This window comes from Paraburkholderia sp., assembly GCF_050742655.1.
Classification (GTDB): domain Bacteria; phylum Pseudomonadota; class Gammaproteobacteria; order Burkholderiales; family Burkholderiaceae; genus Paraburkholderia.
The window spans coordinates 114,975-172,645 of record NZ_JBOIGG010000009.1; the positions used below are offsets into that span (position 1 = coordinate 114,975).

Here is a 57,671-nt window from a genome sequence, read left to right on the forward strand (position 1 = left end):
TGCTGTTCAAGATCTCGTTTCCCGCCGAGTTCCATTCGCAGACCGCAGTCGAAGCGGCGATGACGCTGCACGGCCAGCTGAAGGCGAAGGGGAAAACGGTCGAGGACATCGCGAAGATCACGATCCGCACGCACGAGGCGGCGATCCGCATCATCGACAAGCAGGGTCCGCTCGCCAATCCGGCTGACCGCGACCACTGCATCCAGTACATGATCGCGGTGCCGCTGATCTATGGCCGGCTCACGGCAGCCGACTATGAAGACTCCATCGCGCAGGACGCACGCATCGATACGCTGCGCGCAAAGATGACCTGCGTCGAAGACCCGCAGTACACGAAGGACTACCACGACCCGGAAAAGCGTTCGATCGCCAACGCGCTCACCGTCGAGTTCAACGACGGCACGACGCTCGGCGAGGTCGCGGTCGAATACCCGATCGGCCACCGGCGCCGGCGCGCCGACGGCATCCCGCTGCTGGTGGAGAAATTCCGCACCAACCTCGCGCGACGCTTTCCGGCGAAACAGCAGCACGCCATTCTCGACGTCTCGCTCGATCAGGCTCGGCTCGAAGCCATGCCTGTTCACGAATATGTCGATCTGTATGTGATCTGAAGCGCTGTGCGCGTCTAACCGCGCCGCGGCAGGTACGGCATCGGATCAACGGGCTTGCCGTCGCGGCGCACTTCGAACAGCACCGCGACACGCGAGTTGTTCTCGTCGCCCATTTCAGCGATCTGCTGACCCTGCCGCACGATATCGCCGGTCTTCACCAGCAGCTTGCGGTTGTGCGCATAGGTCGTCAGGAAGTCCTTGTTGTGCTGGACGATGATGAGGCTGCCGTATTCGTTGAGACCGGTGCCCGCATACATGACCTTGCCATCGGCCGCGGCGCGTATCGGGTCGCCGGACTTGCCGCTGATCTCGATGCCGCGCGTCTCACCCGGCTGGAACGATTCGACCACCTTGCCTTGCGCCGGCCACGTCAACGCGACGCTCTTCGCATGGCGAGCCGCCTGCGCTGCGACCTGCCGCGCGAGTGCCGGGTCGGTTGCGTCGGATTGATCGGTGGATGCGTTGTCCGTCGAAGGCGCCGCCGTTGCAGTTGCCCCTGCCGCACTGTTGCTGTTCGTGCCGCCAGCAGTCGCAGTCGCGTCCGGCGACGACACCTGCAGCGTTTGTCCCGCCTTCAGCCGCGCCGAACGCTTCAACCCGTTCCATGCCTGCAGGTCCGCGACGCTGCAACCGTGGTTCTGCGCGATGCGGCTCAACGTGTCGCCGCGTCGCACCTTATAGATTTGCGGCGCGGCAGGTGCCGCGGCCGGACTCGCGGCAGCGGCCGTCATCGCGCTCGTCGCGTTGTTGCCCACGCTCGCCGATGCCACCGCGGACGATCCCACCGATACGCCTGATGCGGGTTGCGCCGCACCGTTCTGCGCAGTCTGCTGCCCGACGTTCGCACAACCGCTCAACACGGTCGCAACGACTGCGACACCTGCACCTGCAACCCGCCACTTCGTGATGTCGAAACGACTTCTCACCATGTTCGACTCCTGCTCGATTCATCGACCGACCGAAATCCGGCTGCGCAGAGGCGCGGCCGCGGTCAGTCGTCGTCATGCATCCAGCCCGCTTCTTCGAACAAAACGACGCTAACTCCAACGTTCCTCGTTTAAAGGGCCGGACTGGTATGCCATGTTCCGGCGACATTGTAAAATGCGTTTCACAAAAGTCTGGGTCAGAAAAACACTCTGATACAAATTGCTTAGGCTTGGCCGTCGCGACGGAGCCGCATTGGCGGATGTCGCGGACGTGACTTGTCACGGGTTTGCCTCGGGTTTGCCTTCTTATCGGCAAACCCGCAGTGCAACTTGAAAAGGCGGGGAAATCAGCTGTAGTACTGGCCGTGGTACAGCACGTAGCCGACCGGATGATGCGTGAAGTGGAGCACGGGCAAGACAGGATTGCTGTTGTCCTCGGTCGGATAGGCGTTGGCGTCGGAGATGTATTCGCCCTGCGCCTCGATCGGCTGGCCGGCCTGCAAACCGGGGATTTCCTGCGCGAGTCCTTCGTTGTCGCCGAAGCGCACCGCGACGAACACCTCGGTGCCGACGAGATTCCCGGTGCCGCCTTCGAACTTCACGACCTTGTCGATTTTCACGACGAAATGCTGATGGTTCGCGCCGTGGTGATTGCCGGGGCTCGCGAACACGCGGCTGATGGTGCCTTGCACACACGCGAGCGGCGCACCGATCGACTGGGCATAACGGTGGTGCGGAAGAATCTGGTCTGCGCGATTGCTCATGAAGGTGGTTCTCCGAGGGAAAGAAAAGTCATACGTGTGCGTCCGGTACTACGACCGCTCAGTTGCCAGATCGATCCCGATGATTCCATCGCGATGCGACATGCCCATACACACACCACCCACCGTAACCGCTCGAAATATTCCATCCAGCCACACTCCGCATCGCGGCGGAACTCGCGAACCGGCCACGGGTCACTTCTGACAGCCCGGCGAACGACGACGCCCATGTGTCGTCGTTTGCACCCGGCAGTGCTCGCTCCTCGATGTCCCCACGACATCCCCGCCATGCACTGCCTGCTTGCCACGCCGCTTACTTCATCAACCGGTTCGCCCCGGTGTGCCGCGCGTTTTCGCGCGCCGCCGCAGCGAACCGTTTTGCCCGCATCAGCCATCACGCATGAAAACTTCGTCGTCACGCCTCGTCGAGCTGGATTTCTTTCGCGGACTCGTGCTGCTCGTCATCGTGGTCGACCACATCGGCGGCAGCATCCTGTCGCGCTTCACGCTGCATGCGTATGCGCTGTGCGATGCGGCTGAAGTGTTCGTATTTCTCGGTGGCTTCGCGACCGCGACCGCGTATCTGGCGCTCGCCGAGCGGCGCACCGAAGCCGTCGCACGACAGCGCTTCTTCGTGCGCGCACTCGAGATCTATCGCGCGTTCCTGATCACGGCCGGTTTGATGCTGCTCGTCAGCGCGATCCTCGTCGCGCTCAGCATCGACGCGCCGAACATGACCACCGACGACCTCGATGACTTCATCGCCGCGCCGCTCGCCGGCCTGCGCGACATCCTGCTGTTCCGTCGTCAGCCGTACCTCGCATCGGTGCTGCCGATGTACACGTTCTTCGCGTTGACCGCGCCGGCCGTGCTGCCGCTCGCGCGTCGCAAGCCCTGGCTGTTGCTGGCGGGCAGCGTTGCGCTGTGGGCCGTCGCGAAGCCGTTGCAGGGTTATCTCCCCGCGGTCGAGGATGCGCACTGGGACTTCAATCCGCTCGCGTGGCAATTGCTGTTCGTGCTTGGCGTGCTGGCGCGTTGCCAGCCGGTGTATCAGCGCGTGAGCGCGCACCGCTTCGGCTGGCTCGTCAGCGTTGCGGCACTCGGCCTCGTCGCGGCGGCGGCGTGGTACAAGCTGTTCATCGAGACCACCCCGCTCGACGGCGAGTACAAGCAGAACCTCGCGTGGTTCCGCGCGCTGAATTTTGTCGCGATCGGGTGGCTGGTCGCGAACCTGATCCGCATCGGCCTCGCGAAGAAGCTCGCGCTGCGTCTGCCGTGGATCGGCCTCGTCGGGCGCAAGGGGTTGCTGTGTTTTGTCGCGGGCGCGGTGATCTCGCTCGTCGTCGATTCGCTGCTGTATACCGCGACGGACGGCTACCTGAACATACCGCTCGGCCTGCTCGCGGACGGCGTCGCGATCGGTGCGTTGTTGCTGGTCGCGCGGGCATCGGAACCGCTGTCACGCATGCTATCGCCGCGGTTGCGGATGTCCGCGTAGCGAGTATCACCGCAATCAGCGCACCCAGTCATTCCACAGCACGACCAGCACCGTCATCAGCGCGGGACCGATGAACAGCCCGAGCAGGCCGAACGTCTCTGCGCCGCCGAGGATGCCGAACAGCACGAGCAGGAACGGCAGCCGCGTCGAGCTACCGATCAGCACCGGCCGCACGAAATGCTCGGCGACGAACACCACGACGAAGCCGAACACCGCGACGCCGATCGCGCCCGCGACCGTCCCTTGCACCATGAACAGCCACAGCGCCGCGCCGCAGAACACGACCGGCGCGCAAAACGGCAGCATCGCAGCGACCGCCGTCACGAGCGCGAGCAGCGTCACGTGCGGCACCCCGGTGACCGCGTACGCGATGCCGAGCAGCGCACCCTCGCCGAGTCCGACCACCACCAGCCCGGTCACGGTGCCGCGCACCGCGCCGGCCATCCGCTGAATCAACTGTTCGCCGTCGGCGCCGAACGCACGCCCGGCACCTTTGAGCAACGCGCCCGACAGGCGCGGCCCCGCCTGAAAAATCACGAACAGCGTGACCAGCATGAAGCCGAACAGCACGAGCCCGTGCGCAGCACGTGCCCCGAAGCGCCGGCCGAACGTGACGATGGCCTGGCTGTGCAGGCCCTTCATCGCCGCCGAATCGGCCAGCGGCTGCGCGAGATTGGCCTGCCACCACGCGCTGATCTGATGCGAAGCGAACGGCAGATGCTCGACGAAAGTGGGCAACGGCACGCCGTTCTCCTGGATCGTCCGGACCCAGACGCGTAGATCGTGCGCCTCGCGCGCTGCCTGCGCGATGCCCAGACCGACCGGCAGCACGACCAGCAGCGCGACGGCCAGGGTCAGCAGCAGCGAGACCAACGTCGTGCGTCCCTTGAACAGGCGATGCCCTTCGATCGCGCGCATCGCCGGCCACAGCGCGATCGCGATCACGCACGCCCAGGCCACGGCCGGAATGAAGTCGTGCACGATCCACAGCGCGAGCACGACCAGCACGCCGTACAGTGCGGCCGATGCAATCTGCTGCATCCTGAGGCGGTCGGGGGGCGTGGAATCGTGCGACGAAGGGCGCTGGATCATGGAACCTCGGGCGATGTGGGTGGCGATGTGCGTAACTGGCGGCACCGGTTTGCGAAGGCGCGATACACTCCGCTTCGCCTGACGCATACCGGCAGATCACCCATCTTAATGGAAGCGCCAACCCCGGCCCAACGGCAGTGCTCAACCGGCTGTGATCCTGCCGTGAGTTGTCGCTACCCATAGAACACTGTGTTGCGGAAACACGATCTAATGCAACTAATGTTCCCGCAGACCCGCATTCCCTCGTAGCCGCCCGCTCGTTCTATCGCATTATTGCTATTTAGGGAACGGTGTTTCAACTGGCGCGCAATGGCTCTCCGCCCCCGGCAGGACTACATTCGGCACACCACACATCCCCCCGGAGCCGATAATGAAGACCAGAGAGTCCATCCCCTTAACCGGCGCCAATGGCGTACGGATCGAGATTCTCGAACGCTCCGACACGACGCTCGTGATCCGCTGGGTCGAACCCGGCCGCTGTCATTACGGGGAGCAACGCTGGCGGCGCCGGTCGGCGCATACGTCCGGCACCTGCGCGGTATCGCGTCGCAAGATCCGTCGCGGCGACGCAGTATTCCGCCCGGCTGAACGGCCAGCACCGTCGAACGCCTCCGCGATGATCTCCGCCGAAATCCTCTGCGCGCTGACCGCGGAAACCTGATTCTTCCTTTCTTTTTTGCGGTGTCCGGTGTGCGTGATCGCCGGTTGCGATCGCGACAAGATGCCGGATAGCGACGGCCCTCGAGTGACCGTTCGCGGCGTCAATATGCAGAACATCGATTCGACGGGCCGCATCGCGCGTCGTTTTTGCGCGGACGCGCGAGAGCGTTCGTGTCAGGAAAGACGCGCCCTGTCGAGCAGGAAGCGACAGACCTCTTCGTGCATGCGTTGCACGCCGGGACTTGTATCGAGCGCGCGCCAGCATCCGTGCACGAGGCCCTGACCAATCCAGCTTTGCGCGCGACCGCCCACCGCAAGAATGCGCTCGACGAACACACTCGCATCGTCGCGCAACGGATCGTGCTCGACGCCAATCGACAGCACCGGCGGCAGACCATCGAAGCGATCCGCATCGATCGGCACCATCCATGCCGGCGGCCGCTGGTCATCGCGCAGGTCATGCCAGTAGTGACGGCGAAACGCATGAACGTCGGCGAGCGTGAGCATCGGCGCATGCGCTTCGGTGTCGCGCGCGGGCCGCTGCGGCTCGTACCCGAGCATCGGATACACGAGCGCAACTCCGGCCACGCGTGTCGTTGTGGTTTCGTCGAGATCGCGCAGCCGCATCGCGACACTTGCCGCGAGGTTGCCGCCCGCGCTGTCGCCGGCGAGCAGCAGCGGCGTATCGGCGGCAAGCGACGCAAACGGCAGCCGTCCCTCGAGCGCCGCGCGCGTGATCTCGATGCAGTCGTCGTGCGCGGCAGGCGACGGATGCTCTGGCGCAAGCCGGTAGTCGACCGCGACCACAGCGAGCCCGGTGTCCGCAGCGATGCGCGCAGTCACAACCTGATGACTGTCGAGCGAACCGAGCACGAAACCGCCGCCGTGAAAATACAGCACGGTGCCGCGCACCTGGGCCTCGGCCGCTTTCGATGATCGATACAGTCGCAACGCAATCCGATGTCCGGCCGCCGAGTCGAACGTACGGTCCTCGACGTGCAAACCCTCGGGCAACGGTGGCGTGAACGCAGCCGCATAGCGGTCGTAGATCGCGCGCTGTTCGGCCGGTGAAAGTGTCGCTGCATGCGCGGGATAGATCCCGGCGGTGCGCGCGACAAAAGCGGCGATCCCGGCTTCGAGCATGGCGTCGAAGAGAAGCGTTGCGCGACGTTAAACAGACCGCGCAACGGGCAGTGCAATTGTGCGACCCGCGTACTGCGCAGGCGGCAACGCGGCCCCCGCGTCCACGAGCGCCCGCACATGCTCGGCGACGTCCGCATCGAACGCGACCGAGCGCGGGCCGTTCGTGTCGACGTGCAGCAGCATCTGCTCGCTCGCCGCGACCGGCTCCGCGCGTTCGTCGGCGAACATCTCGAGGTACAGATGCAGCCGCTTCGCATCATGCCCGAGCAGGCGCGCGGCGATGCGCACCTGCGCACCGAGCTTGATCTCCTGCAGGTAGTTGATGTGCGCTTCGAGCGTATAGATCGAGCGCTTGCGCGCGGTGCGGGTCGCATCGTCGAGACCGATGCGGTCGATCAGCGCATCGGTCGCGAAGCTGAAGATCAGCAGGTAGAACGCATCGCGCAGATGGCCGTTGTAGTCGACCCACTCCGGCCGCACGATGTCGCGATAGATCTCCAGTCCAGGCATCGGCTGCATGCTCCTATAGCGTGATCAGAAAAGCCACGCCGTCACTCGTCGACAGCGAGACCATGACGCGCCTTCGCATCGCGGATCGCGGCGAGCACGCTCGTGATGCAGTCGTCGCGATAGCGTTCGAGCTGCTTGATCGAGCGCGGCCCGACCTGCTCCGCAGTACCGTCGACCACGCGTTCGATCAGTTCGTCGGTGAGCTGCGGCGCAACCAGCTTCGTCCACGGCAGTTCGAGCGCGGGGCCGAACTGCTGCATGAAGTGTCGCATACCCGCATCGCCGCCGGCCAGCGTGTACGTGAGAAACGTGCCCATGAACGACCAGCGGATACCCGCGCCGAAGCGGATCGCATCGTCGATTTCGCCGGTCGTCGCGACGCCGTCGTTCACCAGATGCAGCGCCTCGCGCCACAGTGCCTCGAGCAGCCGGTCCGCGACGAACCCTGGCACTTCCTTGCGCACGTGCAGCGGCCGCATGCCGAGCGAGCGATAAATCTGCTGCGCGGCCTCGATCGTCGCGGGCGCGGTGCGCTCGCCACCGACCACCTCGACGAGCGGCAGCAGGTACACGGGATTGAACGGATGCCCGACGACGCAGCGCTCCGGATGCGCGGTGCGTGCGTAGAAGTCGGTCGGCAGCAGGCCCGACGTCGACGAGCCGATGATCGCGTCGGGCTTCGCCGCGAGTCCGATCTGCTCGTGCAGCGCAAGCTTCAGCCCTTCGCGTTCGGGCGCGCTCTCCTGGATGAAGTCGGCGTCGGCGACGCACGCTTCGATCGTGTCGACGAAGCGCAACCGCGCCTGCGACGCCCCCGCCGTCAACCCGATGCGTTCAAGCGCGGGCCACGCGTTCGCGACGTTGTCGCGCAACTGCTGCTCGGCGCCCGGCGCCGGGTCCCACGCGACGACGTCGAGCCCGTGTGCAAGCGCGCGCGCCACCCAACCGCTGCCGATCACGCCGGCCCCGATTGCCGCAAATGTCTTGATATCGACGATCACTGCCATGACTTTCCCGATCCTGTTCGAAAAATGTTTTGACGCAGCCTGCTCATGCACACCTGCTCATGCGAACTGCTCGACTGGCCGGCGTTCCAGCTGGCGTTCGCCGCGCGCCGGCAGCCCGAGCTTGCGACGCCCCTCGGCCGGCGTCAGCACGCGCCCGCCAAGCCGCTCGACGATCTCGGATGCGCGCTGTACCAGCGTGCCGTTGGTCGCATGCACGCCCCGGTCGAGCCAGATGTTGTCTTCGAGGCCGACGCGCACGTGGCCACCGAGCAGCATCGCCTGCGCGACCATCGGCATCTGCATCCGGCCGATGCCGAAACCGGCCCAGTGCGCGCCCGGCGGCAGGTTGTCGGCCATCGCTTTCATCGTCGTCGTGTCGGCGGGGGCGCCCCATGGAATGCCGAGGCAGATCTGGAACAGCGGCGGCGCGTCGAGCAGCCCTTCTTTCAGCAACTGCTTCGCGAACCACAGATGCCCGGTATCGAAAATCTCCAGCTCCGGCTTCACGCCGAGTTCCTGGATGCGCTTCGCGCCGGCGCGCAATTGCGCGGGCGTCGACACGTAGATGTAGTCGCCGTCGCCGAAGTTGAGCGTGCCGCAGTCGAGCGTGCAGATTTCGGGCAGCAGTTCCTCGACGTGCGCGAGCCGCGTCAGCCCGCCGACCAGATCCGTGTTCGCGCCGAAACGCATCGGGTCTTCGCCAGGACCGATCTCGAGGTCGCCGCCCATGCCCGCGGTCAGATTGATGATCACGTCGGTGTCCGCCGAACGGATGCGGTCCACGACCTCCCGATACAGGTTCGGGTCGCGGCTGCCGCGGCCGGTCAGCGGATCGCGCACGTGGCAGTGCGCGACGGTCGCGCCCGCCTTCGCCGCTTCGACCGCCGCATCGGCGATCTGCTTCGGCGTGACCGGAATGGCCGGGTGCTTGCCGACTGTATCGCCCGCGCCGGTCACGGCGCAGGTCACGATGACTTCGTGGTTCATGCGAGATTCCTGTGTGTGTCATATGAGCGCGTCATATGAGCGCGTCGAATTTAAAGGCCCAGATAAGCCTTCACCGCCGGCAGCCCGTCCTTGCCGTCGTACGTCTTCACGCCGGCCAGCCAGCTGTCGAGCACCTGCGGGTTTTTCTTCAGATACGCCTTCGCGGCATCGGTGGGCTTTTCCTTGTTCATCACCGACTGCATCACCACGTTCTCCAACTGAGTCGTAAAGTGCAGGTTGCTGACGAGCTTGCCGGCGTTCGGGCAGCGCGACAGGAAGTCCGGCGCGGTCAGCGTATAGACGCGCGCTTCGCCGTCGTTCGGACCGAACACGCCGTCGCTGCCGGTCAGGTACTTCATGTCGACCTGAATGTTCATCGGGTGCGGTTCCCAGCCCAGGAACACCACCCACTTCTTTTCGCGAACCGCGCGGTCCACCGTAACGAGCATGCCCGCCTCGCTCGACTCGATCAGCTTGAAGCCGCCGAGCCCGAACTGGTTCGTGTCGATCATCTTCTTGATCGCGGCGTTCGCGCTGCTGCCCGGTTCGATGCCGTAGATCTTGCCGTCCAGTTCAGTGCGATGCTTCGCGATGTCGGCGAAGGTCTTCAGTCCCGCGTCGTATTCATAGGTCGGCACCGCGAACGTCGCTTTCGCGCCGGTCAGGTTCGCCGGCTGCAGCACGTTGATCGTCTTCGCGTCGATGAACGGCGTGATCGCCTTTTCCTGCACCGGCCACCAGTAGCCGAGCGACACGTCGAGCTGTTTGCTCTTCAGTCCCGCGAACGAGATCGGTACCGAAGCGACCGTCGTCACCGGCTGGTAGCCGAGCCCTTCGAATACCGTGGACGCAAGCGCGGTCGTCGACGTGATGTCGGTCCAGCCGATGTCCGCAAAGCGCACATTGCGGCAGCTGGCCGGGTCTTGCGCCAGGGCGAGAGCCGGCTGTAGCAGCGCGGCCGCGCACAGCAGGTCGGCGGACAAGACTTTGACGCGTAGTTTCATGACGTTTCCCCTCTGACACGTTTCGAGCGTGTTTCGAATCCGTCTACCGGACGGCAGACCGATCGGACATTGGTGATTGCGTGGTGTGCAGCAAAGGTACAAGGGCATATTGCCGCCAAAGCGACCGTCAGCGACCCGTTCTTGCTCGCCTGCGACCATGAGGGAAAACCAGCATGCCGCATGCGAACCACCTTCACGGAGGTCCAGCGCCAATATTGACGGCCCTTGCGGCCACGCGCGCCGCTTGCTACGCTCGCCCCACTCCCCGCCAGGCCACCGTCGACCGCACCCGCCGCACGATGCCCGAAGACATCTCATTCCTGCTGCTGCCGGGCTTCTCGGCGATCGGTTTCATGTCCGCCGTCGAGCCGCTGCGCGTCGCGAACCGCTTTCGCGACAACCTGTACCGCTGGCACATCCTCAGTATCGACGGCGCGCCGGTCGCCGCGAGCAACGGCATCTCGCTGAACGCCGAAGCCGCGTTCGACGCCGCCGATCCGCGCACCGTATTCGTCGTCGCGGGCTTCGATCCGCTCGCCTGCTACAGCCGCGCGCTCGCCGCCTGGCTGCGCCGGCTCGCACGCGCGGGCGCAACGCTCGGCGGTATCGATACAGGCAGTTTCGTGCTCGCGGAGGCGGGGCTGTTCGGTGAGGCCGATCGGCTGACGCTGCACTGGGAGGCGCTGTCCGCCTTTCACGAGCGCTATCCGTCGCTGCATGCGAGCCAGGAGCTGTTCGAGATCGGCGAGAAGCGCATCACGTGCGCAGGCGGTACCGCGTCGATCGACATGATGCTCGACCTGATCGGCCGCAGTCACGGGGCGACGCTCGCGTCGGCAGTATCGGAGCAGTTCGTCGTGAGCCGCATCCGGCAGCGCTCGGACCATCAGCGGATGGAGATCGCGGCGCGCTACGGCGTGCACAACCGCAAGCTGATCCAGGTGATCGGCGCGATGGAACAGCACATGGAGGAACCGCTCGCGCCCGATGCGCTCGCGCAGGAGATCGGCGTCACGCGCCGGCAGCTGGAGCGGTTGTTCTGCTCGGCGCTGAAGGACACGCCGACGCATTTCTATCTGCAGCTACGCCTGAACCGCGCGCGCGAACTGCTGCAGCAGACCGACATGACGATCACGTCGATCTGCGTCGCGTGCGGCTTCGAATCGCCGTCGCATTTCTCGCGCACGTACCGCGCGAAATTCGGGATGAGTCCGCGACGGGACAGGAGCCCTGTGCGGGTTGTGGCGCAATAAAGCGCGCGATGAAGCGATGAACGAAACAAGGCACCCGCGCTGAAAACGCGCGGGCGCCCTGGACCTGCAACTTCAGTAAGCAGACGGACGCCCATCGCGCCCGCCCACCGCATCAGAACGAATGCCGCATCCCGACCCGCACGTCGGCCTGGGTGCTCGTCGTCGACGGCGTGAAGCTGTAGCCGATCACCGCGTCCACGCCCTGCGACGCCTTCAGGTAGTCGCCGGAGATATACACGTCGGTGCGCTTCGACAGCAGATAGTGCAGCCCCGCCGACACCTGGTTCCAGTGATGCCCTTCGAAGTTGGTGTACTGATAGCCGCCGATCGCGCTGAACGCCGGGGTGACCTGCCAGTCCGCGCCGCCTTCGAGCACCTTCATGTGCGACGACTGACCGAACGCCTTGATCGTCGTGTACGTGAAATTGCCGTTCAGCGTGACGTTGCCGATCGCATAGCTCGAACCGACGCCGAACGTGCCCTGCTTGTCGACCTGGAACGACGAACTCGAATACAGGTCGGTGATCGCGCCGGTCGTCGCGTTGACGCTGATCGTCGGGCGGCCGAGGAACGTGCTCGTGCCGATCATCGCGTACGGGTCGAACGCGTAGATGCCGCTCGGATTGTTCAGTTGCGTGTAGGCGGCGCCGATCGTGAACGAGCCGTTCGCGTAGTGCGCGCCGAGGCTGTATGCGCTGTTCTGGTGGAAGTTGCCCGCCACGTTGCCGAACGAATACATGCCGCCGAACATGAAGCCCCCAAATTCATTCGACAGGAACTTCACCGAGTTCGGCAGGCGGTCGCCGTTGAAGCGGTCGAAGTCGCCCTGGTGGATCGCGTAGCCGCTCCCCCAGGCCGAGATGTTGTACAGATAGACCATCTCTTCGGTCATGTCGAGCTGGTTACCCAGCGACAGCGTGCCCCACGAATTCTTCAGGCCGACATACGCCTGACGCCCGAACTCCGAACCGCCGAAGCCGAGCTGGCCATTGCCGAGGTGAAAGCCGCTTTCGAGCACGAACACGGCGGACAGGCCACCACCGAGGTCTTCATTGCCTTTCAGGCCCCAGCGGTTGCCGTACGACACACCATCGTCGAACTTCACCACGTGCGCGCCGCCGGTGTTGTTCACATAGGTGATACCGGCGTCCAGAATGCCGTACAGCGTCACGCTGCTTTGCGCGTGGCTGACGGCTGGGACGGTGGCGAGCACAAGGGCAGCGCCCGTGAGTGCTGCGGCATTCAGTCTTTTCATTGTGTGGTTCTCTCTTGCCTGCTGGATGGAAAGAGGATTCCGCCTCCAAACCTGCGGAACCGCCTGTCTTGCTGGAATGACGCGCTATCGGTGAAGCGCTCGCCACGGGAAGCCACCACGCATAACCCACGGGCGATGTCGCACAGTACAAATTCAAATTCACTGCAATGCGACCGTAAGCGACGCCGATTGGTCTGATTGCGACAAGCGTTATGAAAATGGCCACGGACAGCGGACGCGGACAGGCGTCGGCCATTCGATGAAGCCATTGGAAGAAGCTGCGCCGCGGGGCAATGCATGCCCGCGGCACAGTATGAGGATCAGCGCAAGATGAGTGTGGGGTTAGCGCGCGGGTTTAACGTATCCCGAGCTGCGTCTGCACTGCCTGCAGACCATCCGCGCCGGACGCGGTCGTCACGCCCTTCAGCCACGACGACACGAGCGCCGGGTTGCCCTTTAGCGCCTGCAGCGCAGCAGCATTCAGATCGACCTTGTTTTGCAGCACGTTCGTGATGATCTGGTTTTCGATGTCGACGCTGAAGGTCATCTGCTGGAACAGACGCGCGACGTTCGTGCACTGGCCCGCGAAGCCCGCGCGCGTCACGGTGTTGACGGTCGCGCCGCCGTAGTTCGGCCCGAAGTACGCATCGCCGCCGGACAGATAGGTCAGGTGAAATTTCGTGTTCATCAGATGCGGCTCCCACGCGAGGAACACGATCCATTTCTTGTCGCGCACCGAGCGCTCGACCTGCGTGAGCATCCCTGTCTCGCTCGATTCGACGATCGACCAGTTGCCGAGTCCGAACGCCTTGTCCGCGATCATCTTCTTGATGTTCTGGTTCGCGGGCGCGCCGGGCTCGATCCCGTAGACCTTGTCCTGGAACTGGTCCGCATGCTTTGCGAGATCGGCGAACGAATGGACGCCCGCGGCGGCTACGTAGTCGGGCACCGCGAGCGTGAACTTCGCGTCGGTGAGGTTCGCGTGCAGCACGTCGATCGCGTGTCCATCGACGAATGGTTTCACGAGCGGGCCCTGAGCCGGCATCCAGTTGCCGAGGAACACGTCGATCTGCCCGGTCTTCAACCCCTGATACGTGATCGGCACCGACAGGTTCGACACGCTCTGTTTGTAGCCGAGCGCCTTCAGCAGCACGCCGGCCATCGCGTTGGTCGCGTCGATGTCGGTCCAGCCGGGGTCGGCCATCCGCACGTCGGTGCAGCTCGGTGGCTCGGCTGCGGTCGCCGCGGGCACGAGGCCCGGTAGCAGGCATAGCGACAGCAGCGCAGTCCAGCCTTTTATCGCCCAGCTTTTATTATTCATCATGGCTCCGGTTCGTAGCGTTGAGGTATTGCGGGATTGTGGGATGGGTCATGCGCGAGCGCACCAACGCTCTAACGCGCGACGCGCGGAAACCGTGCCATCGCTTCGAGCGTATCGAGTTCGATGTGATTGCGCATGTAGCGCTGGCTCGCATCGGTGAACGGCTGCCAGTCCCACGACTGGATGCGTCCCTGGGTGGTTGCCTCGAAGTGGAAACGGCGCCGCCGCTGACTCGCGAGTACCGCGTCGTGCAGCGCGGGCAGGTTCCAGCGGCGCGCCGCTTCTGCGCGAAACGCGTCGAGTACCGCAGCCGCGTGCGGCTGTATCGTGAGATTGTCGAGTTCGAGCGGATCGGCCGCCAGATCGTAGAGCTGGTCAGGGTCGCTCGGCGTGTGGATGAACTTGTAGTGGCCGCGGCGGATCATCACGATCGGTGCGATCGCGCCTTCCGCGAGGTATTCGCCGATCGCTTCATCATGGCCGTTATCGCCGGCCAGATGTGGCACGAGGCTGCGACCATCGACCGGGTCCGGCCATTCGCTGCGGCGCGTACCCGTTGCAAGCTCGACGAGCGTCGGCAGCAGATCGAGATGCGACACCGACGCCGCCACGCGATGCGCCGTAAAACGCTGCGGCGCATGGACGATCAGCGGCACACGCACGCCGCCTTCGAAACAGGTCATCTTGTACCAGAGCCCGCGCTCGCCGAGCATCTCGCCGTGATCCGACGTGACGATCACGATGGTGTCGTCGGCAAGACCCGTCGCGGCGAGCGCGTCGAGAATCTGGCCGAACTGCGCATCGACGTACGACAGCGCGCCGTAGTACGCATGCCGCGCATCGCGCACCTGCTGGGCGGTCGGCGGCGTGACGTCGGCTTCGTAGACGTCGCGCAGCCGGCGCGAGTGCGGGTCGCTCGCGTCGCGCGACAATTCGACGCGCGGCATGTCGATCTCGTCGTCGCGATACAGGTCCCAGTATTCGCGCGGAATTGCGTACGGATCGTGCGGATGGGTCAGCGACGCGACGAGGCAGAACGGCCGGTCGTCGCCGCCTGCCGCGCGTTCGCGCGCGATGTCGTAGAGCTTCTGACGCGCGGTGAACGTGACCTCGTCGTCGAAATCGAGCTGGTTCGTCCGGACGCACGGACCCGCGTCGAGCACCGAGCTCATGTTGTGATACCAGCTCGGCCGCACGTCGGGCTGCGACCAGTCAGGCACCCAGCCGAAGTCGGCCGGATAGATGTCGGTGGTAAGGCGCTCCTCGAAGCCATGCAACTGGTCGGGACCGCAGAAGTGCATCTTGCCGGACAGCATCGTGCGGTAGCCGGCCGCGCGCAGATAGTGTGCGAACGTTAGCGTTTGCGCGGGAAATTCGGCGGCGTTATCGTATGCGGAGATCGCCGACGGCAACTTGCCCGCCATCATCGAGAAGCGCGAGGGCGCGCACAGCGGGCTTGCGCAATACGCCGAATCGAACACGACGCCTTCGCGGGCGAGCGCGTCAATGCGCGGCGTGCGCGACACGCGATGGCCATATGCGCGTAACGTGAACGGCGTCATCTGATCGGCCATCAGGATAAGGATATTCTGCTTTGTGTTAAGGCTCATGAGCGGGGTCGATTAGAATCGGAAGATCGTTTGCTGCATGTGCGTTTGCGGCATGCTCGCCGTCAGATGCGCAGTGCGAAAGCGTCCCCACTATTGCCGCTTAATAAAGCGCTGGGAAGGCGTCGAACGCTTATGGATCCATAAGGGAGGGTTATGCCGAGACAGGATCGACTGCCGTCGATGCAGACGCTGTCGGCGTTCGAATCCGCCGCGCGGCTCGCGAGCTTCACCGCCGCCGCGCGCGAACTCGGTTCGACGCAGCCGGCGGTCAGCCAGCGCGTCGTGCAGCTGGAGACCGACCTCGGCGCACCGCTGTTCGAGCGCGGCCATCGCGGCGTGACCTTGACGGCGGAGGGCCAGCGGCTCTTCGAAGCCGTACGCCAGAGCCTCGACGCGATCCGCGTCGCCACCGCGGACATCCGCACGCGCAGCGCGTCAGGCGCGCTCACGCTGCTCACCGATTTCGGTTTCGCTACTTACTGGCTGATGCCGCGGTTGTCTAGACTCAAGCACTCGATGCCGGACGTCAACGTGAAAATCGTCACGTCGCAGGAAGGCTTCGACCCGCAGCGCGATCATGCGGACATCGCGATCGCGTTCGGCAGCGGCGACTGGTCGCCATGCACGTCGACGCGCCTGTTTCCCGAGGAAGTCACGCCGGTCTGCTCGCCGGCGTTCGCGGCCGCGCATCCGGACATCGCGCATGCGACCGATCTTGCGTCGCTGCCATTGCTGCATGTGCAGCCGACCGAACCCGAGCGCTGGCTCGCTTGGGACAGCTGGTTCGCCGCGCAAGGCGTCGAGCACACGCCGGCCGGTAGCGGCATGACCTTTAACAGCTACGCGCTTGTGATTCACGCGGCGTTGATGAATGAAGGGGTTGCACTCGGCTGGACGCCGCTCGTCGACGAGCTGGTAGGGAGCGGTCAGTTGGTGCGACTGCTCGACACGCCGGTCGTCACGTCGCGCGGTTATTTTCTCGTGTGTCCGCCTGCGCGGCCCGAGGCCGCTGCGGTGCCGGTGTTTCGTCGATGGTTGTTTGATGAGTGTCGGGCTTGATTCAACAGACAGTCGCGTGAACGGTCCCATCAGCTATCGCGCGGTCGCCGTTCAGTATCAGATATCGTTTTGTCGTGTACCTGCCTGTGTGTATTCACCCATCATCGATCGCGGAACGTTGCCCGCTCCTACCGGAGGGCGGCTTCGAGATGTGACAGCAACTCTTGAGCTTGTTGTCGCGTCTGTGCCGATAAGTCTTGTCTAGCCAGGGCTTTGGTCACGGCAGCACGAAGCATCATGAATATCTCGGTGCCCGTCGCGCCATATTCCATGGCGTCGAGCACCTCCCGCGCAACTTCCCTCGCCCCGTCAACCGTCAACAACTGGCTAAGGTTCTTCGCCTGGGAGTAGTGGTCATATTGAGTCATACGGATTTAGATGGATGCTACACAGACTCTTTCATTTTTCGCGCTGATCTCCCGAGTTTTTCCAGTCGCGACCACCAGTCCTTTTGGGAATGATGCGACTGGCGGCTGTCCTCAATATGCGTCAGTTGCCCCGCCGCGTCATAGCTGTAGCGGCGAGCCGCCAGCGGAGCGGGAGCATCTTCACGTTATACGGTCTAACACTGTAGCGTGACAAGCACAGCGTGCCGGTTATCGTGACCCGTCGCTGAGAACTACTTTCTTTGGCTAAAAAATGTGCGCAATTTCTGTTCGATACTGATTGCGTGTTCGCCAGCGAGTAAATTCGTCGGCCAGTACTCGACTACAATCCGTGCGACTCGATTGAAGTCAGTGGCACGTGGCGGGTCGCCTGTGAAACAGGCAGCGTATTCACCAAGCACTGCGAGCACGTTTTTACGTTGCTCAGTGCCCACCCCATCCCGGTCAGAAAGGTGCGAAACCTCGGCAATGATCGTACCTAGCTCCGCCAAGAGGGTTTCTTTTTTGCTGATCATGGTTTCCTGAGTGCATCCAAATTGAGAACAAATTTTTGCACTTGACCGCCGGATGAGTAGCCCCCTGTCGCACGCCCTACCCTCTATCAAAGTTCACTCTCCCGAACAGCCGACGTATCGCTGCGCGCTAGCACGATCAAGGCGGCATAGCCCGACACAGGTCGTACAACTCGGCCCTCAGAGCGTCTAGCTCGTTGTTCTCTTTGATCAGTGGTTGCCCGTTCCGGTACAGCACCAGATCATTGAGAGACCCCATACCGCCATACATCGAGACAACTCGCGCGCAAGTCGCGGATGGATCAACGACAAAGTCATGCGAGCAACGTTCGAGCGCATGCGCCCAATCGTCCAGTCTCCCAAGCCGCAGGAGGTTGGTCATGCTTGCAAGTATTGTTTCTATGCGCCGAATATCTATCATTTACGATGGGTAAATTTGCGCGCGGGTGACCGGGACACCACGACTCAAGCAATGCCTATCATGGAATGCTGGCCGAGCAAGCTGTGGCATCGCTTACGACATTTTCCAGCAATGCCTCTTCCGCGACTGAAAAATCTGCGTGCTGCGCCATGGCGCGACAAGTTGTCAGCTCTTTAATTGCAGCCTTTCGTTTGTCGATCTCTCCTCCTCGATCGGCGACAATACCGCGCCGGATCGCAAAGAAATTCTCTGACTCAACTTTTCCTGTTTTTCTAAGTTCTGGGGAAAGCAAGTCCAAGGAGTTCAGCAAGGTAGCTAGTTCATTCACCACGGTACCTTCGTAGTTTTCGTTACCCAGTTGTTGTTAGATTTGTTATAACCGGCTCATAGTACCGATGTCGGTTATAGCGCAGCCCCGTTTCCTCGTCATGATACTGCCCGGGAACCGGATCGGGTTCGCGGGCTCGATACAGTCGGGCTTCTCCTGCCGGACCTTCTTCGCTCCGCCCTGCGCTTTATACCGCCCGATCCACACCACCTTGCTCCGGATTTGATAGATTTTGTCAATTCAGAGCTTTGTCCATATCACCTCGCCACCAGCCCCGGATAACTCAAACATGAAGTAATTAACCGCATTGAAGTGGTTCGTAAATATACAAGGATTAAAAGACTCTCCACGCTCATCGACACAGACCACCCAATACCCGTCTTCCACCGATAGTCGTAGTTCCCCCAAACCCAGATGTGGATCACTAGCCAAACGATAGGAGTCTCTGCTCACTCCACGAGCATTTAACTCCGATTCGATGATGCTGAACAATTTTCGTTGATCAACGTTGCCGTCCGCTCGTATATCGAATTGTTTCGCGAGATGAATATCCATTGACGTCACTTCCTTAAGAGACAACCAGTGGCAACGAGTTCACCGACCGGTTTCGCAGCTTCAAATTGAGTCCCCAAACCCCGTTCGCCAAACCAAGGTTGCGGGTCCCGCTTTCACGGTGATAGCCTTCGCAACCTCGTAATTATTTAGCGGAGCTAGCGTGTCGGTTCCAGGGACGAGTGCTCTACTGGTGTATGGTGTTCCAGCAGGTGCCAAGAACGTACCACGCTCCGAGGCATATCGGTCAAGTTGTTGACCGGGTTGCAGTTCGGTTACCACCGGGTCGCCTTGAAAGCCTCGATTTGGCGGCCACCAGACTGAACCATCTGGTTTCTTCCAGCCTGCTGCTTCAGCTAGTCTTAAATGAAGGGCTGCACAAGCGGCCCTTCATTGTTCAGGCGGCGGGACTAGCACTCATTAGAAAGGAGTCAAGCTTGGTAATTTCCGAATCCGCTTTGATGACTCGCGGCTGAGGATTGGCATTCTTGACGAAGCTAATCCTGCACCAAGGCTTTTCGTTTTTCCGGCCCAGTTCGAAGGTCAGTTGATACGTGCCGGGATCAATTTTAATCTCGCGCTCATCCCCAATGCTTCCAACTATCACCCCTTGATGCTCCGGCACGGTGAAGGGAACTGTAATTACTCTGAATGCAACAGGATCTAGTTCTACAGGGTTATCAACTTCGATCACGAAAACAGTCTCTTCATTTTCCACCGCACCGAATGAAACACTACCTGCCCGCCAGGCAAAACCTTGATGGACATGATCATCTGCCCAGTCATTGAACGGCTCATCCAATGTTGCATCAAATACGCATATCTGGTTGTAAGACACCAGGATCGTCTCTGTCATCACGACCTCTATTCCTTCACATTGATCTTTACGCGAGTCCCTGGCGCCAGCTTTCTACATTTATTTCCAAGGAAAGCACCGGCGCCACGATTGTCGGAAGGATCAATCGCTCGGACACTTGCGCCTGCTCCTCCTTCCGCGAACGACGCTGGATGTCTTGCGTCCTCAATCGCTGGATGCTTTGCACTCACACCACGATAGAGGCAATTGCAGCAACTCAGACCCAACGGATCAACCCATCCCACAGGATTAAGCGCGTACTGGTGAACATTGAGCCCGCCCGCCAGGCCGATCGGATCCTTGTTGATAAACCTACCGACATTGGGATCATAGTACCGATGCCGGTTGTAGCACAGATCAACCACTGATCAAGCATCCCTCAATCGTCCGCTACGTCGCTCAGCCGTCTCTGGCGTCTTCGCGTAGCGGCTCGCCTCGATGAGCCGGTTCGCCAGATCGTAGCGGTACGCCCACGTCGGGCCGCCCCAGTCCATCCGGTAGACCAGATTGCCCCGCTTGTCTTAGTGGTAGCGGGTCTTGGCAGCTTGTACTCGTATTCAGCCTGCCGTTCCCGGTCACGGATCGCCCGATCTTCGCGCGGGGCGTACTGGTGTTCGCCCGCATACTCCTTAAGCGCGAACTAGAGTTGGTCGATATCGTGGTTCCAAAATCTTCCGGGCTCCTTCGCGGAGGTCCGGCTCTGATGCTCCGCCGTGCTAAGTCACTTCAGATCCGTCCCAATTGGGGGGTATTTTTGGTCGTTCCTTATCGAGCCGTCTGAGCGACATGCATCCGATCACGTCGCGATTGGACACATTGATCAAGAGTACGAGAAGATGCCTCAAAGTTGGAATCGCCATCCAGCTTATCCGCTCATCGTCACCCAGCTTCTCTACCGCTTCCAGCGCTTCAGTAAATCCGTAATGCTCGCGGCCCTGCTTCGCGAGATTTTTGCTCCGCAGCTGAAGAAGCCCGACCATTCCAGCGTGAGAGTATTCGTCTAGGTTTCCTTCCTGCTTGAGAAAATTTCGTAGGTCTCCATGGTCGATGGCTTCCCTGAGAATGTCCAGAGCAGGCCCACTCAGATCGCCTCGTTTAGCTACGGACTCGAAGTCAATGTGCAGGGCTATTTCACGTATTTTCATGGATGAGTCACCGTAGCTCCGGACCTGCAACCGCGCAACAAGACCTCTTGTTCGCCATATGCGTCCATCGAATATTCCCAAGACCAACTGTCACCCGCTGCCGGAGCACCCGTAGGCAGTTGTAATACCGTCCCCCCAGGACCCTCACGATTTGCCCACCATTTCGCAATCTCCGGGTCACGAGTCCACGACGTGTAGGGGCTATCTGCCGAACGGCCACCAGCATTGTGTTCGTCGGGTGTTACGCTGCCGTTGATATTCCCCGGCTTTACGACACCTTGTCTTGCGTCCTCAATCGCTGGATGCTTTGCACTCACGCCACGATAGAGGCAATTGCAGCAACTCAGACCCGTTGGATCAATCCAGCCAACGGGATTGGGCGCGTACAGGTGCGAATTCAGCCCCCCCACTAGCCCGATCGGGTCTTTCGATATGAACCGCCCCGTTGCCGTATCGTAATACCGATGCCGGTTGTAATGCAGCCCCGTCTCCTCATCAACCTGCTGCCCCTGAAACCGGATCGGGTTATGCGGCACGATACCCGCCGCCCGCGAAACGCGTGCCGTCAGATCCCGTGTCTCACCCCACGCCTTAAACGTCGCCTCCCACACCACGTCACCAAGATCGTCGGTCAGCATCTGCGGTGTACCAATCTGGTCGCAGTGGTAATGGAACAGGTGCACGTCCGATGCGGGCACGGGTACGCGCTGCAGCGGATCCTCCTCGGGCGTATAGCGCTCGTGCTCACTACGCACCGGCGTCGGCATTCCCGCAACCGGTGCGCCGACATACTGCGCCAGCGGCACGAACGATCCCGCCTCGTAGACGAAGTGCGTGCTGCGCGCCTCATCGCTCTCGTAGGCCAGCGTGTCGCCACTCCACCCGAACACGGTCCGTTCGCCGTCGACCTCCTTCGCGATCCGTCGACCGAACGCATCGTAGAAATACGTGGCGTCGGTTCGACGCATCGCGCGCTCCGTCCGCGCAGCAATCAAACGATTGAAGCCATCCCATTCCAAGCGCCGCACACCGTCAGGCGAGCGCTTCTCGACGAGATTGCCGTGTCCGTCGTATTCAAAGTGCGTCCCCGCATACGCCTTAAGCAGGTTGCCCAGCACCCGCGGCACTTCCGGCGGAAGCGTGCTTTCCGGCCGTACCGGGCTGGCTAGCTTACGCGTGCGCGCCTGCTCCTGATGCCCGGCCTTGAGCAGGTATCCGCCAACTCAAGGGATTTTCATCGTACCGATAGATATTCAAGTTACGGAAAGGAGCACCGGATTTAACCACGGCGGAGGTAGCGGATAGTTGTGCCTGCCACACCCGCACGCGGATCATAGGACGCAGAGACGTCTCCCCACGAGAAACGTTGGCCGTTCGAAATGCCTTGCTGCGTGAGAACTTTAACCAGCTTATCAAGCGACGCACTCTCCGCTGCCTCACTCCAATTGCTCCAGCCTTCTTCCTGTGCGTGATCAACGAGGTAAATGGATACACAAGACAAACGATCACCGAGAAAGTACGTCCAGACGATGTACCCGCAGTCATCGCAGCGAAACTCCAGGACGAGCTTGGTGTATCCACCAGGCAGATGGCTTCTCTCGGCCGACTGAAAGGATCTTCCCTGCATCGCGGCTCGCAGAGTCAGCAGAGACGGGATGGTAGTTCCGCAAATATCAAGATCACCAGTGGGGATGTCGATCTTCATGGCTTGCGGCCCCTATCGACTCTCCGTTATATGGATCACGGAACCGTCCGTTTCGTTTACCTCAATACGAGCATCGCGACTTGGAGCAGCCGCAAGAAAAGCGAGCGCACCGTTATCGAGGTAAAGAACGTCATAAAATACGACACGGCCAAACGCCGTTTGAGGACTGATTGTAGCCCTCCTGGATCCATCGGCATTGACGATGTAGGCTCTATTGATCGCAGACTCATATGGCGCCTCTACAACTGCCACGCCACTCAGATCGCTCAAGCAAAGCCCCTTGATACCTGAAGAACTTCTAACCGTTTCCGTCGCACCGCCCGATTGCCAAGTAATCCCCACGGGTGTCAGATCAAGGACACTAAAGCGCTGAGGATTATCGACTTTGTCGTATCCGGGATGTCGTTCAATAGCTTGAAAAGCGCTAACGATATTGATGTGTGTCATTCGATTGGTCTCGGTGCACCGATTGGCACAAGCTTTGCCCGATCGGCGTAGTTCAATATTTGCACTTGACTGCCACCCCCCGGATAAAGCCTACAGTCGTAAGTCTGAGGGCCAACGGTGCCATGTTGCAATTGAACCCCTTCGGGAATTTGAAAGGTCTGCACCTGCGACACCTTTTCTTTGAATTCAGGTGTTACCGCCAGATCATCTCGAACGTAAGCCACGTCCGGAATGTTATCGGTCGTTGCCCAACCTCCGGGATTTGTTTGCCCCGGTGCCATTGCCATCTGAACGGTCAGGCCTCCGGCCGGTGCAGGTGAGGACATCAATGGTGTATCCGGCATCCACGGGTTTGACGCTTTCGGAGCAGGCAACGCAAGCAAGTTGTCGCCGGCCAATCCCAACGGATCAACCCAGCCCAAGGGATTCTGAGCGTACTTATAGGCGTTGATGCCGCCTTGCAGCCCGATCGGATCCTTGCTGATAAACCTACCGACGTTGGGATCATAGTACCGATGCCGGTTGTAATGCAGCCCCGTTTCCTCATCGACCTGCTGCCCCTGAAACCGGATCGGGTTATACGGCACGATGCCAGCCGCCCGTGAAACGCGCGCCGTCAGCTCCCGCGTTTCACCCCACGCCTTGTATGTCGCCTCCCACACAACATCACCCAGATCGTCGGTCAACATCTGCGGCGTACCGATCTGGTCGCAGTGGTAATGGAACATGTGCACATCCGATGCGGGCACAGGTATGCGTTGCAGCGGATCGTCCTCGGGCGTATAGCGCTCGTGCTCACCACGCACCGGAGTCGATATCCCTGTAACCGGCGCACCCACGTATTGCGCCAGCGGCGCGAACGATCCGGCTTCGTAGACGAAGTGTGTGCTGCTCACCTCATCGCTCTCGTAAGCCAGCGCGTTACCGCTCCACCCGAACACGGTCCGTTCGCCGTCGACCTCCTTCGCGATCCGTCGACCGAACGCATCATAGAAATACCGGGCCTCGGTTCGGCGTGTCGCGCGCTCGGTCCGCGCTGCGATCAAACGGTTGAAGGCATCCCATTCGAAGCGCCGTACGCCGTCGGGCGAGCGCTTCTCGATGAGATTACCGTGTCCGTCGTATTCGAAATGAGTGCCGGCATAGGCCTTAAGCAGGTTGCCCAGCACCCGCGGTACTTCCGTCGGAAGCGTACTCTCCGGCCGTACAGGACTGGCCGGCTCACGCGTGCGTACCTGTTCTGGATGCCCGGCCTCGAGCAGGTTGCTCGCGGGATCGAACGCGAAGCGTTCCGTGCCAGCCGGTCCAATCGATTCGATCAGCCGGCCCACTGGGTCGTAGCGGTAGTCCGTCAGTCCCTTGCCGCTGTCTTCAATGTGCGTCAGTTGCCCAGCCACGTCATAGCTGTAGAGGCGTGCCGCCAGAGGGGCGGGGGCATTTTCACGCTGTACAGCCCGACGCTTTAACTGCCCAGCCGCATTGTAGATCGTGCGCTGTGAAATTCCGCTGGGCAACGTACGTTCGATTTCGCGGTACAGGTCATCGCGCTCGAACTGCACGCGCTCCTCGCCGTCCAGCGCCATGCCATGTACATGCCCCGAGCCATAGGTCAGCCAGTCGATCGCGTGGCCGTCCGGCCGCACCGTGTGCACGCGCACGCCGAGTTCGTCATAGCTGTGATGCCATACGTAGCTACGCTGCACGCCGAACAGGTTGTACGCGTGATGCTCGCGCACGAGGTTGCCTGCCGGGTCAAAGAAGTGTTGCACGCGGCTGTACGCGTTCTGCGCATCGATCAGCCGGCCGATCGCATCGTAGGCGAACCGCTCCTCTGCCTGACCGGATGCACGACTTACAATCCGGCCGCTGCGGTCGAATTCGACCTGCGTCTTTTGTCCGGCTTCGTCGATGGTGTTTAGCTGTCCGCTGTCGACATCGTACGCATAACGGGTTACGACGCCGTCGAACCCAATTGTCTCGACCAGGCGCCCAACCGGGTCATACTGGAACTGATAGCTCACATGATTCGCGTCGGTCAGCCTCGTCAGTCGTGCGAGGCGGTCGTAACCGTAGCTAAGCGTCTGGCCGAGCGCATCGGCCCGGCTCGCAATCCGCCCTGCGCCGTCGTAAACGTAGCGCGTAGTGCGTCCCATCGGATCGGATTGTGCGAGCACACGACCTTCGGCGTCGTACTGCACCCGAACGATACCAGCCGCAGAGGCAATCTCGTCCGGGTATCCATTCGAACCATACTGATACACTGTTGCACCGCCGGCCGCATCCTTCGTTTCCAGCAAGCGCCCTTCCGCGTCGTAGCCCCATTTGGTCGTTTTACCGGAGCAGTCGATATACGCCGTCAGTTGCCCGGCCCCGTTATACGCGAGGGTCTTCGAGCCGCCCTTCGCGTCCGTCACTGCCGTCGGTAGACCCTGCTTGTCATAGCTGTACTTCGTCGTGTGACCAAGCGGGTTAATCTCAGCAGTTACGTTACCTGCATCGTCGTATTCGCGCTTCCAGACATGACCCTGCGGGTCAGTCAAACAAACCATCTGGTCCTTGTCGTCATACGCCATCTCGATGACACTGCCGTCGCGACGGGCGTGCCGGCTCAGATTGCCGCGCGCGTCGTACGTCATCCGTTCGATGCTGCCGTCCGGGTACGTGTGCTGTATCAGGTTATGGTTCGCATCGCGATACATCCACTCTTCCTGTCCACCAGGATGCACGATGCGGAAGGTGTAGCCGTCGCGGTCATAGTAGTGCTGCGTGACGCTGCCCAATCCGTCGGTGACGCTGACTCGCCGGAAGTCCGGATGCCATGCAAGACGTATCTCATGGCTACCGTCGTCCGCGAACTCGTGAACGCACTTCGCCTTTGGCCCGGTTCCGTTCCACTCGAGGTTCATCCCGCGACCGGTCCGGTCGGTATAGCGCGTGATCAGGTGATGCCGGTACACATACTCGCGACGGTTACCGTAGCGATCATTGGCCGTCACCAGGTCGCCGCCGGAAGTATAGGTGTAGCTGGCAAGCGTGCCTATGCGCTTGCCCTCCCCGTCGTGATGCACCGCTTCGACGATGCGGTCGCGATCGTCGTGCACGAAAGCCACGATGGCCTGCGGCGTAATGAGTCGATACAGGCGCCGCTGCTGATCGTAGTCGAGCGTCACCTGGTTGCCAGCACGGTCCTTAACGAACGCGAGACGGAACCTCGAGCCGTGCTTCTCGTACGCCTCAAGCAGTTCATGGCCACGTGTGAGCGTGAGCCACTGTTCGTCGAGCCGTAGTAACGTGAGTCCTTCAGCCTGATCGTCGTGTGCGTCGCCGGGTGCGAGCAATGGGTACTTCACGCTCCGGCCGGTTGCGTCGTGATACACCAGTCCAGCGACGTCGATATCGACGCGCGTCGTGTAAGGAGTAATCCAGCGCGCACCCAGTTCGCCGCCCTCGTCGTTCGCATCGAAGAACGAGCGGTACGTCCGTGTCCAATCGACCGGCATCGCGCCCGGCAGCACGAAGTCCTTGTGGCTCAATCGCTCATCTCCCAGCGCAAAGCCGACAGAGCGAGTCGATGCAGCGGCCGGCGATGGCACCGGACAGTGGGTCTTGCGGTCGTTCGCGCCTGGATGCTGCGCCTCGTCGGTATGCCGGACTGTTTCCTTTCGTCCTTCCCCTTCCTCGTGCTGTACCTTCGTCGAACCGTGCTCCTTGATGCCAGACACGTGCAAACGTTTCTGGTTCAGGACGTCGCGTTTCTTGTCGATCACCGTCTGGAAGAAGTTGATCAGAAAGCCGATCTTCCCGAAGTCCGCCCCGCCCATCTCGAGGATATGCTGCTTGACCGTCGGCACCATACGACGCAACAGGCCAGCCATGTCGCGGAACACCTGCTGGTAGTGCAGGTCGAGCACCTTTGCAGTCGCCGAGCCTGCGTTGAGCCCCTCTTTCACCGCGATCTTCGCGCCGTCGACGAGGAAGTGCCAGTAACCGGCGGCGACCTTGCGCGCATCGTACGCAGCAAATCCTGCGGTAACTTCGTCCGCGTGCTGTCCGGCCGCACGGAGGTTACCGGCGACGCTGAAGGAAGCGTCGCCTGCCACCTTCTCGAACACCTCGGCAAAGCCGTTCATGATCTTTTCGATATGATCGGCACACGTCTTGAGCATTGCATCCAGATATTTCTTCATGCCGTCCACGAAGCTCTGGATTTTTCCGGCGAACTGTTCGCTCAGGCTGTCGATGACCGCCTGCATCACCGCACCCTCGATCATCTGCGCGGACGCCTCGGCGACCGTCTTGCCGGCCTTGACGAGTTCCTCGCGGATCATTTTCATGATCGGACGTCCGCCCATGCGGAACTCCGCCATGTCCGGCGGCATCGGGATGATGCCGATCAGGTCGAGAGCAAGATTCATCCAGTCGAACAGGTCGGGATTGTGCCCCTGCTGGTGGTGGACGATCATGTCCTTGATGTCGAGCGCGAGGTCCACGGCCGACAGGATGTTCGACACCACCGGCACCGCACTGGCCACCGTCTGGAGCCGCTCGAGGGTAATGAAACCATCGCTGATGGTGTGGAGCCAGTTGTCGAAGACCTTGATGCCTGCCCCCACGTCATCCATGGAGAATCGCAGGAGCGGGCCAACGAACACCTCGGTCGGCTTGGGAAGAAGGACAGCTGGAGAATCAGCCATAGCGGTTCTTTTTCTGGAAGATGAGATTTCGCCGTGGGCGAACGTCAGAGAGAGGTCAACGCGGGGACGGCTCCGCGTGCGGTCTGGGCAAGCGAGCCAATCTGTTTTGCAGCACCGCCCAGCTGGCTTGCCGCCGACAGCGCCGTGCTCGCACCGGAGGGCAGTGCATGAGTCAAAGCGCCCTGCGCGAGTCCCATGGCCTGGCCACCCAGTGCCTGCGTAAGACCGCTGCCACCCTGTGCCGCCTGACCGGCTACACCGGCGAGCTTCGATGCACCCGACAGCGCGCTGGCCACACCACCGCCTGCGCCGACCGACCCTGCCATGCCGGCCAGTTTCGACACGCCCGATAGCGCACCGGCCATGCCACCCGCCCCGCCAGCTCCTGCGCCTGCGCCCGCTGCCGACGGCAACAAACCACCGAGTTGCGACAACGCGGATGCCTGCGCAGACCCGCCCGCCTGCAACGGCTGCGCAGGCCATGCCGGAGTCTTGAACACGCTGGACTGATCGTACTGATTGCGCGGATCCTCGCCGAACTGAACCTGCACCGCGCCCGCGGGCAGGCCGCTGACAACCGTGTGACCGTTCGCATCGAGTGCGCCCTTGCGGAGCACCCCGCCATTGGCATCAAGCACCGAAAACGGCGCACCCTTGAAGGGTTCGCCATTCGCATATTTGTGCAGCAGTTCGAGCTGTCCCGGCTGGTCGGATCGGGGCGACGGCAACGGATAGCCCATGCTCGCGGGACCACTGAACGCATGTTGCGCGCCCTTCACATCGACCTTTCCGGGCGCATGAATCTCGATGTTGCCGCCGGCGATACGGATGTAACCGCCGCCGCTCGTCAGCAGGATGCTCTGATCGGCAGCGACTTCGATTTTCTCGGTCGCGGATTGCAGCGTCACGCTTTTTTGTGCGGTCAGTTCGATGTTGTCCGATTGCGCCTGGATCTGAATCTTGCCCTTCGCCGCGAACAGCTTCATGCCGGCGTTCTGCACAAACAGGCTCAGCGTCTGACCCACGCTCGCGATCAGCGATTTCCCCGTCGCGACATGCGTGCTCCCGCCGCTCACGAGATTGATCTGCTGATTCGCTGCGACATGCGCCGATCGTTGCGTCGACAGCGCGATACCAGCCGGCGCGGCGAACAGCATGACCGGTTGCGTGAATGCGTTTGCATTACCGGTTCCGCCGCCTGCCGTACTCCCCCCACCGCCTGTCGCCCCGGCCGCGCTATGCTGAGTCGCATCGGTAAAGCTCTTCAGCGCGTCATGCCCATCCTTCAGACTCTCGGCCTGTGACGTCTCGCTGGCCTGCGACATCGCGTCGATCACGCTTTCCGAATTGACCAGCTGACTGCTTGCTTCCCGGGCATCGAGCGGCTGGCTCGCAATCGGGTGCGTCGACACATACAACCCCTGGCCCGCGCGCAGTGCGCCGTATGCCTCCGAGCTCAGGTCGAAGCCGCTGCCGAGAAAATTGCCGCGCGTGTTGCCGGTGTGGTTGATCAGGTACCCGAGGTGCAGTTGCGCATTCGTACTGCTGCTGTAAAGCTGGACGCGGTTCTGCCCCGTCGCGTCGTCCATCACCATCTGGTTGAAACCGCTGCCCGAGAACTCCTTCGACCGATAGCCCGAAAGCAGGCTATTCGAATGCCACTGCGGTTTTGCCGCGCCGTTGTAGACGCGATGAAGAGCGATGGGCCGGTCTATATCGTTGCCGACGTGGCCGATCAACAGTTCTTCACCCGCGCGCGGCATGTGGACACCGCCATAGCCACTGCCCGTGTCCGACTGCGCGACCCGCACCCAGCACGACGCACGTTCGTCCCCTTCGTTGAGCCTGTCCCAGATGAACAGCACCTTGATGCGGTTCAGTTCGTCGGTGTAGGCCTCCTGGCCCTTCGGGCCGGCCACGATCGCGGACTCCAGCTTTGCTTCGGGCTTGTGGTGTTCGAACGGACTGCGGTACGGCACCGTCGTGCGCTGCGCCTCGATGGCGACCCGGTAGAAACCGGTCGAGCCGTCGGCGTGGCTCACGCTGAACGTGTGGCCAGGATCATCGGCGCGGGCCTGCGTAAGCGGGTTATGCAGGCTGTGCGGATAGCTCGCCTCGTGACCGGAGAGCGGGAGATTGTTTTCGATGGTCCACTCGACCTCGATGGCTGCGAATTCGCGCTGGCTATCGCCGTCCTGGTCATGCACAGGGTGACCGGCGACCGTGAAGCGCCGTCCAGCATCGATCTGCCGCAGGCCGCCTACACCGTGAAAGCGCTTCGCCTGCGACTCCCATTCCTCCATGCGGATCTTCGTCAGCTGGTCGCCACGATCCTGCTCTGGGTACGTATAGCCGCCTGTGTACTCGTAGACCTCCGTCTGCGCGGGCAGATCGCCCTGATTGCCCATCGTCGGAATTGACGTGGCTTTCGGATTGAACGGTGTCGGGGGACTCTTGTAGTCGAAGGTGCGCGTCGATAGTGTGGCGGATTGCAGCGTGCGTGTACCGGACCACTGCGTGAGCGCGTCGGCCTCGCTGCTCACACCTGCACGGTAGAACCCGACGGTCGCGGGGGAAAGCGCCTCGAGTGTCTGAAGCTGGTCGGTGACGACCAGCGTGTGCGATTTGCCGTCGGCGGCCTGTTGCCAGATGCCGTAGAGCCCTTCGGACTCGAGGAGCCGGTGCACGAAATTCCAGTCGGTCTCGTCCTGGCGGCAGTATGAACGGGACGGTAACGGCTTCGACAGCGCGAAGCGGAACATCCCCTGCGCCTGCGGATGCTGATTGAACACGTCCGCGATGATGGCGTCCGCGCTTTTATCCTGCCAGTGGCGCTGGTCGCGGCGGAACCTCAGGAAATGCATCCATGAGGAGAAGCCAAGCTGATAGCTGGTCAGGCTACCTTCTGAACCCAGCCGGCGTGCGGTATGCACGTAGCCGTGATGCGGCAGGTACGAAGCGTCGGCCTGTTGAATCCAGAGCGTGATGGGCTGGGCGATCAGCGTTTTGAGCTGGACGTCGCCCGACGTGGATACGCAATCGAGCATCCAGAGGTAGTCACGGCCAATCCTCGATCGCCCGGTGACCCGGTGCGGCAGCAGCACATTCGCACCCGCCGGCGTATCCAGTTTCAGAAGGCGGTCCTGCTGCGACAGTCCGCCGGTTATTGCCCCGATCATGTCTCGCGTGCCCATTACCGCCCCGGTTCTGATTATCCGATTACCTCGCGTGATTTTACGTATGACCAATGAAGGTAGGCAATCGGTAAAATATAAGGAATTGCAAAAAGGGAGAATGATTTAACGCAATGCAGATATCCAGGTGAATATTCATTACAAAAATATTAATGCCACCCGATTTGCATCGGCAAATGTCAGGAGACCAGGAGCATCGCGCCTGCCGACGCTTCCGCCTTGCGATTTCCCGCTTCACTCTCTCCCAGTACTGGTCCATGGCGTGGTCACGCTCGACCTTCATGCGCGGCGCTGCGCCGATCAGCCGTAGCACAAGCCGGGCATAGACGTATTCCATAGAAGTCGCCGCGCCGCACCATGTGCAATCGATACGTATGCGTCATCCGTGCCCGTCACTACCGCCCTGCCTCTTTTCGCAAAACACCGACGCTCTACTGACGCACACCTGTCTTTTTACTTTCATCCGAAAGTCATGATAAGGTCCGCAAAGTACCCAGGTAAGGCCATCTAGCCGTTCACATGCGCCTGTCATCTGCGCACGGCACGCTGTCGCAGGCGCGGCCCCGCGTGATTGCCATCGTTCCGCTCTCCACAACATTTATGAGATGCGCGCACCGATCCACGCAACGAAGCGTTCCAGTTGCGGCAACGCACAACGCTCGCCGGGCGGCTTAAGATAGTGACGTTTCCGGATGGACAACGAATCGACCAACAAGGAGTACGCATGAAAGAAGATCAGGTGCGCTCGAAGGCATTTGCGATGCCGCTCACGAGTCCCGCATTCCCGATGGGCCCTTATCGTTTCGTCGGTCGCGAATTCCTCATCATCACGTACCGTACCGACATCGATCTTCTGCGCGAGATCGTGCCCGAGCCGCTCAAAGTCACCTCGCCGCTCGTCCACTACGAATTCATCCGCATGGCCGACTCCACCGGTTTCGGCGACTACACCGAAAGCGGCCAGGTCATCCCCGTCGAATACAACGGCACACCCGGTGGCTACACGCTCGCGATGTACCTCGACGACCATCCGCCGATCGCCGGTGGCCGCGAACTGTGGGGCTTCCCGAAAAAACTCGCGTCGCCCACACTGGCCGTGCACACCGACCACCTGCTCGGCACGCTCGACTACGGCTCCGTCCGCGTCGCGACCGGCACGATGGGCTACAAGCACCAGACGCTCGACATCGCGAAAGAACAGCAACGCCTGGCCGGTCCGAACTTCCTGCTGAAGATCATCCCGCACGTCGACGGCACCGCGCGCGTCTGCGAACTCGTACGCTACTACCTGCAGGACATCCACATGCAAGGCGCGTGGACCGGCCCCGCGTCGCTCGAACTCGCGCATCACGCGCTCGCTCCGGTGGCCGAGCTGCCGGTGCTCGAGATCGTCGAGGCACGGCATCTGATCGCCGATCTGACGCTCGGCCTCGGCGAAGTCGTGCATGATTATCTGGCGCAGTAGTCTCGCCCACCCTCCACTCTCCCACTCGAAAAAAGGAACCCAGTCATGAGCAATCTGAACGGAAAAGTGGCAGTCGTCACCGGCGCCGCGAGCGGCATCGGCAAGGAAATCGCCCTGACGCTCGCGAAAGCCGGCGCGGTGATCGCGATCGCCGATCTGAACCAGGACGGCGCAAACGTCGTTGCGAACGAGATCAAGGCGGCCGGCGGCAAGGCCATCGGCATCGCGATGGACGTGACCAGCGAAGAAGCCGTGAACACCGGCATCGACAAGGTTGCCGCCGAATTCGGCACGATCGACATCCTCGTGTCGAACGCGGGCATCCAGATCGTCAACCCGATCGAGAACTACTCGTTCTCCGACTGGAAGAAGATGCAGGCGATCCACGTCGACGGCGCGTTCCTCACCACGAAAGCCGCGCTCAAGTACATGTACAAGGGCGATCAGGGCGGCGTCGTGATCTATATGGGTTCGGTGCATTCGCATGAAGCGTCGCCGCTGAAGTCGGCCTACGTGACGGCCAAGCACGGTCTGCTCGGCCTCGCCCGCGTGCTCGCGAAAGAAGGCGCAAAGCACAACGTGCGTTCGCACGTCGTGTGTCCGGGCTTCGTGCGCACGCCGCTCGTCGACAAGCAGATCCCCGAGCAGGCGAAGGAACTCGGCATCAGCGAAGCAGATGTCGTGAAGAACGTCATGCTCGGCGACACCGTCGACGGCGTGTTCACGACCGTCGAGGACGTCGCTCAAACCGTGCTGTTCCTGTCGTCGTTCCCGAGCGCCGCGCTCACGGGTCAATCGTTCGTGGTCAGCCACGGCTGGTACATGCAATGAAGCCACGCGCTCGCACCGAAAAGCAGGCCGTCGATCCGACCGACCTGCACAACGAGGTCGGCGCGTCCCCGGTGCGCGCGCTGCCCTACGAGACCGTCGCCCTCGTGCTGCAGGGCGGCGGCGCGCTTGGCGCGTATCAGGCCGGCGTATTCGAAGGCCTGCACGAAGCCGACATCGCGCTCGACTGGATCGCCGGCATCTCGATCGGCGCGCTGAACACCGCGCTGATCGCCGGCAATCCGCCCGAGCGACGCGTCGCCCGGCTGCGCGAGTTCTGGGAAACGATCTGCCAGCCGGCGTTCTTTCCGGCGCTGCCCGCCGCATTCGAGTTCGCGCTGTTCAACAGCCACGAATCGCTGCGCTCGCTGTTCACCGCGTCGCAGGCAACAAGCGCGATCATGCAGGGGCAAAAGGGCTTCTTCGTGCCGCGCTTTCCGCCGCCGATCGGTTCGCTGCCGGCGGAGCCCGGCAAGGTCAGCTGGTACGACACGTCGCCGCTGCGCGCCACGCTGCTCGAGCTATGCGATTTCGACCGGATCAATTCGGGCGAAACGCGCGTGTCGGTCGGCGCGGTGAACGTCGGCACGGGCAACTTCGTCTACTTCGACAACACGCGGATCGAACTGCGTCCCGAGCACTTCATGGCGTCGGGCGCGTTGCCGCCCGCGTTCGCGCCGGTCGAGATCGACGGCGAGTTCTTCTGGGACGGCGGCGTCGTGTCGAATACGCCGCTGATGGAAGTACTGCGCAGCTCACCGCGCCGCGACACGCTCGCGTTCCAGGTCGATCTGTGGAGCGCGCGCGGACCGGTGCCCGAAACGATGGCGGGCATCGCCGAGCGCACGAAGGACGTCCAGTATTCGAGCCGCACACGTTTCGTCACCGACATGCTGCAGCGCGACCAGCGCTACCGCAACCTGCTGCGTCACGTGCTCGAACAGGTGCCCGAGGAACAGCGCCACAACAGTCCGTGGTGCAAGGAAGCCGAGGCGCTGTCGTCGAGCAAGCGCTACAACGTCCAGCATCTGATCTATCAGCGGAAAAACTACGAGCAGCATTACAAGGACTATCAGTTTGGTGTGTCGACGATGCGCGACCACTGGGCTGCCGGTCTCGACGACATCCGCCGCACGCTCGCGGTGCCGGATGCGCTTGCGCTGCCGCAGAACGATGCGGGCTTCGTGACTCACGACGTGCACAGGCGTAAATAAGGCTGTTCAGGGTGCGTCAGCCTGTGCTGACGCGCCCGTACCAGCGGCACGGCGCATCGATTCTATGCACGGGGAAATTGGGCTGCTTTACTGCGGGATCCCCGTCTGCGCTGCTCTAGTGCACGGCCCAGGCGGGCATTCTCACGTGAAGCCGAGGACCGCATGCCCGCCACCGATCTCCCACACTCCTTCGTATTGACGCTGTCGTGCCCGAGCGCCGCCGGCCAGGTGGCCGCCGTCGTCGCGTTGCTCGACCGCCGTCACTGCTACATCGACGAACTGACCGTATTCGACGACGACCTGAGTGGGCGTTTCTTCGTGCGCTGTGTCTTTCATGGCGTCGCTAACCACGCAGGTAGCGCGCAGCCGCCGCTCGACATCGACGCGCTGCGCCGCGAGTTCGACCCGATCGCCGCCGATTTCGGCATGACGTGGGCAATCCACGACGTCGATGCGCGGCCGAAGGTGCTGATCCTCGTGTCGAAGCTCGAGCATTGCCTCGCGGACTTGCTGTTCCGCTGGCGGATGGGCGAGCTGAAGATGGACATCGTGGGCATCGCGTCGAATCATCCGGACTTCGCGCCGCTGGCCGCGCAGCATGGGTTACCGTTTCATCATCTGCCGGTCGGCGCGGACAATCGCGCGCAGCAGGAAGCACAACTGCTCGATCTGTTCGAATCGTCCGGCGCCGAGCTGATGATTCTCGCCCGCTACATGCAGATTCTCTCCGACGAAACGAGCCGGAAGCTAGCCGGCCGCGCGATCAACATCCACCATTCTTTCCTGCCCGGCTTCAAGGGCGCACGCCCGTATCACCAGGCGCATACGCGCGGCGTGAAGCTGATCGGCGCGACCGCGCACTTCGTCACCGACGATCTCGACGAAGGTCCGATCATCGAGCAGGTCGTCGAGCGTGTCGATCATTCGTATAAACCGGAGCGGTTGCTGGCGGTGGGGCGCGACGTCGAATGCATCACGCTTGCGCGCGCGGTGAAGGCGTTTGTCGAGCGGCGGGTGTTTATCAATGGGGATCGGACGGTGGTGCTGTAGTTGCGCGTAAGCCTCTGCCCGCGAGGCAAGCGCCGCTCTCGATCGAAACGCGACCACCCAGTCCGCCCCTTCTGACAATGCGGTTCGATCAGCTTCGACCACGGTACTTCGCAACGTATCTCATCGAGAAATTCCCGCTTGCGCGTGCGCCTGGTGGCTAGTCCTGGTACAGGACGTCTTCCGGCTTGATCCGAATATGACCAAGGTCGGTAAATTGATCGGAGTTACTTTTTAGAAAATGCTCAAGCGTGCGGACAGAGGTGGATTTTGCGTCAACTCGATTTGCGCCCGAAAGTGCGTGTCCAGTCTGTTGGGCCGCCGCCTGGTTAGCAGCAACGATGAACGACGAGCAAAAGGAGCCGTCAGCACCCCAGGCCGGCGTGGAATCGAATGCTTCGGCCGCATATCGCTCAGATCGGGCTGCAGCCTTCGAACCGAAGGTCGAGTTCCTGACTACGGATAGAACTGAAGCGGGTTTGTTGTAGGGAATCGCGGTTCGATTATCCGCCCATATCATCGAAATCTGCGCAGCCCAATCTCCCACGTTCTCGTCGGTCGGTCGATAGACCCGGTACAGGCCCTGGCGTAAAGCCGTGCCTTGAGAGACCAGACGATTCCCTCCTCTTACTTCTGCGATTTCTGGTTCACCTTTGCCCTGCGGTTCGTTGTTACCTGGATTGTTTTGCGCTTTTGTCCACATGACTGAATGGACCAGCTTCGAATCCCCGCTGTTGTCGCGCAGCAGTGACGCGCCTGCGAGCTTTTGCCCCATGACGATCGCCCGATGTGTCCAGTTGGAATTGCCAGACTCATCGATCAGCAACAGGACGTCTCCCGGGCGCATGTCGCTTTTGCTCAGATTAGGTGCCTCAGGGCGATGGACTTCACTGGCAGCGGCGACCGATTGCGACGGCGGGGCTGCGCCAGGACGCATGCGCGCGAAAAGAGACCCAGGGCGTCTCGTGTCCGGCGACAAGCCAGCCGGTGTTTTGCCTAGCGTGCGAAGACCGCCGAGCAAGGTTCCACCGCTTGTTGAACCTGGAGATCTATCGGACACATGCCTCGAAACGCCATGCTCTGGCGTCGACTCAGCGAGCGTCGGGACGGACTGCTGCGGTGACAACTTTGCGTTGATGCTGGACATGACGTTCGACCTCAAGTGGACGATTACCTCAAAGACCGCGGCTATCCCGTTGCGATGGATCGACATTGCCCGGCGTCGGGTGCGGTGATGCGCGCGCGAAGGTAGCGCACGCATTGATGCCTCACTCGCCGCCTCGTCAACACACGAGCGCGTTCGGCCGGCAACCGGCCTGAGCCGGCTATCTGCCCGATTTCCTCTCGCACATCGGATGAGCGTTCCAATTCCCTTCTGTCCCGGCTATCGTCTTTTAACGGCATTGCTTCGCCGATGCTTTCTGAAAATCGTAGCAACGTTTTTTGACTTACTGGTAGACACTACAGAGGGGATATGAAAGCCGCTCGCTCCATGCGAAATCATGGCCTGTGAGGCGAAGCGTTTCCTGGCGTCGGCAAACGCTCACGCTATGGCTCGAACGAAATGAGTTCTAGCCCGCATCCTGAGAGCGGCGGTTCACGACCGACGGGTACGGGCTGAATCCGGTGCTTCGGCTCCCATCGCATCACGCTCAATAAAACGGCTTCGCCAGATGATGCGACAGCCACACGACCAGCACGGCCAGCAGCAACGCGCCATACGGCAACAGGCGTCGCGCACCCGATGCCCCGCTACCCGGCTCCACCGTCATGTCCTGCGTCATCCGCGCGGGAAAACGTCCACGATCCTGCCAGTAATGCCGGTACAAAAACACCGGCACGATCAACAACACCGCGATAAGGCCATTGCGTAACGTGCCCTCGCCCTGCAGATCCGCGCCAGCACCGATAAACGCAAGATCGAGATAGCCGCACACCGCACCGGCCGCAAGCAGCCACGTCGGACAGCGGAACGGCCGGTCCGCATTCGGGCGATCCATCCGGTGAATCCAGCCCGACTGCAAGTTTAGAAACACAAAGATCATGTAGCACACGCCCGACACCGACAGCACCGTCATGTAGTCGGACATCATCAGCAGGATCAGGTTGAAGCCGAGATCGGTCCACATTGCGCGCGTCGGTGCGCCGTGTTCGTTCACGTGCGACAGGTAGCGCGGCAGCCAGCCATCCACCGACGCCTGGTACAGCGTGCGCGACGAGCCCATCATCGACGTCATCACGATCAGCAGGATCGACAGCATCAGCATCACCACGATCACGTTCGCGACGATCGCCCCGCCGCCGACCATATGCGCCATCGCGGCACCGACACCCGTACCGTCGACGATCTTCGGATTCAGCATGCCGGCGGTGCCGAGCACGCCCTGAAACGCAAGCGGCACGAGCGTCATCATGACGAGGCACAACGCGCCCGACCAGAAGATCGCCTTGACGGTATCGGTGCGCGGATCGCGGAATTCGCGCGTGTAGCAGACGGCCGTTTCGAAACCGTACGCGGCCCAGCCTGCCATGAACATCGCGCCGAACACCATCGTCACGCCGGTGCCGTTCCATGAGCCGAACGCGGTCGCGGTAAGCGTGCCGTGCGCATCGTGTCCAAGTGGCAGCAGCGGCCACAGATGCGCGGCAGGCACATCGCCGGTGACGAACGGCACGATGCCAACGATCAGCAGCGGCGCAAGCGACGCGATGCCAAGCAGCCGTTGCGTCTTCGCCGCCTTCGCGGCGCCGCTGTGCTGCAGCTTGAACGTGATGAGAAGGAACGCAACCGCGATCACGAACGTCGCGTTGATGCGCAGCGTGAGCCCGTGTTTGACGAAGCCGAGGTCGAGCAACGTCCAATGCCACGTGTTGATCAGTGCGTCGGGAGCGAACAGCGTGGTGAGCGCGTAGTTCGCCGCAAGGCCGGTGCCGAGCGCGAGCATCGGCGACCACGCGACCCAGTTGCACCACACCGAAACCGGCGCGATCAGCTTGCCGTAGCGCACCCAGCCCATCGCGCCGTACACCGACGCGCCGCCCGATTTGTGCGGAAACAACGAGGAAATTTCGGCGTAGGTCGCGCTCTGGATGAGTCCCATCGAGATCGCCGCGATCCAGATCGCCCAGGCGGGCTGGCCGATCGTCGCGCACACACCGCCTATCGTGAACAGAATGCCGGCTGGCACGCCGCTCGTCACCCAGAACGCGTCCTTCCACGTGAGGCCGCGTTGCAGCGTGTGGCCTTCTTCATGAGCGGTGCCGCGTTCGACACCCTGAGTGCTGCGCGCGCGCAGTCTTGCCTGTTCCATCCACGAGCCTCCTGTAAGCGCCTGTGCCCGGGCTGGAACGCATGCATCGTCGCAGCGGGAAACCGCCCCGCTGCATTACAACGTCAATGATGCAGATGACGCTATTGCGCTCCGGCCACCCAGCTGTCGACGCGATCCTTGTGTGCGGCGATCCACGCGTCGGCTGCGGCAGCAGGCTTTTCGCCGCTTTGAGCCGCCAGCATTACGCTGTCGATCTCGCCCGGCTTCCATTGAAACTTCTTCAGAAATGCAACCACGGGTGCGGCCTTCGTTTCGAGCCCGGGGTTGATTACGTTGTCGACGTGCTCCGACTCGCCGAACACTTTCTTCGGGTCGTCGAGGAACTTCAGCTTCCACTTCGCGAACATCCAGTGCGGCACCCAGCCGGTCACGATCACTGGTTTATTGGCATGCATCGAGCGCGCAAGTTCCGCGGTCATCGCGCTGCCGGAACTCGGCATCAACTGATAGTCGAGGTTGTAGGCCTTGATCGCTTCCTCGGTTTTCTTCATCACGCCCGCGCCCGCATCGATCCCGACGATGCGTCCGCCGAAGTCCGCCTTGTGTGCCTCGAGGTCGGCGATGCTCTTTTCCGGCACGTCGGCCGGCACGATCAGGCCGATCTTCGCGTCGTTGAAGTTCGGGCCGAGATCGGTCACCTTGCTCTTGAACTGATCCCAGTACGCGCCGTGCGTGACCGGCAGCCACGCGGACAGCGTCGCGTCGAGGTCGCCGCGTGCGACGCCCTGCCACATGATGCCGGCCGCGACCGGCACCAGTTGCACCTGATAACCGAGACGCTTTTCGATCACGCCAGCCGCGACGTTCGCCGTCGCGACGCTGTCGTCCCATCCTTCCACATAACCGATCTTGATCGTCGGCTTCGTGTCCGCGGTTGCGGTCACGCTCGCGCCCATCGTCGCGATCAGCGCGGCACCGAATGCGCCGCACAGCAAGAGCTTTTTGAGGCTTCTCATGGTCGATCTCCTTGTAGCCGCAGCAGCGGTGGAGCAGTCAGCATCGCCAGCCAGAAATGACAAGGGATGATTCTTTGCGACACCCGCTTGTGGAAATGCGACGTGCATCGCGCGAATGCCTGCGCTGTGTTACTTCTCGACCACGAGATCCGTCAACGGCTTGCTGCAGCAGAGCAGCACCATGCCCTGATCGATTTCGCGCTGGCGGATGCCACCGTTGTGCTTCATGTCGACCTGCCCGGACACGAGTTTGACCTTGCAGGTGCCGCACATCCCCTGCGTGCACGATGCGGGCAAGCGAACACCGGCCTGGCGCGCCGCTTCGAGCACGTGCTGGCCGCTACCGCATGTGATCTCGCGATTGCTGCGCGTGAAGCTGACCGCGAACGCCTGCGTTGCGTCGGCTGCGTCGGCTCCATTGGCGCCGGTGGCCGGCGTGTCGATCACCACTTCCGGCGCCGACGCGGTCAGCGTCTCGAACGAGAAGCTTTCCTCGTGATAATGCGCGACGTCGAAGCCGCCATCGGCGAGCAGGTCGCGCACCGCCTGCATGTACGGCGCCGGGCCGCACGTGAAAATTTCGCGTTCGAGAAAGTCTGGCGCAATCGCCTTGAGCAGCGGCAGCGTCAGGAACCCCGTCACGCCATGCCAGTTGGTACGCGGCCCGACGCGCTCGCAGACGAACGACGTGCGGAAATTGCTCTGATTCGACGCGATCAGATCGAGCTCGCGCGAAAAGATGATGTCGTCGGGCGAGCGAGCGCTGTGTACGAACACGATGTCGCGATCCTCGCTCAACTCGTGATGCGCGCGGCTCATCGACATCAACGGCGTGATGCCCGACCCCGCCGACAGAAACAGATACTTGCGCGCCGGATGCCGCGCGCAGGTGAATTCGCCGGACGGTCCGAGCACGCGTACCGATTTACCCGCCTGCAGGTTGTCGTGCAGCCAGTTCGACACCTTGCCGCCGGGCACGCGCTTCACGGTGATCGAAATCGTGTGCGGCCGCGTCGGCGACGACGAAATCGTATAGCAACGGTTGATCGTCTCGCCGTCGATGTCGAGTTCGAGCGTGATGAACTGCCCCGGCTCGAACACGAACGCACGGCCTTGCGGCGAGCGGAAAAAGAAGCTCTTGACGTCGTGCGTCTCCTGACGCACCTGGCAACAGACGAGCGTCTCCTCGACGTCGCCGGTCCAGCGCTCGGGCAGCGCGGCCCAGAATTGCGGCTTCGTCAGCCTGCTCTCAACGGGTTCGAAAGTTGCCGCATCCCGCATCATCGTTTGCTCCACCTGCCCTCGGCAGCCAGTTGTTCGCTTGTGTTCGCTTGTGTTCGCTACGTCGACGCTTGCTACGCTTCGTGATGCACTTCAATGATCGGCATGCGCGTCGACATCGCCTCGATCTGTGCAGCAACCCGCCGCACATACCAGTCGCTGAATTTCTCGACGAGGCCTTCCGTGTACGGCGAGTACGGACCCGGCTCATACGCGCTGCTCGACGCGCCGCGCTGCGAATATTCGACGAGTGTGCGGTCCTGGTCGTTAGTCGCGTTCCACACGGCGGTCAGGTTCTTCACGTCGTAGTCGATTCCTTCCTTCGCGTCCTTGTGCACGAGCCATTTCGTTCGCACCAGCGTTTCGCCGGCCGACAGCGGGATCACGCAGAACGTCACGATGTGATCGCTCATGAAGTGATGCCACGAGTTCGGCTGGGTCCAGAACGACAGTCCACCGAGATCGGCCTGACGGAATTCGCCGAGCAGTTTCTTCGATGCGACCTTCGCGTCGAGCGTCTGCGATTCGCCGCTGCGGTCGAGCGGCAGACGCTGCGTGCGAAAACCGCTGACGTCGGACAGCCGGTCCACTTCGACCGACGGCAGGTCCATCGCTTCCCACTGCGCCGCGCGCTCGATGCAGTTGCGCTCGAATGCGGCCATCCCTTCGGCGTTCGCCGCCGACGGCTGATAGCCGAAGCCGTATTCGTACAGCGAAATGGTCAACTCCGGATGGTTCGCGACGCAGTGATAGCACTCGCGATTGTTCTCCATCGTGAGCTTCCAGTTGCCTTTCTCGATGATGTCGATCGTCGCGGCAACCTTGCAGTTCGGCAGATCGTGCGGCAGCAGGTATGGCTCCATCGCGGCGCGCATCGTCGCGAAGTCGACAGGCGGCTCGTCGGCGAGGCAGATGAAGATCAGCCCGGCCAGGTTCTGCACGTGCACGCTCTTCAGGCTGTGCTTGCAGCGATCGAACTGCTCGCCCATATGCTCGGCGAACATCAGCTCGCCGTTGAGGTTGTAGGTCCAGCTGTGATACGGGCACACGATGTTGCCGACCGAGCCCTTGTCCTCGTTGCACAGCCGCGCGCCGCGATGGCGGCATACGTTGTGGAACGCGCGCACGTCCATGTCGTCGTCGCGCACGATCAGGATCGAATCGCGGCCCAGTTCGACCGTCACGTAGTCGCCCGGCTCGGGGATGTCTGGTTCGACCGCAACCTGGATCCAGTGCTGACGGAAAATCGCTTCCATGTCGAGCGTGAAAATTTCCTCGCTCAGGTAGAACGGCGCTTCGAGGCTGTAGCCCTGCTTGCGCCGATCGACCAGCGCGCGGATGTCTGCCGATACTTTCATCGTGTGCTCCGGAAAGCTCAATGTAGTGTGTGCGTAGCGCAAAATCAGTAATCGATGAGCTGATGCTCGCGCAAATAGCCCAGAATCGCTTGTGCTTTTTCGACCGAAGTCCCTTCAATTACGACGCTTCCGCCGCGGCTTTCGGTCGTCGTCGCGGACGTCATCCGCGCATGGCCGGAACGCTTTTCCGGCGCGGCGAGCCGCACGGGTTTGCGTTGTGGCGCGGCCAGTTTCCATTGCGTGGCTTCTGTGTTGGTTGCTGGCGTCGCGGCCGTGGCTGCATCGACCGAGCCCGCGCGCAGGCGTGCGTACGCATAGCGCGGCTGCGTGGGCGCAAGCGGATGCACTGCAACCACCGCCGGCAACGGCGCCTGCACGCGGCGGCGCACGCCCTTCGGCAGGAATTGCCGCACCGTTACGTGGCCCGACTCGACGATCGCGTCGACCGCAGCGCCGACGAGCGGATAACCGAGCGCATCGGCGATCTGGTACGGCAGCATGCCGCTGTCGAATGCACCTTCCGCGCAGGTGCCGGTCAGCACCAGGTCGTAGCCCTGCACACGCTTCGCAAGCGCCGCTGTCGCGTCGTCGCGCTCGTCGCACGGCAACACTTCGACGCGTACGGCACCGAGCGCCAGATAGTCGCGCAACGCCGGATTCGACGGATCGCCCGCATGCAGCACGTCGAGCAGCGCGCCGTGCTGGTGCGCGAGCGCGAGACCGGTTTCGAGCGCGGCCGCGTCGTTGCGGCTATAGCGTGCGACCCCGCTGACCGGATGACGGCCCACCGACACCAGCACCGCAATCTTTGTGAGCTTGCCGTTCATGCCGCAACTCCTTCCGCAACGGTGACGGCGGGCGTGTCGGCGGCCGATGTACGCTCGGACCGCGCACGCGTCACTTCGTCGATCAGCGCGGCAATGGTCGCCTGCGTATCGCCGACGATCGTCAGGTTCGCGCGCTTCACGATCGGCGCACTGCCGTCGAGATTCACGGCGATCACGTGACGGCAGTCCTTGATCCCCTGCAGATGCTGGACCGCGCCGGAAATGCCGAACGCGATGTAGACGCTCGCCTCGACGGTCTTGCCGGTCGCGCCGATCTGCTTGTCGCGCGCAAAGAGGCCGTTGTCGACCGCGACGCGGCTCGCACCGACCGCTGCGCCGAACGCGCCCGCGAGTCGCTCGAACGCCGCGACGTCGGCAACACCGTTACCCGCCGACACGATGAAATCCGCTTCTTCGAGCGCGACCTGTGCGGCGTCGATCTCTTCGATGCCGAGATCGCGGCACACGCCGGTTGCATCGGTGCCCGCTTCGGCCGGTAGCGCGAGTTCGATCCGCTCGCCCGCGCCGACGAACGGCAGCCGTGGATCGACCGCACCCGCTGCGAGCAGCACGAGATCGGGCAGCGCACGCGTCGCGAACGCCTGCTTCGCTTGCGCATAGCGACCGACATGCGCACCGTCGATCTCGACCACCTGTGTCGCGACGCTCGCGCCCGCATAGGCCGCGTAACGTCGGCCAAGATCGCCGTCGCCGGTCGCATTGTCCGGCATCAGGATGCGCGTCGGCGCAAGCTGCGCGACGCAGGCCGCGAGCGCGTGCAGTTCGCGTTCCGGCGCAAATGCACGGCGATCGAAACCAGCCAGCTCGACGATGCGGTCGGCACCGAGCGCGGCCGCGTCGTCCTTCAGTTCGCCGAGCACAACGAGCGCGACCTGCGTTTCCGCATCCGCGAGCAGCGCGGCGGCGGCGAGCGTCTGGCGTGTATGTTCGTCAAGCGCGCCGCGATCGCTGTGCGCCACGACGAGGATCGTGCGCTGCGCAGGCTGCGTCGTGCGCAACGGCTTCTTCGCTGCGCCATGCGCGAGCGGCAAGCCGTGGCGGTCGTCATTCGACGCACCGGCCTCGATCACCGCACCGAGCGTAATCCGCCGCAAGCCCTGCGCGGTGATCGTGTACGGCCTGCGCGGATCGATACGTTTCGGGGTCGTGTTCATCGCTTCACTCCAGCGCCGCGGCCACGAGTTCGGCCACGTCGAGCACTTCGGGGCGCGGACCGACCACGCCTTCGAGCATCGCCGTGCAGTTCGGGCAACCCACCGCGACGATGTCCGCATTAATCGCCCGGGCGTCCGCGATACGGATGTCCGGAATGCGCTGCTTGCCGGGAATGTCGGTGAGCGGCGCGCCGCCTCCGCCGCCGCAGCAGCGGCCACGCTTGCCATGACGCTCCATCTCGACGACCTGAATGCCGATCGACTTCAGCAGCTTGCGCGGTGCTTCGGTTTCGCCGTTGTAGCGGCCCAGATAGCAGGGATCGTGATACGTGACGCGCCGATCGCGCAGTGCATCGGCTGCTTTCGGCGTGAGCTTGCCGGATGCAACGAGCTCCGCGACAAAGGTCGTGTGGTGCAGCACATCGAAACGCGCCCCAAGCGACCGGTATTCGTTGCGCAGGCTGTGCATCACGTGTGGGTCGGCGGTGACGATGCGTTTGAAGGTCAGCGTCGCGAGCGTGCCCGTCAGTTGTTTTGCAAGCTGCTGGAAGGTCGCTTCATCACCGAGCCGCCGCGCGACGTCGCCGGTGTCGGTCTCGTCGCCGCCCAGCACCGCGTAGTCGACGCCCGCCTTGTTCAAAACCGTCACGAGTGCACGCAGCGTGCGCTGGTAACGCATATCGAATGCACCCTCGCCTGCGACCAGCAGCACGTCGACTGGCTTGCCCGGCTGCGCGACGGGCGCGTTCAGGTCGACTGCCCAGTCGTAGCGAGCAGTCTTGTCGTAGCCGCCCGCCGTCCCGGTTTCGCGCAGATTCGCGAGCACTTCAGGGCCCTTGCCCGGCACCGTGCCGAACACGAGCGTCTGGTTGCGGCGCATATCGACGATCGCGTCGACGTGCTCGATCAGCATCGGGCATTCATGCACACATGCGCGGCACGTCGTGCACGACCACAGCGTGTCAGCCTCGATCAGGCTCGACACGATCGGCCGGTCCGGCTCGCCCATGTGCTGCCCCACCGGCAAGCCCGGCGTCGGGCTACCCGCATACGCGGCATCGGTTCCACCGACCATTCCCGTCACGAGATCCTGAATCAGCTTCTTCGGATTCAGCGGCTGCCCCGCGGCGAACGCCGGACACGCGGCCTCGCACTTGCCGCATTGCACGCACGCATCGAAACTGAGCAACTGGTTCCAGCGGAATTCGACCGGCTTGCCGACGCCGTATTCGCTCTGCTCGAGCGACGGCGTTTTCAGCGCGGTCGGCGGGACGGCGTTTGCGGCGCCAGCCGTGCGCACATCACCCGACGCAGCAAAACGCTCCTGCCGCGGATGAAACGCGAGATGCAGCAGGCCGGCAAGCGCATGCTTCATCGGACCGCCGCGTGCCGCGCCCATCGTCATCGCGAACGCCCCAGCTGCGATCAGCAGCGCGAACACCACCGCCAGCGCGCCGGACATCGCACCCGCAGGCACCGCGACGAACAGCACGAGGCCGAGCGCGAACGAGCCGAGCAGCCACGGCAGCGTGTCCCACGGACCACGCGACAACCGCGCCGGCACCGCCTTCGTACCGTGCCGGCGACGCCAGACGAACACCGCGCCGACCAGCATCACGAGCGCCGCGAGAAAAATCAGCCGGTCGAGCCACGGCGAATACAGCGCGAGCCCGTAGTTCAGAAACACCAGCGCGAACGCAGCGATCGCGCCGCCCGCGGTCGCGACGTGCGTCTTCGCGATATACGGATCGCGCGCGACCACGTGATGCAGATCGACGAAATAGCGCTTCGGGATGGTCAGCAGATGAGTCCAGCCGAACGCGCCAGCCGGCGTCGCGCGACCGAGGCGCCAGTACGACGCGCGCTTCGCGACCGCGAACGCGAGGCCGGCGACCGAGAGCCACAGCAATACGGTGATGAGAAACGCCGGGCTCATCGTCAGAAATCCTTGCAGAGACGCAGCGCGTCGTAGATCGCGCCGTGGATGTTGTGCATCGAGATGCAGTCGCCGACGCGGAACAGCAGGAAGCGCCCGTTGCCCAGTTCTTCCGACAGCGATGGCTGCGGCTCAGAAGCAAACAGCTTGTGCACGTCGACCTGGCCGCGGTTCACCGATTCCGGCTTGAGCTTCCAGTACAGCGCGTCGTTCGGCGTACTGCCGTTCTCGATCACGACCTGATCGACCGCGCGCTCCTCGAGCTCTTCGGTGTACTCGTTGCGCAGCACCGCGATCTTCTTGCCGTCTTCCTCGTACACGCGATCGAGCCAGTAGTTCGGCGTATGGATCACGCCGAGCGCGTACAGCCGCCGGTAGAAGATCGGGAACGTCGTGCCGCCGACGTCGTCGGCGATCTTCACGTCGGGCGTGACAATCTCGACCTTCGAGCCGCGGCTCGCGATGAAATCGGCGACGCCCGCGCCCGCATGCGTGCTCACGCCGTCATAGACGAGCACGTTCTGCTTCGGCTCGACGCGCCCCGCGAGGATGTCCCACGAACTGACCGCGAGCCCTTCGTCGACGCCCCATGCGGGCACCTGCTGCGTGAAGCTCGAACCGCCGGTCGCGAGCACGACGATGTCCGGCTTCTCGGCCATGATCATCCTGTCGTCCGCGGCGACGCCGAGGCGCCGGTCCACACCAAGCCGCTTCGTCTCCATGTCGAACCAGCGGACGATGCCGGCCATCTGCTCGCGCTGCGGCGCCTTCGCGGCCAGCATGATCTGTCCGCCAACCGCATCGTTTTTCTCGAACAGCACGACGTCGTGACCGCGCGAACGCGCGACGCGCGCCGCCTCGAGCCCTGCAGGCCCGGCGCCGACCACGACCACCTTGCGGCGCGGCCCGCGCGTTTTCTCGATCACGTGCGGCATCGTCGCCTCGCGCGACGTCGCCGCGTTCTGCACGCACAGCACGTCGAGGCCGTTGTACTGGCGGTCGATGCAATAGTTCGCGCCGACGCACTGCTTGATCTCGTCTTCGCGACCGTCGCGAATCTTGATCACCATGTGCGGATCGGCGATCTGTGCACGCGTCATGCCGACCAGATCGACCATGCCGTTCGCGAGCAAGCGCTCGGCTTGGCCCGCGTCGCGGATGCTCTGCGCGTGCATCACCGGCAGCTTCACGACCGACTTGATGCCGGCCGCGAGATGCACGAACGGCTCGGGCGGCAGCGCCATCGGCGGCATGCAGTTCGCGAGCGTGTTGTGCGTGTCCGCGCCGGAGCCGATCACGCCGACGTAGTCGATCAACCCGGTTTCGGACATCGCCTGGGCGATCTCCTTCAACTGCTCGTGATCGAGACCGTCTTCGTGGAATTCGTCGCCGCACATCCGCAGGCCGATACAGAAGTCCGCGCCGACCGCTTCGCGCACGGCCTTCAACACTTCGGTGCCGAAGCGCAGCCGGTTCTCCAACGACCCGCCCCATTCGTCGGTACGAAAGTTGGTGCGCGGGCTCCAGAACTGATCGATCAGATGCTGGTGCGCCGCCGAGATTTCGATGCCGTCCATGCCCGCCTGTTTCACGCGCTTCGCAGCCGCCGCGAAATCATCGATGATGCGGCGGATTTCCTCGACCTCGATGATCTTCGCGTTGCCGCGGTGCACCGGCTCGCGCACACCCGACGGCGTCATCAGATGCGGCCAGTGCTCGCCGTGAAACGCTGAACGACGGCCCATGTGGGTCGCCTGAATCATGATCTTCGCGCCGTGACGATGCATCGCTTCGGCGAGGCGTGCGAGCGGATCGACGATCTTGTCGGTCGACAGGTTCACCGATTTCCACCAGCCCTGCGGACTGTCGATCGATACCGGGCTCGACCCGCCGCAGATGGCGAGGCCAACGCCGCCCTTCGCTTTCTCTTCGTAGTAGCGGATGTAGCGGTCGCCGGGCAGACCGCCCGGCTCGGCGTACACCTCCGCGTGCGCGGTGCTGACGATGCGGTTGCGCAGCGTCAGCTGGTTCAGCGTCAAGGGTTTGAACAGATTGGGGTAACGCATCGCGGGCGACCTCGGGCGTGGGCGGTGTAAGCGGCGTGGGCCTGGACGATCAGGCGAGCGGCGACACTTCGAACACGCAATGCGCGTGACCTTCGGCCGCGCACTGCACTTCCTTCGACTGCGAACGCGGTGCAGCCTTACCTGTGCCGGCCGTGTCGCTGGTGTCATTGACCCAGTCCATCGCGCCGGCAAACCAGCCCGCGAACATGTAGCAAAGCTTGCCGCTCTTGCCCGGCTGTGCGAGCACGAACGATGAGTTGCGCAGTTCGATGCGGGCATGCGCACGCGCCGGGTCCGCTTCGATAATCGAGAACAGGCCCCAGCCGCGCTGCGACAGACGGTTCAGATAATGTTCGAACACCGCCATCCCGGCGATGCCGTGCTGCTTCGCTTCCTTGTCGCACCAGTGGTACGCCGATTTGTAGCCGGCCTTGTAGAGGATCTCGGCGTAGGTGTCGCGACCCAGCGCTTCTTCGACTGCCGTGTGGTTGTTGGTGAAGAAATGACGCGGCACGTACAGCATCGGCAGCGCGTCGGTAGTCCATACGCCGGTGTTGGGATCGACGTCGATCGGCAGTTGCGGTTGCATCGCGGGGTGACTCCGTGGGGTAAGCAGATTCGTGACGGTGCTGTCTTGACGCGGGTGCTCGCAGCGGCACCCGTCGTCGTGCTTCTTTTATGTTGAACAGGTTCTCTCAGGCGCCCCACACATCCTTGAACACGCGCACCCAGTTCTCACCCATGATCTTGCGGATGCGCGTCTCGCTCCAGCCCGCACGTTCCATCGCGGCCGTCAGGTTCGGAAACTCGCCGATCGTACGGATGCCTTCCGGATTCACGACCTTGCCGAAGTTGGTCAGGCGGCGATAACGGCCCTTGTCGTGCGTGATCCAGTCGAAGAAATCGACCGTATAGCCCTGCGTGAAATCGCTGCCAATACCGACGGTGTCCTCGCCGATCAGGTTCACGACGTAGTCGATCGCCTCGATGTAGTCCTCGACGGTCGCATCGATGCCGCGCTTCAGGAACGGCGCGAACATCGTCACGCCGACGAAACCGCCCGCGTCCGCGATTTCCTTCAGTTGCTCATCCGACTTGTTGCGCGGATGCTCCTTGAGACCGGACGGCAGGCAGTGCGAATAGCACACCGGTTTCTTCGAGAATGCGATCGCTTCCGACGACGTGTTACCGCCGACGTGCGACAGATCGACCATGATGCCGACGCGGTTCATCTCGGTGATCACTTCGCGACCGAAGCCCGACAGGCCACCGTCGCGCTCGTAGCAGCCGGTGCCGACGAGGTTCTGCGTGTTGTAGCAGAGCTGCACGATGCGCACGCCCATGTCGGCGAATGCTTCGATATAGCCGAGGTTGTCTTCGAACGCGTGCGCATTCTGGAAGCCGAGAATCACGCCGGTGCGGCCTTCTTTCTTGGCACGCAGGATGTCGTCGGTCGTGCGCACGAGCGTCAGCAGTTCGCTGTTCTCGCGGATCTGCTGCTTGATCAACGCGATGTTGTCGACGGTTTTCGGAAAGCTCTCCCAGACCGATACCGTGCAGTTCGTGGCGGTGACCCCGCCCTTGCGCATGTCCTCGAACACCGAGCGGTCGAACTTCGAGATGTTCAGGCCGTCGATGATGATGCTGTTTTCGTGCAGATTGCTCATGATGTGGGGCTCCGTATGCGTGTGGTGCGCGTCGATATAGGTATCAGTAAATCGGGAAGCGCTCGCACAGCGCGAAAATCTCGCGGCGCACACGCTGTTCGGTTGCCGCGTTGCCTTCCGGGTGTTCACGCAGCGCGTCGAACACTTCGAGGATAAGCCGGCCCACCTCGCGGAATTCCGCGGTGCCGAAGCCGCGCGTCGTGCCCGCCGGCGTACCGAGACGAATGCCCGACGTAACCGTCGGCTTCTCGGTGTCGAACGGAATGCCGTTCTTGTTGCACGTGATGCCTGCGCGTTCGAGCGCCTGCTCGACCGGCGCGCCCTTCAACCCCTTCGGCCGCAGATCGACGAGCAGCAGATGGTTGTCGGTGCCGCCCGTCACGAGATCGACGCCGCCCGCTTTCAGCACCTCGCCGAGCGCCTTCGCGTTTGCGAGCACGGCATCGATGTAGGTCTTGAAATTGTCCTGCAGCGCTTCGCCGAACGCGACTGCCTTGCCGGCGATCACGTGCATCAGCGGGCCGCCCTGCAGACCCGGGAACACAGCGGAGTTGATCTTCTTCGCGATGTCTTCGTCGTTGGTCAGCACGAAGCCGCCGCGTGGGCCCCGCAGCGTCTTGTGCGTGGTCGACGTGACGACGTGCGCGTGCTCGACCGGATTCGCGTGGCGGCCGGCCGCGATGATCCCGGCGATGTGCGCCATGTCGACCATCAGCTTCGCGCCAACGCTATCGGCGATCGCGCGGAAACGCGCGAAGTCGAGCGCACGCGGATAGGCGGAAAAGCCCGCGATGATCAGCGTCGGTTTGTGTTCGTGCGCAAGCGCTTCGACCTGGTCGTAATCGATCAGCAGTGTGTCGCGGTTCACGCCGTACTGCACGGCTTTGAACCACTTGCCGGACAGCGCGGGCTTCGCGCCGTGCGTCAGATGACCGCCCGCGTCGAGCGACATGCCGAGCACCGTGTCACCCGGTTTCGTCAGCGCGAGCATCACCGCGCCGTTCGCCTGCGCTCCCGAGTGCGGCTGCACGTTTGCATACGCGGCGCCGAACAGCTGCTTGATGCGATCGATCGCGAGCGTCTCGATCTCGTCCGCGAATTCGCAGCCGCCGTAGTAGCGCTTGCCGGGATAGCCTTCCGCGTACTTGTTGGTCAGCACCGAGCCCTGCGCTTCAAGCACCGCGCGCGACACGATGTTTTCCGACGCGATCAGCTCGACCTGCGACTGCTGCCGTTCGAGTTCCTTGAGCAACGCGGAACGCACGGGCGCGTCGCGCTCCGCGAGGGGCTGCGAGAAAAAGGGAGTGGAGTTCGACATGGGGCGTCCGGGGTATCCGTTAGTCATGAAAAGCAGGGGCCGCACGGGTCGCCCTGGCAGACCCGGCAAGCGCGCGCCCGATGGCTCCGCTTCCCTTTACCGGCCTGCCGGCACCGGCTGCCGACGCTCTATTCTTCTCCGCCGCCCAACGTGTCAATTTACGAATTCAGACGCGTTCTTGGCCTTTTCCGACATCCAGGTCCGTTTTGGACAAGTCCGACGATCGCCGCTGGCGTGTCTGGAACGACCGGTCAGGACCTCACGGTCGAGGCGCTGCGTCGATGCTGCGGCGCAACGCGATCGCACCGCCCCCGTGCGTCGGTCGCCCGCGAACAGTGCCGCCACCGCACTTCGGAGGTGCGGTATCGCGACCTTGACCCCACCGTAGTCAGGGTTTAGCCGTATGGCATGCTTGTTGCCCTCGAACTCAGAATAGTGCCGCCGTCACCCCCACGTCGGCTGCAACAATCGAGACTTCAGTCGAAGGAACGCTCGTCCCCATGTCCCCCGACCGCACCGCGTCCCTGTCGCACTTTGCGTTCATGCCGCTGCCCAACTTCACGATGATCGCGTTCACGAATGCGATCGAAGTGCTGCGCATGGCCAACTATCTGAGCGGACAGACGCTTTATCGCTGGTCGATCATCAGTCCCGACGGCGGCCTCGTGTCGGCAAGCAACGGGCTCGCGGTCGATACGGCGGCCGCGGACTCCATCGGTCAGCCCGACATCGTGTTTGTCTGCGGCGGCATCGACGTGCAGCGCGAAACCACGCCGGCCCATCTGTCCGCACTGCGCCGCTTCGCGCGCGTGGGCGTCGCGCTCGGCAGCCTGTGCACCGGCACCTATGCGCTCGCGAAGTCCGGACTGCTCGCGGGCTACGCGTGCGCGATCCACTGGGAAAACATGTCGGCGCTGAAGGAAGAATTCCCCGACACGCGGTTCCTGAAAGAACTATTCGTGATCGACCGCGACCGCGTCACCTGCACCGGCGGCGTCGCGCCGCTCGACATGATGCTGAACCTGATCGCCGCGCGCGTCGGCACGCCGCGCGTCACGCAGATCGCCGAGCAGTTCATCGTCGAGCACGTGCGCGACACCAGCGCGCAGCAGCGCATGCCGCTCGTCGCCCGCCTCGGCTCCGCGAACAAATCGCTGTTCGAGGTGATCGCGCTGATGGAGAACAACATCGAGGAGCCGCTGTCGCGCGAGGAGCTCGCGCGGCTCGCGAACATGTCGCAACGGCAGTTGCAACGGCTCTTTCGCGAACATCTCGGCATGACGCCGACGCACTACTATCTGACGCTGCGGCTGCGCCGCGCACGCGAACTGCTGCTGCAGACCGACATGTCGATCATGCACATCACGATGGCCTGCGGGTTTCAGTCAGCGTGCCATTTCAGCAAGAGCTATCGCGACGCGTTCGGCACCGCGCCGACGCGCGAACGGCGCAAGCAGGTCGCGCCGCTTGCGCATGCGTTGACCGGGATGGTGGCGCCCGTGGGGCTGATGCCGGCCTGACGTCCACGTGATCACGCCGGTCTCCACCGGTACATGATCACCTTGGCGCGCGCGTCCTCTTCGACGAAGACCAGGTACTCGCCATCCGCGCGTCGAAAGGCGCTCACCCCGTTCGCCACATCGACCCAGCCGGACGCGCGGCCGACCTCCGGCCCCGGCCTGATCACGCCGATTTCCGCACCGGTGCCCTTGTCGTAGACATGCACCGCACCCACCGGCTCCACCGCGAAGACATACTTGCCCTCCACCGTCACGCCGATGATCGTCGCAATCGGCTTCGACGTCGTATTCCACGGCAGCGTGATCGCGTAGCGCTGCACGGGCTTGCCGGTCGACCATTTGTCGTAGCGCACCAGCACGCGCCCGGCCTCCTTCCAGAAGCTGCGATCGGCCGGTGCCTCAGCCGTGTAGCCCGTCACGTAGAGCGTGTCGGTCGTGGGTTCATAGATCGCCCGGCGCGCGTCGGTGAATGGCTGCGGCAGCGGATAGGCAGTCATGTTCGAATACGCGTAGACCGGATTGCCGCGCGCATCGAGCCCGCCGAAACGAAGCCGGTAGATGCCGTCCGAATTGCGCGTGCGCCAGATGTCGCCGGCACTGTCGACCCAATAGCCCCAGCCGCCGGCCAGCATCTTGCCGCTCGAATTGACGGTGAATTCGTCGCTGTCGAACCTGCCGTTGCCGTTCGCATCACGCCAGATCCAGTCGCCACTCTTTGGCGCATTCGGTAGCTGCTCCACCGCCCGCTCACTGCCCGCGATGAAGCCCGAAGGGATCGCCACTTCGCCGTCGCGCGGCGCATCGAAGCGATAGATCTTCAGATGGTCCGCATACATGTCGGTCAGGAACAGGAACGTGCGGCCCTTCAACCTGCGCGCGATCGGCAAACCCGGTGGCCAGCGGTCGGTATGGAAGACGGGATCGTCGGGGTACTTGAAGCGGTTCGACAGGAAACCCGCGTACGTCCACTGCTGTCCGGCCGGTTTCGACAGATCGAGCGTGAAGCGCTTGTTGCCGGTGTAGACGCTGTCCGGTCGCGACGGGTCCATCCATGCGCCGTCGACGAACAGCAGCCCCTGCACCTGCCAGCGCTGACGGCCATCGGGCGCATAGCTGGCGAGCGTCGCGCCCATCGTCGCGCCGGCTGAGTCGTCGCGCGGTCCGATGCCGTTGGTCGACACATAGACATTGCCGCGCGCGTCGACGCCAACCCCGGTCAACCCGTTGAAGCGTTGCGGTCCCGGCCGGCCTGGCATGCCGGCAAAGATGCCGCCGCGCTCGCCTAACGTACCTGAGGCCACGTAACCACCATTCGTCCTGGTGAAGAACAGCACCTGCTGGCGCGGCCCGTTATCGGCGATCAGCACGCGCCCTTGCGGATCGACCGCGACGTCGGTCGCGACGGTATCGGACGGCAGCGGCAAGGTATCGTCGAGACGCTGCCCGTTCGACGTGTAGTGCGCAACGTGCGGCACACGGGCACTGCGCGTGTCGGTGAGCACCCATAGCGTGCCGTCGGGGGCAAGCGCAATCCGCCCCGGCTCGTGAACGGCCCATGTCGTCTTGCGCAGCATCGATTGCGCGTCGTAAACCTCGATGCGTTCCTGCGCAGGATTCGATACATATAGCAGCGTATCGGTCGCTGCGAGACCGCTGACCTCCGCACGCGTGCCGTCCGGCTCGTCGTTCACCATCAGAAAACTCGCGGCGAGCCGCGCCCGCGGATCGGTGGCATTCGCCGGCGGCTCGAATGGCGCGCTGCGTTTCGTATCGGCGATCTCGCGCCGCGACACGCCGAACCATTGATGCCCTTTCTCCGGCCAGATGCCCTGTCCAACCAGATGGCCCCGCTCGTTATTGACCGACACCGCGATGAACGCGTAACGGCGATTGAGCGCAATCGCATTGCCGCCGCCGTTGCCCCAGCCATGCGTGCCGCCCGCGAAGCCGAGCACCTTGCCGTCCTTGTAGACGCTCGCTTCCGCCCCGCTCTCGTCCCACGGCGCGTTCGTATAGACCGTGCCGTCGGCAGCCACCGCGAGCGCAGTGATGTTGTTTTGCGTCCAGGTGCCGTCGCCGAAACCAAAGGTGTTGCCGATCCACGAGGTCTGTACGTTCAGCGCCGTTTCGGCAGACGTGGCGGCGGTTGCCATACAGGCAAGAACGCAGAGCATTCCGGCGAGCGTGAGACGGGACACGATTTTCCTCCAGTCAAAGGTTATGGGTCCGTTTCGCGGTCGACGTCGCGTGGACGGGAATACGCGCAATGGAAAGATTTCCGGAGTGGCGTAAAAGATTGCGGTTAGAGATATGAAAGGCCGAGGTAACAGCGGTTTGCCTCGCGCAGTTCACGCCGCTTTACACTAACCGTTAAATCCGGTTCAGCGAGTACGAAAAGAATTTCGAAAATATTCGATGCCTCCGATACACCGGCAAGTTCGCAATTTATGTTCGTCAGACCCTTTAGCATTGATCGATACGCGGTCAATCGTTCCACACGGAAGATATGCCCGGGCAATACGACCGATATCCATTGGCATCATAGAAAAACAACTGCTGTCGCAAGAAACGGACCTCGCCGCCGAAATCGATTCATACAAAAATATAAATAAATGAAATTGTTAGAAATTTATACAGCCCTTCACGTACCCCGGGTAAACATCTAATCATCTAGTTAACGAACCAATTGGCATAGCGCGGTACGTTGCCCCGTTTTTCACCTGTCAATCATCCAGACTGCGAGGCTTTTATCGGATGAAAGAGACGAGCGTTCCTCATAGCCAGTACTACCCGCAACTCGACGCACTACGGGGCATCGCAGCGTTGATGGTTGTCATCAACCATTTCGTTCTGCTCGGTCCTTTAGCGTGGGTGCCTAAAACGCCTTTACGCGTGGTCGCGCTGGGGCATGAAGCTGTTTTGCTGTTTTTTACGCTAAGCGGCTTCGTTCTGACACTCCAGTTGAGGTCGCGCCATGGCATTACTTATCGCAATTATCTGATCAAGCGGATTTGCAGGATTTATCTTCCATATCTCGCCGTTCTGATCATCACTTTCTCGATCGTCAATGCATTGACGGTTCACCCCGTGAAATGGGCCGGAGGATGGTTCAATGCTGTGTGGAGTGGTCCATTTACAGGAACGGAAATAACAGATCATCTATTGTTTATTGGTCAATATAAAGCCGGCCAGATGATCCCGGTTATCTGGTCGTTGATTTACGAAATGCGAATTTCATTGATCATGCCGCTCGTCGTGTTCTGTCTGGCCCGTGCACCCGCGAGCGCGTGCGTCGTGGCGGCCCTCGCTGTTTCGATGCTTGCTTTCGCACTCGTGCCGCGCGCCGGCGCGAGCAGCGCGAACTTCGACGGCGACTGGGCGATGACTGCACACTATCTGGGCATCTTCATCGCCGGCGCGACGCTAGCACTCCATCAGCCAGCCTGGCGGCAGTGGCTTGCCACGGGTCGCCGTACCGAGGCCGCGCTTGCCGGTTCGCTGGTGCTCTACTTCGTGTCGCGATCGACGATGTCGGTCATGTCGGGGGCCATCGGCCAGTTCATTTTCGACTGGTGTGTGGCGGCAGGCGCCGCAGGCATCATCTGCACCGCGATCGTTTCGTCGCGCTTCGCGGCCGTACTGGCAATGCGTCCCGTCGCGTTCCTCGGCACGATCTCCTACAGCCTGTATCTAACGCACGCGGTGGTGCTGGTCACCGTCATCCACCTGATGCCGTCGCCGGATTCCATGTGGCATGCAATCGCCATAGCCGCAGCGCTCGTCATTCCGGTCGCGGCAATCGTCCACCTCGTGGTGGAACGGCAAACGATCATGCTCGGCCAGTTCCTCACCGGACGAACGAACACCGCGTCGGCACGGGCCAGGCAGCAGACCTTCTGATCCGATCCGCCGTTGCAGCGGAAGAAAAAGGCCTCATATAGCGTTATAGTGGTTCTTCTACTGTCCGCCACCGAACACGCTCCGCCTGAGGTCCCTATGGCAGAAAACGATACCGACATCGCTGCGCGCACGCTCCACGTCGCTCCGCAGCAATTCTCGCTCGACGTGCTGCTCGAGAAGTACGCGAAGGGCGACGAGCGCAACGTCGACGACGTCTACCGCCGGGTCGCGCGCGGCGTCGCACAGGCCGAACCGGCCGCGCTGCGCGACTCTGTCGAGGCCCGTTTCGCCGAGCATCTGCGCAACGGCGCACTCGGCGCGGGTCGCATCATGAGCGCGGCCGGCACCGGTATCGCCGCGACGCTGATCAACTGCTTCGTACAGCCGGTCGGCGACAGCATCCAGGGCGTCGACGAGAATGGCCTGCCCGGTATCTACGTCGCGCTGCTGCAGGCGGCCGAAACGATGCGCCGCGGCGGCGGCGTCGGCTACAACTTCTCCGCGATCCGTCCGAAGGGCGCGCGCGTGCATACCACCAGTTCGTCGGCATCCGGGCCGTGCAGCTATATCGACGTATTCGACGCATCGTGCCGCACGGTCGAAAGCGCGGGCTCGCGGCGCGGCGCACAGATGGCGGTGCTCGACTGCACGCATCCGGACCTGCCCGAATTCATCGAGGCGAAGCATTCGAAGGGCCGCTGGAACAACTTCAACGTGTCGGTCGCGGTCACCGACGAATTCATGCGCGCGGTCGAAAACGACGAACCGTGGCAGCTCGTGCACCGCGCGGAACCTTCGCCGGCACTGCGCGCGGCCGGCGATCTGCGGCAGCGCGAAGACGGCC

Annotated in this window: 47 protein-coding genes and 2 pseudogenes (2 of these 49 cut by a window edge); 12 read left to right on the forward strand and 37 right to left on the reverse strand. The window is 62.6% G+C overall.

The genetic code is table 11. The features are described from left to right. Positions 1-611 carry the final stretch of a bifunctional 2-methylcitrate dehydratase/aconitate hydratase gene (locus ACREXZ_RS14830; protein WP_431764841.1) on the forward strand. It extends 838 nt beyond the left edge of the window, so only the last 611 of its 1,449 coding nucleotides appear in the window; its start codon lies beyond the left edge, outside the window; the stop codon is at positions 609-611. 14 nt (positions 612-625) lie between these two features. Here the strand turns inward: ACREXZ_RS14830 and ACREXZ_RS14835 are convergent, their stop codons facing one another. Together ACREXZ_RS14835 and ACREXZ_RS14840 are read right to left on the reverse strand one after the other, a co-directional pair. Further along, the gene (locus ACREXZ_RS14835; protein WP_431764842.1) at positions 626-1,540 is read right to left on the reverse strand and encodes a peptidoglycan DD-metalloendopeptidase family protein; all 915 of its coding nucleotides are present in this window, start codon (positions 1,538-1,540) and stop codon (positions 626-628) included. A 344-nt stretch (positions 1,541-1,884) separates the two neighbouring features. After that, entirely contained in the window at positions 1,885-2,301 is a 417-nt protein-coding gene (locus ACREXZ_RS14840; protein WP_431764843.1) for a hypothetical protein, read from the reverse strand. A gap of 397 nt (positions 2,302-2,698) precedes the next feature. Here ACREXZ_RS14840 and ACREXZ_RS14845 point away from each other — a divergent pair, with 397 nt between their 5' ends. Continuing rightward, positions 2,699-3,796, forward strand: a complete 1,098-nt coding sequence (locus ACREXZ_RS14845; RefSeq protein WP_431764844.1) for an OpgC domain-containing protein — start codon at positions 2,699-2,701, stop codon at positions 3,794-3,796. A gap of 15 nt (positions 3,797-3,811) precedes the next feature. Here ACREXZ_RS14845 and ACREXZ_RS14850 read toward each other — a convergent pair whose 3' ends face one another. After that, on the reverse strand, positions 3,812-4,888 hold the full coding sequence (locus ACREXZ_RS14850) for an AI-2E family transporter (RefSeq protein ID WP_431764845.1): 1,077 nt from the start codon (positions 4,886-4,888) through the stop codon (positions 3,812-3,814). A gap of 370 nt (positions 4,889-5,258) precedes the next feature. On the opposite strand from ACREXZ_RS14850, the gene ACREXZ_RS14855 reads away from it, so the two are divergent. Then, positions 5,259-5,549, forward strand: coding sequence for a DUF3331 domain-containing protein (locus tag ACREXZ_RS14855; protein ID WP_431764846.1), 291 nt, complete (start codon positions 5,259-5,261; stop codon positions 5,547-5,549). A gap of 173 nt (positions 5,550-5,722) precedes the next feature. On the opposite strand, the gene ACREXZ_RS14860 is transcribed toward ACREXZ_RS14855, so the two are convergent. From ACREXZ_RS14860 to ACREXZ_RS14880, 5 genes are read right to left on the reverse strand one after another with little or no spacing between them, the layout of a single operon-like run. Then, on the reverse strand, positions 5,723-6,691 hold the full coding sequence (locus ACREXZ_RS14860) for an alpha/beta hydrolase (protein ID WP_431764847.1): 969 nt from the start codon (positions 6,689-6,691) through the stop codon (positions 5,723-5,725). Between the two features lie 27 nt (positions 6,692-6,718). Next, complete coding sequence (locus ACREXZ_RS14865; RefSeq protein WP_431764848.1) at positions 6,719-7,210, reverse strand: thioesterase family protein; 492 nt, start codon at positions 7,208-7,210, stop codon at positions 6,719-6,721. 32 nt (positions 7,211-7,242) lie between these two features. Continuing rightward, positions 7,243-8,208 carry an L-carnitine dehydrogenase gene (locus ACREXZ_RS14870; RefSeq protein ID WP_431764849.1) on the reverse strand — a complete coding sequence of 322 codons (966 nt, stop codon included), beginning with the start codon at positions 8,206-8,208 and terminating at the stop codon, positions 7,243-7,245. A gap of 57 nt (positions 8,209-8,265) precedes the next feature. Continuing rightward, complete coding sequence (locus tag ACREXZ_RS14875; RefSeq protein ID WP_431764850.1) at positions 8,266-9,195, reverse strand: 3-keto-5-aminohexanoate cleavage protein; 930 nt, start codon at positions 9,193-9,195, stop codon at positions 8,266-8,268. Positions 9,196-9,245: 50 nt separating this feature from the next. Continuing rightward, on the reverse strand, positions 9,246-10,199 hold the full coding sequence (locus ACREXZ_RS14880; protein ID WP_431764851.1) for a choline ABC transporter substrate-binding protein: 954 nt from the start codon (positions 10,197-10,199) through the stop codon (positions 9,246-9,248). A gap of 299 nt (positions 10,200-10,498) precedes the next feature. On the opposite strand from ACREXZ_RS14880, the gene ACREXZ_RS14885 reads away from it, so the two are divergent. Continuing rightward, positions 10,499-11,452, forward strand: a complete 954-nt coding sequence (locus ACREXZ_RS14885) for a GlxA family transcriptional regulator (RefSeq protein WP_431764852.1) — start codon at positions 10,499-10,501, stop codon at positions 11,450-11,452. A gap of 112 nt (positions 11,453-11,564) precedes the next feature. Here ACREXZ_RS14885 and ACREXZ_RS14890 read toward each other — a convergent pair whose 3' ends face one another. The 3 genes from ACREXZ_RS14890 to betC form a co-directional block, all read right to left on the reverse strand. Beyond that, entirely contained in the window at positions 11,565-12,707 is a 1,143-nt protein-coding gene (locus tag ACREXZ_RS14890) for a porin (RefSeq protein WP_431764853.1), read from the reverse strand. A gap of 355 nt (positions 12,708-13,062) precedes the next feature. Next, positions 13,063-14,031, reverse strand: coding sequence for a choline ABC transporter substrate-binding protein (gene choX / locus ACREXZ_RS14895; protein WP_431764854.1), 969 nt, complete (start codon positions 14,029-14,031; stop codon positions 13,063-13,065). Between the two features lie 68 nt (positions 14,032-14,099). After that, on the reverse strand, positions 14,100-15,638 hold the full coding sequence (gene betC, locus ACREXZ_RS14900; RefSeq protein ID WP_431764855.1) for a choline-sulfatase: 1,539 nt from the start codon (positions 15,636-15,638) through the stop codon (positions 14,100-14,102). Positions 15,639-15,791: 153 nt separating this feature from the next. Here betC and ACREXZ_RS14905 point away from each other — a divergent pair, with 153 nt between their 5' ends. Further along, entirely contained in the window at positions 15,792-16,697 is a 906-nt protein-coding gene (locus ACREXZ_RS14905) for a choline sulfate utilization transcriptional regulator (protein ID WP_431764856.1), read from the forward strand. A 619-nt stretch (positions 16,698-17,316) separates the two neighbouring features. Here the strand turns inward: ACREXZ_RS14905 and ACREXZ_RS14910 are convergent. The 13 genes and pseudogenes from ACREXZ_RS14910 to tssI all read right to left on the reverse strand — a co-directional run bounded on the left by ACREXZ_RS14910 (position 17,317) and on the right by tssI (position 30,937). Then, positions 17,317-17,598: a hypothetical protein gene (locus ACREXZ_RS14910; RefSeq protein ID WP_431764857.1), complete on the reverse strand. Its 282-nt coding sequence runs from the start codon at positions 17,596-17,598 to the stop codon at positions 17,317-17,319. Positions 17,599-17,734: 136 nt separating this feature from the next. After that, positions 17,735-18,016, reverse strand: coding sequence for a DUF6966 domain-containing protein (locus ACREXZ_RS14915; protein WP_431764858.1), 282 nt, complete (start codon positions 18,014-18,016; stop codon positions 17,735-17,737). A 58-nt stretch (positions 18,017-18,074) separates the two neighbouring features. Further along, the gene (locus ACREXZ_RS14920; RefSeq protein WP_431764859.1) at positions 18,075-18,344 is read right to left on the reverse strand and encodes a hypothetical protein; all 270 of its coding nucleotides are present in this window, start codon (positions 18,342-18,344) and stop codon (positions 18,075-18,077) included. A gap of 240 nt (positions 18,345-18,584) precedes the next feature. Continuing rightward, positions 18,585-18,899: a hypothetical protein gene (locus tag ACREXZ_RS14925; protein WP_431764860.1), complete on the reverse strand. Its 315-nt coding sequence runs from the start codon at positions 18,897-18,899 to the stop codon at positions 18,585-18,587. Between the two features lie 60 nt (positions 18,900-18,959). Further along, positions 18,960-19,178: a TNT domain-containing protein gene (locus ACREXZ_RS14930; RefSeq protein WP_431764861.1), complete on the reverse strand. Its 219-nt coding sequence runs from the start codon at positions 19,176-19,178 to the stop codon at positions 18,960-18,962. A 115-nt stretch (positions 19,179-19,293) separates the two neighbouring features. Continuing rightward, positions 19,294-19,752, reverse strand: a complete 459-nt coding sequence (gene comJ, locus ACREXZ_RS14935; protein WP_431764862.1) for a competence protein ComJ — start codon at positions 19,750-19,752, stop codon at positions 19,294-19,296. Positions 19,753-19,967: 215 nt separating this feature from the next. Further along, positions 19,968-20,108 (reverse strand): annotated as a pseudogene (locus ACREXZ_RS14940) (RHS repeat-associated core domain-containing protein); the annotation flags it as partial. A 360-nt stretch (positions 20,109-20,468) separates the two neighbouring features. After that, positions 20,469-20,897, reverse strand: a complete 429-nt coding sequence (locus ACREXZ_RS14945; RefSeq protein WP_431764863.1) for a hypothetical protein — start codon at positions 20,895-20,897, stop codon at positions 20,469-20,471. 341 nt (positions 20,898-21,238) lie between these two features. Further along, positions 21,239-22,060 (reverse strand): annotated as a pseudogene (locus ACREXZ_RS14950) (RHS repeat-associated core domain-containing protein); the annotation flags it as partial. Between the two features lie 116 nt (positions 22,061-22,176). Continuing rightward, the gene (locus ACREXZ_RS14955) at positions 22,177-22,602 is read right to left on the reverse strand and encodes a hypothetical protein (protein WP_431764864.1); all 426 of its coding nucleotides are present in this window, start codon (positions 22,600-22,602) and stop codon (positions 22,177-22,179) included. Between the two features lie 12 nt (positions 22,603-22,614). After that, a complete protein-coding gene (locus tag ACREXZ_RS14960) occupies positions 22,615-23,049 on the reverse strand; it encodes a hypothetical protein (protein ID WP_431764865.1) in 435 nt (144 codons plus the stop codon). After that, complete coding sequence (locus tag ACREXZ_RS14965; RefSeq protein WP_431764866.1) at positions 23,046-27,743, reverse strand: RHS repeat-associated core domain-containing protein; 4,698 nt, start codon at positions 27,741-27,743, stop codon at positions 23,046-23,048. Before ACREXZ_RS14965 ends, ACREXZ_RS14960 begins: the two co-directional genes overlap by 4 nt. Positions 27,744-27,787: 44 nt before the next feature. Continuing rightward, positions 27,788-30,937 (reverse strand): type VI secretion system tip protein TssI/VgrG, encoded by a 3,150-nt coding sequence (tssI, locus tag ACREXZ_RS14970; RefSeq protein ID WP_431764867.1) that lies wholly within the window; start codon positions 30,935-30,937, stop codon positions 27,788-27,790. A 724-nt stretch (positions 30,938-31,661) separates the two neighbouring features. Here tssI and ACREXZ_RS14975 point away from each other — a divergent pair. From ACREXZ_RS14975 to purU, 4 genes are all read left to right on the forward strand, one after another. Then, positions 31,662-32,402, forward strand: a complete 741-nt coding sequence (locus ACREXZ_RS14975; protein ID WP_431764868.1) for an acetoacetate decarboxylase — start codon at positions 31,662-31,664, stop codon at positions 32,400-32,402. A gap of 45 nt (positions 32,403-32,447) precedes the next feature. Beyond that, positions 32,448-33,233 (forward strand): 3-hydroxybutyrate dehydrogenase, encoded by a 786-nt coding sequence (locus ACREXZ_RS14980; protein ID WP_431764869.1) that lies wholly within the window; start codon positions 32,448-32,450, stop codon positions 33,231-33,233. Next, complete coding sequence (locus ACREXZ_RS14985) at positions 33,230-34,444, forward strand: DUF3734 domain-containing protein (protein WP_431764870.1); 1,215 nt, start codon at positions 33,230-33,232, stop codon at positions 34,442-34,444. The genes ACREXZ_RS14980 and ACREXZ_RS14985 overlap by 4 nt, the downstream gene beginning before the upstream one ends. A gap of 162 nt (positions 34,445-34,606) precedes the next feature. After that, positions 34,607-35,494 (forward strand): formyltetrahydrofolate deformylase, encoded by an 888-nt coding sequence (gene purU / locus ACREXZ_RS14990; protein ID WP_431764871.1) that lies wholly within the window; start codon positions 34,607-34,609, stop codon positions 35,492-35,494. Between the two features lie 157 nt (positions 35,495-35,651). On the opposite strand, the gene ACREXZ_RS14995 is transcribed toward purU, so the two are convergent. The 12 genes from ACREXZ_RS14995 to ACREXZ_RS15050 form a co-directional block, all read right to left on the reverse strand. Beyond that, positions 35,652-36,638: a hypothetical protein gene (locus ACREXZ_RS14995; protein WP_431764872.1), complete on the reverse strand. Its 987-nt coding sequence runs from the start codon at positions 36,636-36,638 to the stop codon at positions 35,652-35,654. Between the two features lie 505 nt (positions 36,639-37,143). Next, positions 37,144-38,802, reverse strand: a complete 1,659-nt coding sequence (locus ACREXZ_RS15000) for an APC family permease (protein ID WP_431764873.1) — start codon at positions 38,800-38,802, stop codon at positions 37,144-37,146. Positions 38,803-38,903: 101 nt separating this feature from the next. Further along, positions 38,904-39,779 carry a glycine betaine ABC transporter substrate-binding protein gene (locus tag ACREXZ_RS15005; protein WP_431764874.1) on the reverse strand — a complete coding sequence of 292 codons (876 nt, stop codon included), beginning with the start codon at positions 39,777-39,779 and terminating at the stop codon, positions 38,904-38,906. Positions 39,780-39,908: 129 nt separating this feature from the next. Then, a complete protein-coding gene (locus ACREXZ_RS15010) occupies positions 39,909-41,063 on the reverse strand; it encodes an FAD-binding oxidoreductase (protein WP_431764875.1) in 1,155 nt (384 codons plus the stop codon). 71 nt (positions 41,064-41,134) lie between these two features. Further along, complete coding sequence (locus ACREXZ_RS15015; RefSeq protein WP_431764876.1) at positions 41,135-42,418, reverse strand: aromatic ring-hydroxylating oxygenase subunit alpha; 1,284 nt, start codon at positions 42,416-42,418, stop codon at positions 41,135-41,137. A gap of 44 nt (positions 42,419-42,462) precedes the next feature. Continuing rightward, positions 42,463-43,245 (reverse strand): electron transfer flavoprotein subunit beta/FixA family protein, encoded by a 783-nt coding sequence (locus ACREXZ_RS15020; protein WP_431764877.1) that lies wholly within the window; start codon positions 43,243-43,245, stop codon positions 42,463-42,465. Further along, positions 43,242-44,420 (reverse strand): electron transfer flavoprotein subunit alpha/FixB family protein, encoded by a 1,179-nt coding sequence (locus ACREXZ_RS15025; protein ID WP_431764878.1) that lies wholly within the window; start codon positions 44,418-44,420, stop codon positions 43,242-43,244. Before ACREXZ_RS15025 ends, ACREXZ_RS15020 begins: the two co-directional genes overlap by 4 nt. Before the next feature lie 4 nt (positions 44,421-44,424). After that, positions 44,425-46,356 (reverse strand): (Fe-S)-binding protein, encoded by a 1,932-nt coding sequence (locus ACREXZ_RS15030; RefSeq protein WP_431764879.1) that lies wholly within the window; start codon positions 46,354-46,356, stop codon positions 44,425-44,427. A gap of 2 nt (positions 46,357-46,358) precedes the next feature. After that, the gene (locus ACREXZ_RS15035) at positions 46,359-48,422 is read right to left on the reverse strand and encodes an FAD-dependent oxidoreductase (RefSeq protein WP_431764880.1); all 2,064 of its coding nucleotides are present in this window, start codon (positions 48,420-48,422) and stop codon (positions 46,359-46,361) included. 49 nt (positions 48,423-48,471) lie between these two features. Continuing rightward, a complete protein-coding gene (locus tag ACREXZ_RS15040; protein WP_431764881.1) occupies positions 48,472-49,011 on the reverse strand; it encodes a DUF5943 domain-containing protein in 540 nt (179 codons plus the stop codon). 106 nt (positions 49,012-49,117) lie between these two features. Next, complete coding sequence (locus tag ACREXZ_RS15045) at positions 49,118-50,089, reverse strand: dipeptidase (protein ID WP_431764882.1); 972 nt, start codon at positions 50,087-50,089, stop codon at positions 49,118-49,120. Between the two features lie 43 nt (positions 50,090-50,132). Then, a complete protein-coding gene (locus tag ACREXZ_RS15050) occupies positions 50,133-51,407 on the reverse strand; it encodes a serine hydroxymethyltransferase (RefSeq protein ID WP_431764883.1) in 1,275 nt (424 codons plus the stop codon). A gap of 500 nt (positions 51,408-51,907) precedes the next feature. Here ACREXZ_RS15050 and ACREXZ_RS15055 point away from each other — a divergent pair, with 500 nt between their 5' ends. After that, positions 51,908-52,927: a GlxA family transcriptional regulator gene (locus tag ACREXZ_RS15055; protein WP_431764884.1), complete on the forward strand. Its 1,020-nt coding sequence runs from the start codon at positions 51,908-51,910 to the stop codon at positions 52,925-52,927. Between the two features lie 11 nt (positions 52,928-52,938). On the opposite strand, the gene ACREXZ_RS15060 is transcribed toward ACREXZ_RS15055, so the two are convergent. Continuing rightward, on the reverse strand, positions 52,939-55,125 hold the full coding sequence (locus tag ACREXZ_RS15060; RefSeq protein WP_431764885.1) for a hypothetical protein: 2,187 nt from the start codon (positions 55,123-55,125) through the stop codon (positions 52,939-52,941). Between the two features lie 556 nt (positions 55,126-55,681). Between ACREXZ_RS15060 and ACREXZ_RS15065 the strand changes: the two genes are divergently transcribed. Both ACREXZ_RS15065 and ACREXZ_RS15070 read left to right on the forward strand, forming a co-directional pair. After that, positions 55,682-56,827 (forward strand): acyltransferase family protein, encoded by a 1,146-nt coding sequence (locus ACREXZ_RS15065; RefSeq protein WP_431764886.1) that lies wholly within the window; start codon positions 55,682-55,684, stop codon positions 56,825-56,827. Between the two features lie 96 nt (positions 56,828-56,923). Further along, positions 56,924-57,671 carry the start of an adenosylcobalamin-dependent ribonucleoside-diphosphate reductase gene (locus ACREXZ_RS15070; RefSeq protein ID WP_431764887.1) on the forward strand. Its footprint extends 1,802 nt past the window's final position, so the window shows 748 of its 2,550 coding nt (coding positions 1-748); its start codon is at positions 56,924-56,926; its stop codon lies off the right edge, out of view.

Coding starts and splice junctions, on each gene's coding strand:
- ACREXZ_RS14835 (WP_431764842.1), bottom strand. CDS start 1,540: ATGGTGAGAAGTCGTTTCGACATCACGAAGTGGCGGGTTGCAGGTGCA.
- ACREXZ_RS14840 (WP_431764843.1), bottom strand. CDS start 2,301: ATGAGCAATCGCGCAGACCAGATTCTTCCGCACCACCGTTATGCCCAG.
- ACREXZ_RS14845 (WP_431764844.1), top strand. CDS start 2,699: ATGAAAACTTCGTCGTCACGCCTCGTCGAGCTGGATTTCTTTCGCGGA.
- ACREXZ_RS14850 (WP_431764845.1), bottom strand. CDS start 4,888: ATGATCCAGCGCCCTTCGTCGCACGATTCCACGCCCCCCGACCGCCTC.
- ACREXZ_RS14855 (WP_431764846.1), top strand. CDS start 5,259: ATGAAGACCAGAGAGTCCATCCCCTTAACCGGCGCCAATGGCGTACGG.
- ACREXZ_RS14860 (WP_431764847.1), bottom strand. CDS start 6,691: ATGCTCGAAGCCGGGATCGCCGCTTTTGTCGCGCGCACCGCCGGGATC.
- ACREXZ_RS14865 (WP_431764848.1), bottom strand. CDS start 7,210: ATGCAGCCGATGCCTGGACTGGAGATCTATCGCGACATCGTGCGGCCG.
- ACREXZ_RS14870 (WP_431764849.1), bottom strand. CDS start 8,208: ATGGCAGTGATCGTCGATATCAAGACATTTGCGGCAATCGGGGCCGGC.
- ACREXZ_RS14875 (WP_431764850.1), bottom strand. CDS start 9,195: ATGAACCACGAAGTCATCGTGACCTGCGCCGTGACCGGCGCGGGCGAT.
- ACREXZ_RS14880 (WP_431764851.1), bottom strand. CDS start 10,199: ATGAAACTACGCGTCAAAGTCTTGTCCGCCGACCTGCTGTGCGCGGCC.
- ACREXZ_RS14885 (WP_431764852.1), top strand. CDS start 10,499: ATGCCCGAAGACATCTCATTCCTGCTGCTGCCGGGCTTCTCGGCGATC.
- ACREXZ_RS14890 (WP_431764853.1), bottom strand. CDS start 12,707: ATGAAAAGACTGAATGCCGCAGCACTCACGGGCGCTGCCCTTGTGCTC.
- choX (WP_431764854.1), bottom strand. CDS start 14,031: ATGATGAATAATAAAAGCTGGGCGATAAAAGGCTGGACTGCGCTGCTG.
- betC (WP_431764855.1), bottom strand. CDS start 15,638: ATGAGCCTTAACACAAAGCAGAATATCCTTATCCTGATGGCCGATCAG.
- ACREXZ_RS14905 (WP_431764856.1), top strand. CDS start 15,792: ATGCCGAGACAGGATCGACTGCCGTCGATGCAGACGCTGTCGGCGTTC.
- ACREXZ_RS14910 (WP_431764857.1), bottom strand. CDS start 17,598: ATGATCAGCAAAAAAGAAACCCTCTTGGCGGAGCTAGGTACGATCATT.
- ACREXZ_RS14915 (WP_431764858.1), bottom strand. CDS start 18,016: ATGATAGATATTCGGCGCATAGAAACAATACTTGCAAGCATGACCAAC.
- ACREXZ_RS14925 (WP_431764860.1), bottom strand. CDS start 18,899: ATGGATATTCATCTCGCGAAACAATTCGATATACGAGCGGACGGCAAC.
- comJ (WP_431764862.1), bottom strand. CDS start 19,752: ATGACAGAGACGATCCTGGTGTCTTACAACCAGATATGCGTATTTGAT.
- ACREXZ_RS14945 (WP_431764863.1), bottom strand. CDS start 20,897: ATGAAAATACGTGAAATAGCCCTGCACATTGACTTCGAGTCCGTAGCT.
- ACREXZ_RS14955 (WP_431764864.1), bottom strand. CDS start 22,602: ATGAAGATCGACATCCCCACTGGTGATCTTGATATTTGCGGAACTACC.
- ACREXZ_RS14960 (WP_431764865.1), bottom strand. CDS start 23,049: ATGACACACATCAATATCGTTAGCGCTTTTCAAGCTATTGAACGACAT.
- ACREXZ_RS14965 (WP_431764866.1), bottom strand. CDS start 27,743: ATGGCTGATTCTCCAGCTGTCCTTCTTCCCAAGCCGACCGAGGTGTTC.
- tssI (WP_431764867.1), bottom strand. CDS start 30,937: ATGGGCACGCGAGACATGATCGGGGCAATAACCGGCGGACTGTCGCAG.
- ACREXZ_RS14975 (WP_431764868.1), top strand. CDS start 31,662: ATGAAAGAAGATCAGGTGCGCTCGAAGGCATTTGCGATGCCGCTCACG.
- ACREXZ_RS14980 (WP_431764869.1), top strand. CDS start 32,448: ATGAGCAATCTGAACGGAAAAGTGGCAGTCGTCACCGGCGCCGCGAGC.
- ACREXZ_RS14985 (WP_431764870.1), top strand. CDS start 33,230: ATGAAGCCACGCGCTCGCACCGAAAAGCAGGCCGTCGATCCGACCGAC.
- purU (WP_431764871.1), top strand. CDS start 34,607: ATGCCCGCCACCGATCTCCCACACTCCTTCGTATTGACGCTGTCGTGC.
- ACREXZ_RS14995 (WP_431764872.1), bottom strand. CDS start 36,638: ATGTCCAGCATCAACGCAAAGTTGTCACCGCAGCAGTCCGTCCCGACG.
- ACREXZ_RS15000 (WP_431764873.1), bottom strand. CDS start 38,802: ATGGAACAGGCAAGACTGCGCGCGCGCAGCACTCAGGGTGTCGAACGC.
- ACREXZ_RS15005 (WP_431764874.1), bottom strand. CDS start 39,779: ATGAGAAGCCTCAAAAAGCTCTTGCTGTGCGGCGCATTCGGTGCCGCG.
- ACREXZ_RS15010 (WP_431764875.1), bottom strand. CDS start 41,063: ATGATGCGGGATGCGGCAACTTTCGAACCCGTTGAGAGCAGGCTGACG.
- ACREXZ_RS15015 (WP_431764876.1), bottom strand. CDS start 42,418: ATGAAAGTATCGGCAGACATCCGCGCGCTGGTCGATCGGCGCAAGCAG.
- ACREXZ_RS15020 (WP_431764877.1), bottom strand. CDS start 43,245: ATGAACGGCAAGCTCACAAAGATTGCGGTGCTGGTGTCGGTGGGCCGT.
- ACREXZ_RS15025 (WP_431764878.1), bottom strand. CDS start 44,420: ATGAACACGACCCCGAAACGTATCGATCCGCGCAGGCCGTACACGATC.
- ACREXZ_RS15030 (WP_431764879.1), bottom strand. CDS start 46,356: ATGAGCCCGGCGTTTCTCATCACCGTATTGCTGTGGCTCTCGGTCGCC.
- ACREXZ_RS15035 (WP_431764880.1), bottom strand. CDS start 48,422: ATGCGTTACCCCAATCTGTTCAAACCCTTGACGCTGAACCAGCTGACG.
- ACREXZ_RS15040 (WP_431764881.1), bottom strand. CDS start 49,011: ATGCAACCGCAACTGCCGATCGACGTCGATCCCAACACCGGCGTATGG.
- ACREXZ_RS15045 (WP_431764882.1), bottom strand. CDS start 50,089: ATGAGCAATCTGCACGAAAACAGCATCATCATCGACGGCCTGAACATC.
- ACREXZ_RS15050 (WP_431764883.1), bottom strand. CDS start 51,407: ATGTCGAACTCCACTCCCTTTTTCTCGCAGCCCCTCGCGGAGCGCGAC.
- ACREXZ_RS15055 (WP_431764884.1), top strand. CDS start 51,908: ATGTCCCCCGACCGCACCGCGTCCCTGTCGCACTTTGCGTTCATGCCG.
- ACREXZ_RS15065 (WP_431764886.1), top strand. CDS start 55,682: ATGAAAGAGACGAGCGTTCCTCATAGCCAGTACTACCCGCAACTCGAC.